Raw genomic sequence first — 57,671 nt, forward strand, 5'->3', positions numbered from 1 at the left:
GGGATCTACGGCATCATCGATCAGCAGGTCTGGAAGCAGGGCGACAACCAGAGCATCAACGTCTTCGGCCGCTTCTCGGGGAGCCCGGGAGATCGAAGCCCGATGGACTTCTACTTCGACACGGGCATTCTCTTCGCGGGGCTGGTGCCCGGCCGCAAGAAGGACTCGTTTGGCGCCGCGTTCGGGTTCGGGCAGATTTCGTCCGATCTCACGGCGACGGATCCGGGGGAGATTGGAACGCACGAGTCGGTGCTGGAGGTCCTTTACTCCGCCGAGTTGAAGCCCGGCATGACCCTCATTCCCGATTTCCAGTATTTCTGGGATCCTGGCGCGACGCCGGAAGTGAACCATGCCGCCGTTGCTGGCGCGCGGTTGCGGATCAACTACTGAGCGAGTGGCGCGCACGGAGCCTGCTGAAGGTGTCATCCTCGGGCTTGGCCTGAGGATCCATTAAGCAGCATCGGCGGTGCTCGCTGAACGATGGATCCTCGGCATAAAGCCGAGGATGACAGTTGTTGAGGCTCGCCGGGGTGCAACCTAACACCGGCGTTCGGGCAAAGCGGGGAACCACAACAAGCGGATAGGCTGGCGGGTTAGCCGCACGAGCGAAGAACCGTCCGGCTTGTGTCTCCGGGCGCTGCGGGGCTAGGAGGCTCTTCCATGAGCAGCGTTGAAAGAGATCTGCGGCCGGTTCTGATCGCCGGGCCGACGGCGAGCGGCAAGTCCGCGCTTGCGATGGCGATTGCCGAGCGGACGGGCGGGGCGATCATCAATGCTGACAGCATGCAGGTTTATCGCGAGCTGCGCACTCTGACGGCGCGGCCTTCGCCCGAGGAAGAGGCGCGCGTGCCGCATGCGCTCTATGGGATGGTGCCGGCGTCTGAGGCTTATTCGGCCGGGCGTTTCGTGCGCGATGCGGCGGTGGCAATCGCGGCGGCGCGTGCAGAGGGGCGGCGATCCATCATCGTTGGCGGCACGGGGCTCTATTTCAAGGCGCTGCTCGAAGGCCTGTCGCCGATACCGGAGATCGATCCCGACGTGCGCGCCTACTGGCGGGCCGAGGGGGAGCGGCTGGGAGCAGCCGCGCTGCATGACGAGCTAGCGAAGCGCGATCCGGTGATGGCGGCGCGGCTCAGCCCGAGCGACCTGCAGCGGGTCACGCGGGCGCTGGAGGTCATCCAATCGACGGGGCAGTCGCTTTCATACTGGCAATCGTTGCGCGGTGAGCCGGTGATCGCGGAAGGCGAGACGGTCCGGCTTGTGGTGGCGAGTGAGCGCGCGGAGATGCATGCCCGGGCCGATGCGCGCGTCGACCGCATGATGCGGGAGGGCGCAATCGAGGAGGTGCGGGCTCTGTCGGAGCTGCAACTCGATCCCGAGCTGCCGGCGATGCGGGCCATCGGTGTGAGACCGCTTCTCCGGTTTCTAGGGGGCGAGGGGGGCCTCGAGGACGCCGTCGAGGGAACGAAGGCCGAGACCCGCCAGTACATCAAACGGCAGGAAACTTGGCTCCGGCGACATATGATTTCGTGGAAGCCTGTCACTACGAAAGAAACGGAAAGTTCTATGCGAGATATTTTCGCATTTATTGACCGTTAGCGTTGACCGATTAGGCTCGCGCCCTTACTTTCCGCCCACATTTGAAAACCCGCCGGCACTTGCCCGGGCGAAGGAGTTTATTCATGGCACGCACGATGACCGGCGCCGAGATCGTATTGCAGGCGCTGGCGGACCAGGGCGTCGAGCTCGTGTTCGGATATCCGGGCGGGGCGGTCCTGCCGATCTACGACGAGCTCTTCAAGCAGGAGAAGATCCGCCACATCCTCGTTCGCCAGGAAGGCGGCGCGCTGCATTCGGCCGAAGGCTATGCGCGATCGACTGGCAAGGTCGGCGTCTGTCTCGTGACGTCGGGGCCGGGTGCGACGAACGCCGTGACGGGTCTTGCCGACGCTCTGATGGATTCCATTCCGCTCGTGTGCATCACCGGCCAGGTGGCGACACATCTCATCGGCAACGACGCGTTCCAGGAATGCGATACGGTCGGCATCACGCGGCCGTGCACAAAGCACAACACGCTCGTCAAAAGCGTGAACGATCTCGCGCGCATTCTGCATGAGGCATTCTACATTGCGCGCACGGGCCGTCCCGGTCCGGTCGTGGTCGATATTCCGAAGGATGTGCAGTTCGCGCTCGGCAATTACGTCGGGCCGTCGAACATCCAGCACAAGACGTACCGGCCGAAGCTGAAACCCGACCAAACGGGCGTGCGCGAAGCGATCGATCTCATCGCCAGCGCCAAACGGCCGGTGTTCTATACGGGCGGCGGCGTCATCAACTCGGGTCCGAAGGCGAGCCAGCTGTTGCGCGAGTTCGTGCGGCTGACGGGCTATCCGATCACGTCGACGCTGATGGGGCTTGGCGCTTATCCCGCGTCCGACAAGCAGTGGCTCGGCATGCTCGGCATGCACGGCACGTATGAAGCCAATCACGCGATGCACGATTGCGATGTGATGATCAACATCGGCGCCCGTTTCGACGACCGTATCACGGGCCGCGTCGATGCGTTTTCGCCGAACTCGAAGAAGATCCACGTCGATATCGATCCGTCGTCGATCAACAAGAACATTGTCGTGGACGTGCCGATCATCGGCGACTGCGCTTATGTTCTGGAAGACATGCTGCGTATCTGGAAGGCCAAGGCGCCGGCAATAGACAAGCCGGCGATCAAAGCCTGGTGGAAGCAGATCGACGGCTGGCGGGCAAAGAAGTCGCTTGCCTACAAGAACTCCAAAGACATCATCATGCCGCAGTACGCGTGTCAGCGTCTGCAGGAGCTGACGAAGAATCGCGATACATTCTTCACGACCGAGGTCGGTCAGCATCAGATGTGGGCGGCGCAGTTCCTCCAGTTCGAGGAGCCGAACCACTGGCTGACGTCCGGAGGACTGGGCACGATGGGATATGGTCTGCCTGCCGCTATCGGCGTGCAGCTTGCGCATCCAAGGTCGCTCGTCATCGACGTTGCGGGCGACGCGTCGATCCTGATGAACATCCAGGAGTGCTCAACGGCGGTTCAATACCGGCTGCCGGTGAAGGTCTTCATCATGAACAACGAGTACATGGGCATGGTGCGGCAGTGGCAGCAGCTTCTGCACGGCAACCGGTTGTCTGAGAGCTATACCGAGGCGCTTCCCGATTTCGTGAAGCTTGCCGAGGCCTATGGCTGGAAAGGCATGCGTTGCGAGCATCCGGCCGATCTCGACGATGCCATCAAAGAGATGATCAATACGGATGGCCCGGTGATGATGGATTGCCGTGTCGCGAAGCTTGCAAACTGCTTCCCGATGATCCCGTCGGGCAAGGCTCATAACGAGATGCTGCTCGGCGACATTACCGACGAAGAAGTCGAGCGCGCGATCGGCGATGAAGGGAAGGTACTGGTTTGAGAAGCGGGGGCTCAGGCTTAGGCAGCGGCCTCGCAGCAGCTGCCATGTTCATGGTGGCGCTCGTGGCCTTGCCGCAGGCGTCGTTTGCCAAGGATGACTGGGGCCGCGCCGCCAACATCAAGGACGCGGCGACGCGCCTTGCGGACTTGCATCGCCGCCAAGGTTCGCAGGGCGTGCTGAAGTTCCTCGATGCCTGCTACCGCACGCAGACGCTCGCCAGCAAATACTCGGCGGGTTTGGAGTCGTGCATGGCGCAGGACTACATGCACAGCCAGGTGCTGGCGCAGATCTACGCGCGCATTCCGCAGGCGGAGCGCGTGCGGATGGGGACGCCCGCACCGGAAGACATCGCGCGCGCAATGGGCCAGCGGTTCGTCGCCACCTTCCGGCAGTACAAGATCTCGACCAAGGAAGCCGAGAAGTTTAAGAAGCTGGTCGATGTGAACGGCATGCCGATCTTCCTCAAGTCGGTCTTTCCGCCCCGGAAGCCGGGTGAGCCGGACAGCGAAGGCGACGCCGGCGCGGCGAGCAAGAACTAGCCAACGATGCTGAAGCTCGTCATTGCCAACAAGCTCTACTCGTCGTGGTCGCTGAGGCCATGGATGGTGCTGTCCGCATTCAACGTGCCGTTCGAGGAGATCCTCATTCCGCTGAGGACGCCCGAGAGCCGCGGCATGGTGCTGGAGTATTCGCCCTCCGGCAAAGTCCCGGCGCTAATCGACGGTGACGTCACGGTCTGGGAAAGCCTCGCCGTCATCGAATATCTGGCGGAGAAGTTTCCCGAGCTTGCGATCTGGCCGCGCGATGCGAAGGCGCGGGCGCATGCCCGGTCGATTTCGAATGAGATGCACGCTGGGTTCCAGGCGATCCGGCAGGGATGCCCGATGCACTTGGGCGCGCGCTTTGCTACGCCGCCGTTAACCGAACCGATGCGGGCCAACATCGACCGGATCGAAGACATCTGGTCGGAGGCGCGCAATCGCTTTGCGGGCGGGCAGAGCTTTCTTTACGGTGCGTTTTCGGCGGCGGATGCGATGTATGCGCCGGTCGTCACGCGGTTCGACACGTACCAAATTCCCGTGCGCGAGGCGACGAGAGCCTATATGGATGCGGTACTCGCGCATCCCGCTTTCAAGGCGTGGCGGGAGGCGGCGCTCGTCGAGGCGTGGCGGATTCCCGATTACTCGGAAGGCCACACCCTCGTCGAAAGCTTCTGCTGATCCACGTTTCTTCTCACTGATCTCCCGTTTCATCTGACCTCAAGAGACCGCCGATGTACGACCAAACCAAGCAAATGCCGCCGCCGAGCGTTCTCAGATCGCAGGAGATCGTATCGCGCACGCTGTCGGTCGTCGTCGATAACGAGCCGGGCGTGCTCGCGCGCGTCATCGGCCTCTTCGCGGGACGCGGCTACAACATCGACTCGCTGACGGTTACGGAAGTCGAGCACGAGAAGCGGCTGTCGCGTATTACCGTCATCACGAGCGGGACGCCTGCCGTGCTGCAGCAGATCAAGCATCAGCTGGAACGGCTCGTTCCGGTGCATCGCGTGCGCGATCTGACGGAAGAGGGCGGCGCGATCGAGCGCGAGCTGGCGCTGGTGAAGGTCGCGGGCAAGGGCGAGAAGCGCATCGAAGCGTTGCGGATCGCCGAGATCTTCCGGTCCAAGGTCGTCGACACGTCGATTGAACATTTCGTGTTCGAGGTGACGGGCAAGCCCTCGAAGATCGAGACGTTCATTCAGCTGATGTCGGAGTTGGGCCTCGTCGAAGTTTCGCGCACGGGCATTGCAGCCATCGGGCGGGGCTCCGCCGGCTGACCGGCCAAGTCCATCACACCTAGAAGTTCGGCAAGAGGGGCATCGCGGCCGGCGGTGTTGCCGGTGACATGTCACTTCATCTGTTTCTGTCGCTGCTGGGGTTCGCCTTCGTCTCGTCGATGACGCCCGGGCCCAACAACACGATGCTGCTGGCGTCGGGGGTCAACTTCGGCTTCAGCCGGACGTGGCCGCACATGATGGGCGTGACGGTCGGGTTCACGATCATGATTGTGGCGGTGGCGCTGGGCGTCGGACGTGTGTTCACCGCGTTTCCGGCGCTCTTTGCGGTGCTCCGGATTGCCAGCATTGGCTATCTGTTGTGGCTCGCTTGGCGGATTGCGACCGCGGGCACGAGCGATCCCATGCTCAAAGACAAGGCCCGGCCGATGACCTTCTTCGAGGCTGCGCTCTTCCAGTGGGTCAACCCGAAGGGTTGGATGGTGGCGTTGAGCGTTGCCGCAAACTACGTCTCGCCAGAGAACCTCTGGTCGAACATCGCCGTGCTTTCAGCCGTGTTCACGACCGTGTCGCTGATCTCGACATCGACCTGGGCGTTCTTCGGGACTTCGCTGCGGCCGTTGCTGGCCGACGAGCGAAAGGTCCGCATTTTCAACGTGGCGATGGCCGTTGCACTCGTTGCGTCGCTGTGGCCGATCGTCCTCGAAATGATTTGAGAATTTGACGCCGGGCGTCAGCTCTTCTTGGACACCCGTGCGTTCTGGTGCGCCAGCGTCGCGGCCGATTCCGAAAAATTAGAACCGTCATCGTTCAGACCAAACTTTTGTTTGTCGAGCCCTTTGAATGCGAGTGAACCGTCGGACGTCGCATAGAGCGGAATTGCGCTCGGCGGCTTGCCGAAGACTACGAGGAATGCCTGGACGTTGGGCTGGTATTTGCCGTCAACGCCCCTGGCGCAGCGGTCCGGGCCCTCGGCAGCCGCGCAGGCACTCAGCGATTTATAGGACGGCGCGCGGTTCTGATGCAGTGCAACCGCAGCGTCGATCACCTGTCCACATTGGTCGATCGACAGCTTCCCGGTACTCGCGCAATCGCCCGACGAGATGAAAATGCCCGTTTCGGCTTTCGGCGCTTTCGCAGTCGTGCCGTTGCCGCAACCGGCAAGGGCGGCGGCCAAAAACAACACTCCAGATAGCGAAAGCGTTCGCATGTTATGGTCCAAAACCGGGCGTAGGCAGCCGGGAATATGCGTGTTCGGAGTTAGAGGTCAGTTAATGGTTGCAAGGGCGGCCCAGAGCCGTGCGGAGAAAAAACGGATCTAGGGCAGTCGGTAGCAGCCCGGCGTGTTGAATCCTCGTACCGATCTCTGTAGGTTCCGCCCAGATTTCAGGGCCCGGTTCCGAGCCCGGTTTCTTTCAACCCAGCCCGACCGTCGATTTCGACCGGGGAACCCGAGAGGCCGCCCATGCGCGTCTATTACGATCGTGATGCCGACATCAATCTCATCAAATCAAAGAAGGTCGCGGTCGTCGGCTACGGCAGCCAGGGCCACGCCCATGCGCTCAACCTGAAGGACTCGGGCGTCAAGGACATCGCCATCGGTCTTCGCAAGGGTTCGGCTTCGGCGCAGAAGGCCGAGCAGGCCGGTCTCAAGGTCATGGAAGTGGCCGAGGCTGCAAAGTGGGCCGACGTCATCATGATGCTGACGCCCGACGAGCTGCAGGCTGACATCTACAAAGAGCACCTCGAGCCGAACATGAAGAAGGGCGCTGCGCTGCTCTTCGCACACGGTCTCAACGTGCACTTCAATCTCATCGAGCCGCGTGCAGACCTCGACGTCGGCATGGTCGCGCCGAAGGGCCCGGGCCACACGGTTCGCGGCGAATATCAGAAGGGCGGCGGCGTGCCGTGCCTCATCGCCGTCCATCAGGACAAGAGCGGCAACGCGCACGACCTGTTCCTGTCTTACGCGTCGGCAATCGGCGGCGGCCGTTCGGGCGTCATCGAGACGACGTTCCGTGAAGAGTGCGAAACGGACCTCTTCGGCGAACAGGCCGTTCTGTGCGGCGGTCTCGTCGAGATGATCCGCGCCGGCTTCGAGACGCTGGTGGAAGCGGGCTATGCGCCGGAGATGGCGTACTTCGAGTGCTTGCACGAAGTGAAGCTGATCGTCGACCTCATCTATGAAGGCGGCATCGCCAACATGAACTACTCGATCTCGAACACGGCCGAGTACGGCGAGTACAAGACGGGTCCGCGGATCATCACGCCGGAGACGAAGGCTGAGATGAAGCGCGTGCTCACCGACATTCAGACGGGCCGCTTCGTGCGCGACTGGATGCTGGAGTGCAAGGCCGGCCAGCCGAGCTTCAAGGCGACGCGCCGCCTGAACGACAGCCATCAGATCGAGGAAGTCGGCGCGAAGCTGCGTGCGATGATGCCCTGGATCTCGAAGAACAAGCTCGTCGACAAGGGCAAGAACTAAGCCTGAGGGCTGGTTTTGGGGCGTTCGCCGCATAAGGCGACCGCCCGCACTACCACGCTTTGGGGAGGGTTTACGTGCGGCAGCGCGAGCGGTCTTCGTCAAATCCGGCCCTTCACCCTTGCGAGTGTTGAACCGGGACTAACGCGGGCGGCAGAGGAGCGGGGACCTCTGCCGCCCGTTTCCGATTCTGCCGCTTGCACGGCTTCTTCGGATAAAGTGGGGCTCTAACGCGACGCGGCCGTCGCGTGAGCCCGATGGTGTTTCCATCGGGCGGCAGGTGATCCATCATCACACCTCGCCGCAATGAAACCTGGCCTTGAAACCAGGGATACTGAAGACCGGCAAAGAGGTGCTGGGAGATCTTGACTGTCGCCCCCCAGCGACGCTGTCGTGACTGTTAATATGCGTGTCGAATCTTGGCCGGGTCATGACGAAACTTGGCTGAAGGCAAGGCTAGTGCTTTTTTGTGCAATTGGAATTCACATCGATAAGCCCTGAACATATTTGCGGTTCGAGCATTTGATGGAGAGCCGAAATTGGCGGGACGCGTTTTCTCCCGAACGAGACTAATTCGTGTCTCTCCTTCTCCCGCATTGCCGTTGGGGGTTCCCAGGTCGTGAATACCCGCCCGACGCACGATGCCGCCTCGCCGTTTGCCGACGGCACCAAAGCCTTTGCCAGCTGCACGCTGAAACTCTCCGGTGAGCCCTGGGCTTTTGCGCGCGATCATGCGAGCGCGATCGATGCGCACTGGCAGGCCGCTGCCGGAGCCAATCCTGCGTATTTCAATGGCGCGGTGCATCTGATCGACCACTTGCATGCTTCCGGAGGCGCGATTGCCGCGACGCTGACGCGGACGGACTTCAAAAGCTATCTCTACTGGCGCACGCGCGGGTTTCCGGCGGCGGGCGTACTCGACAGTTTCGGCTCGGCAGTCATCCGCTCTTCAGACGGAGATGTTCTGCTGGCGCGGCAGATGCCCGGCAACGTCAATCATGGCTTTGCCTGCCTGCCGTCAGGCTTCATCGATGCGCGCGATGTGCAGGCGGGTGGTGCGATCGACATTGCAAGCAGCGTCGCGCGGGAAGTGGCGGAAGAGCTGGGCGAGGACATCGCCGGGCAGTTGAAACGCGAAGACGGATTCATCGTGGCCCGGTCGGGCACGCAGTTGTGCTTCGCCGTCGTCTACCATGCCTCGCTTTCGACGGCTGAAATCCAGGCGCTCCTTCATGCGCACAACGCGGAGACTGAAGAGCCGGAGCTGGAGGCGCTCATTCCCGTCGCGAGCCTCGGCGACATTGCGGGTTTGCAAATGGTGCCTTACGCGCGCGTGCTGCTCGAAGGGCTTTTCGCCGCGCGCTAAGCCAATCACCGTGGTAAAAATGCGCTTGGCGGGACGGGAAGCTTGGCCCATGGTGCCGCCGCTCGGACGGCCGCGAGCTGGCTTGAGCGCAGCAGCGGGGAGTATGGCGCACCATGGCGCTCAACTATCATGTCCTTGACGTTTTCACGGAACGGCCGTTCGGCGGCAATCCGCTGGCCGTGGTGCTCGGCGCCGACCGGCTGAGCGCCAGCGAAATGCAGGCGGTGGCGCGGGAATTCAATCTCTCCGAGACCGTCTTCGTGCTGGCGGCGACAAGCCCGGGGCATACGGCGCGCATCCGCATTTTCACGCCGAGCCGCGAGCTGCCGTTCGCGGGGCATCCGACGATCGGCACGGCGGTGCTGCTGGCGGAACTCCGCGCGATCCTGGGCAACGGCGAGAGCGATGCGATCATCGCGCTGCAAGAAGAGATCGGGAGCTTACGCGTCGGTGTGCGCATGCGTGCGGGCGGAGCCTCGTTCGCCGAATTCGATGCGCCCAAGCTCAACTGCGTGCCCGAGCTGCTGACGGAGCCCGAGCAGATCGCGGCCGCCGTGGGGCTCATTCCGAGCGAGATCGCTTTTGAAAATCACCGGCCCACGGTCGTGAAAAGCACGCCGTCGTTCGCTTTTCTGCCGGTGACGAACCTGGAAGCGATGGCGAAGGTGCGGATTTCTCCGCAGCATTGGGCCCGCGCATTCACCGATCGCAGCATCAATGGCGTCTATCTCTACACGCGCCAGTGCGTGCGCGGGCAGTCGGCGTTCCATGCGCGGATGTTCGCGCCGGACCTCGGCGTTACCGAAGATCCGGCGACGGGTTCGGCCGCTGCGAGCTTCGCCTGTGTGATCCAGGAGTTCGACGGGCTGACCGATGGCGTGCACAAGCGCGGCATCGAGCAGGGCTTCGAGATGGGCCGGCCGAGCGCGATCTCGCTGACGATGACGGTCGCGCGCGGCAAGCTCGAGGGCGTGCGCATTGGCGGCTATGCCGTGCGCGTCGCTGAGGGGACCCTCAAGATCTGATGTCGTGCCTCTGCCTCAGGAAGGGCAGCATGCGAGGCAGCGTGTTGTTCCTGAGGACGTAGTGGTTGGCCAATGCCGCGAACGCGTGCAGGCCGATGACCCAATAGAGCGCGCTGCCGATGAACTCGTGTATCGATCTCAGCGTGCGGCCGAGATCTTTGTTTTCGCCGATGATTGCGGGGAGTTCCCAGGCGAAGAAGGGTACCGGACGGCCCGCGGCATCCGACATCAGCCAGCCCAGCAGCGGCATCGACAGCATCGCGGCGTAGAGCGTGGTGTGCACGATGTGTGCGCTCGCAATCTGCCAAGTGGCGAGCGGCGGGGTGATACGCGGTGCGATGGTGCGGCTGCGCACGAACATGCGGACGAGGACAAGGAGCAGGATCGTGAGGCCCAGCGACTTGTGCATGTCCATCAGGAACACGCGGGTGGGGTCGCCCTTGGGCCAGTACCCATGGGCCTCGACCGTGGCGAAGATGGCAACGAACGTCGCGGCCGTCAGCCAGTGCAGCGCGATGAGGGCCGGCGAATAGACGGCTCGTTGGACAGATGGCTCGATGGCTGCTGCGGTCACGCGGATTCCCCCGGAATTGCTCGATCGGTTATGGCGGCCTTGATTAACGCATATGCGGACAGCAATCCGTCGCCACATGCGGCGACATTGCCGCAGGGATTGATTTCGTTGCCGCAATCTCGCCGCGGCCGCCGGACGCTTGATTTCGGGGCGCGACATCGGTTATTCACGGCCAGTGGATTTTCGGGCTATTCTGTCCCCGCTCAACCGGATTTCGGCCTTCATGGCACGCGCGACCGACATGGCTGCTCTCCTGGCGACTGCGCAATGCAATCACGGCGGCACACTCGCGCCTAAGCTTCTGTTTTCGCTGCTCCTTACCGGCCCCTGGGCCGCATAACGCCCGGCCGTCGCCGGGTTCGTGCCCAGGGGATCAGACGGCCACGAAATCAAGCTTGATAGCGATCGCGGCAGACGAAAAAGTCGCCCGGCAAAGGATGAAAAAGCGATGACTTCCGAAATCAAAAGCGCGGCAGCGCCGAAGCGCGAAGCCGACAAGATCATAATTTTCGATACAACCCTGCGCGACGGCGAGCAGTGCCCCGGCGCGACGATGACGTTCGAGGAGAAGCTGCAGGTCGCCGAGTTGCTCGACGCGATGGGCGTCGACGTGATCGAGGCCGGATTTCCGATTGCGTCGGAGGGTGATTTCGAGGCGGTGACGGAGATCGCCAAGCTCGCCAAGCAGTCGGTCATCTGCGGGCTGGCGCGCGCGAACTTCAACGACATCGACCGCGCGGGCGAGGCGATCAAGCCGGCGAAGCGTGGACGCATTCACACGTTCATCGGCACGTCGCCGCTGCACCGGCAGCATCAGCTGCAGCTGACGCAAGAGCAGGTGTACGAGCGCGTCGTCGCCTCGGTGACGCGGGCGCGCGGCTACACCGACGATGTCGAGTGGAGCGCGATGGACGCCACGCGCACCGAGCACGATTATCTCTGCCGGGTCGTGGAAGCAGCGATCAAGGCGGGTGCCACGACCATCAATATTCCCGACACGGTCGGCTATGCGCTGCCGGAGGAATATTTCGACCTCATCACCATGCTGAAGACGCGCGTCCCAGGCATGGACAAGGTCATCATCTCGACGCACTGCCACGACGATCTGGGTCTCGCGGTTGCCAACTCGCTCGCTGGCGTTCGCGCCGGTGCACGGCAGATCGAATGCACGATCAACGGCCTCGGCGAGCGCGCAGGAAACGCGGCGCTCGAAGAGATCGTGATGGCCATTCGCACGCGGCACGATCTGCTGCCGCACGATACGGGCATCAAGTCGGAGATGCTGGCGCGGGCGTCGAAGCTCGTGTCGGCGGTGACGAACTTCCCCGTGCAGTACAACAAGGCGATCGTTGGCCGGAACGCGTTCGCGCATGAGAGCGGCATTCATCAGGACGGCGTTCTGAAGAACACCGAGACGTACGAGATCATGACGCCGGAGTCCGTTGGCGTCGGCAAGTCCTCGCTCGTCATGGGCAAGCATTCGGGGCGCGCTGCGTTCAAGTCGAAGCTGAAAGAGCTTGGCTATACGCTCGGCGACAACGCGATGGAGGATGCGTTCAACCGGTTCAAGGCGCTCGCCGACCGGAAGAAGCACATCTATGACGAGGACATCGAGGCGCTCGTCGATGACGGCATGGCGCACATCAATGATCGCGTGAAGGTGACGGCGCTGACCGTGATTGCCGGTACGATGGGTCCGCAGTCGGCAACGCTGACGCTCGACGTCGACGGGCAGTCGAAGACGGTGCAGAGCGCCGGGAACGGGCCTGTCGATGCAACCTTCAACGCGATTAAGCTGCTGTTCCCGCATAATGCACGCCTTGATCTTTATCAGGTGCACGCGGTGACGGAAGGCACGGACGCGCAGGCGGAAGTGTCGGTGCGTCTGGAGGAAGATGGCCGTGTCGCGACGGGCCGCGCTGCCGATCCCGATACGCTCGTCGCTTCCGCGCGAGCATTCGTGGCGGCACTGAACAAGCTTGTCGTAAAACGGCAGAAGACGGCGCAGGCGCAGCAGGCCGTTTAGAGTTTAGAGCCAGTTTTCGTTTAATTTGGGCCGGGGTGGCGTGCAGCAACGACTGCAGGCTGCCCCGGTTTTGCGTTTGGCGGTATAGGGAACGGCGCCCGGGACGGTTACATTCGCCCAGAAGCCTTGCTTTGGACGGTCTGGCCATCTTGTATAAGGCCGTCCACGCCATAAAGTCAGCGACAGCAAATAGCCCCAGGTTCGCGAATGTTGGGTTTAGGCTTCAGAAACGTCCTCTCCGACAACATTGCTATCGATCTGGGCACCGCGAATACGCTCGTCTACGTGGAAGGACGCGGCGTCATCATTAATGAGCCATCCGTCGTCGCCATTCGCTCGCGCGGGGGCGTGCGCGAGGTTCTGGCCGTGGGACAGAAGGCCAAGCTGATGCTGGGGCGCACGCCGGAAAGCATCGAGACGATCCGCCCGCTGCGCGATGGTGTGATCGCCGATTTTCAAGCGACTGAGGAAATGCTGCGCCAGTTCATTGGGCGGACGAAATCCATCATCGAATTCGTTCGTCCCGTGATCGTCATCTGCGTGCCGGCGGGTGCGACGCCTGTGGAGCGGCGTGCGGTCTATGAGACGGCCCTTTCGGCAGGCGCGCGAAAAGTCTTCCTCGTCGAGGAGCCGGTGGCGGCGGCGATTGGCGCCGGGTTGCCGATCGACGAGCCGAAGGGGTCTATGGTGGTCGATATCGGCGGAGGGACGACGGACATTGCGGTTCTCTCGCTCGGTGGCGTCGTGGAGGCGCGCTCGATCCGCTGCGGCGGCAATGCGATGGACGAAGCCATTGTCCGTTATGTTCGGCGCAAGCATCAGCTTTTGATCGGGGAAGCCAATGCCGAGCGCATCAAGATCGAGGCGGGTTCGGCTTCCCGCATCATCAACGGCGAGACGGCGGAAATCGTCATTCGCGGGCGTGAGCTGAAGGAAGGCCGCGCGAAGACGGTCGTGCTTGCGCCGCACGACATTGCGGAAGCGTTAGAAGGGACAGTGGAACAGATCGCCGAATTCATTCAGCTTGCGATCGAGGATCTGCCAGCGGAAATCTCGACCGATTTGTGCGAGCGCGGCATTTATCTGTCGGGCGGCGGCGCCAAGCTGACGAAGCTCGACCAGGAGTTAGAACGCCGCGTGGGCGTGAAGGTGCATTTACCGGAAGTGCCGGAGCAATGCGTTATTGCGGGAACGGCAGCGATATTGCGGACGCTCAAGGAGCGCGAGCATCTTTTGATCAGGCCGTGAACCCGCGTTGGTCAGCGGGCGCGGGCAGCGGATAATTTTTGAATGACGCAGCTCAAGGATCATAATCTTTTCTTGCGGCGCACGGATCGTGAGGCGCCGGGAAAGCATATGCGTCCGTTGCTGCTGCTTCTCGTTTTCGTCGCGTCCGGACTGCTGCTGCTGAGCCGCCTCGACCACAGCATGGTCAGCGACGTGCGCTGGCGGGCTTCAACTTGGCTGAGCCCGGTGCTGCGGGGCGCACTGATCCCGGCGGAGCCCGTGCGCGAGATCGGGCGCTCGATTTCCGCGCAAGTCGATTTGAGCCATGAACTCGAGCGGCTGAGACAAGAAAATCAGAAGCTCGAGAGCTGGAAATGGCGTGCGCAGCAGCTCGAATCGAAGGTTGCCGATCTCGAGGCGCTGGCGAAGACCGTGCCTGAGCAGAAGATCGATTTCCTCACGAGCCGCGTCATTGCGGATTCGAGCGGTGTATTCGTGCGCAGCGTGACGATCGATGCCGGGCGCAAGCGGAATGTGAAGGAGGGCTATCCCGTCATCAACGGCGATGGGCTCGTGGGGCGCATTGTCGATGTCGCTCCCGCCGTGTCGCGCGTGCTTTTGGCGACGGATCTCAACAGCCGCATCCCGGTGCGGATCGGGCCCAATGCGGTGCGCGGAATTCTCGCCGGCGATAACAGCGCGCGGCCGCGGCTGATCTACATTCCCGAGGGGGCGAACATCGCCAACGGCGACGATGTGGCGACATCGGGCGTCGGCGGCGTCTTTCCCGAAGGGCTGCGCCTCGGCACCGTCGTGGGCGGCCTTTCCGATCCACGCGTCGCGTTGCGCGCCGACCTCGATCGTTTGAGTTACGTGAGTGTTTTGTTCTTCGCCGATCCGTTTCGCGGGGTCACCGGCGATCTTTCTCAACGCAAGGTGAGCGGAGAAGCGCATAACGCCATTCCGCCCGTCTATCCCCGCCTAAGGGCAGCGCCATGAAGTGGGTTCGCGCATCGCTGCCGGTCTTGTCCGTCGCGCTGTTGAGCTTGGCGGCGGCGTTGCCGTGGGGGCTTGCCGCTGAAGATCGCTTCGTGCTGCCGTTGTTGCCGGTCATTGCAATCTATCATTGGACGCTCGATCCCGATGCGTGGCTACCCGACTGGGCGATTTTCCTCGCCGGCCTGATGCTCGATGTGTTGACGCAAGGGCCGCTCGGTTATTGGGCGCTCGTCTACTTGTGTGCTTATGCGGTTGCGATGCTGGTGTCACGGCGGCCGGCTGCCAGCGCTCTTGGCAGAATGGCGACGCTCGCGTTCGCGATCGTCGCGGTGACTGGCTTTGCCTGGCTTCTGGCGTCGCTCTATTTCCTGCAACTGCTGAGATGGCAGCCTTATGCGTGGAGCGCGCTCGTCACCATCATTTTGGCTTTCGCGCTGACGCCCTTTCTTGGCATCACGTGGTCCGGCGCCAAGTCTGCCGCGCGCGGCATGCGTCTCACGCGAGGCAGCCAATGACGGATACCTCGGGTGCGGGGGGACCTAAGCGAGGGGATCAGTTCACGCGGAGAGGTTTGCTGCTCGGCGGTGTCCAGGCGGCCGGGCTCGGCCTCATCGCATGGCGCGCCTTCGATCTGCAGGTGATTGGCGCAGGCCGCTATGGGCCGCTGGCAGACGACAATCGCATCAATCTGCAGGTGCTGGCGCCGAAGCGCGGGCGCATCTTCGATGCCGACGGGCGCTTGCTCGCAGATAACGAGCAGGTCTTTCGGGTCACGATCACGCCGGCGCTTGCGAAAAATTCCGCAGCCGTGCTCCGGCGCGTCAGCCGCATCGTGCCGCTTAACGAGGACGAGATTGCGCGGATCGTCGTACGCGCGCGCAAGCAGGGGCGGAACGTTGCGACGACGTTCGCGTCGGACTTGAGCTTCGAGCAGGTGGCGCAGCTCAATCTGTTCGCGCCGAGCCTGCCGGGGATTGCGACCGACTTCGGACTGCGCCGCCGGTATCATCAAGGCGCAGCGCTCAGTCACGTCGTGGGGTTCGTCGGCAGCGTCGAGCGGTTTTCGATCGATGACGATGCGGTGGCAAGGCTGCCCGAGATGCGCATCGGCAAGAGCGGCGCGGAATTGGGCTTCGATGGCGATCTGCGCGGCACGGGCGGCATGCAGAAGGTCGAAGTCGACGCGCGCGGGCGCCTGATCCGAAATCTCGAAACGGTGGAGCCCATTGCCGGCCGCGACGTCACGCTGACGATCAACTCAGAGCTGCAGCGGCGGGTGGTCGAGCGCATGCAGCGCGAGGTGCGCGCGGCGGCGGTGATGCTCGACATCGCGACGGGCGGCATCGTGGTGATGGCTTCGATACCGGCCTTCGACGCCAGCGCGATTGCAGGCGGCATCACGGAAGCCGATTGGCAGAAGCTCGCTCAATCCGATGACAAGCCGCTGCTCAACCGCGCGATTGCCGGGCAATATGCGCCGGGGTCGGCATTCGTGGTCGCGACCGCGCTGGCGGCATTGGAAGCGGGTATTCTTTCACCTGAAGAGCAGGTCCGCTGCGACGGGCATTACGCGTATCGGGGGGAGACTTACCGCTGCTCGAAGCCCGAGGGGCACGGGATCGTCTCGCTGCACGATGCGATCAAGTCATCGTGCGAAGTCTACTTCTGCGAGGTCGCAAACCGGCTCGGCATCATGCGCCTGGCGGCGGCGGCGCGCGCGCTGGGGCTCGGCGGAACGTGGAATGTTCGAGTCGGGGAAGAGAAGGCGGGACTCGTGCCCGATCCCGATTGGAAGCGCGGCAACCTCAATGCGGCGTGGCTCGGCGGCGAGACGCTGCTGTCGGGCCTCGGTCAAGGTTACATGCTGGCGACGCCGCTGCAGCTAGCGGTGATGGCGGCGCGCATCGGGAGCGGCCAGGAGGTGACGCCGCAGATCGAGAAGCGGTATGGGGTGCCGCCGTTTCGACCGATTGCCTTTGGTGCTGAAAACTTGACCGCCATCCGGCAGGGCATGACCGCTGCGGTCAATGACGCGGATGGAAGTGCGGCCGAAGCGCGGCTCGAGCCGGGGAGGCCGATCGTTGCAGGCAAGTCCGGCGGGGCGAAAATCTTCATCGGCTTCGAGCCCGCGGATGCGCCGCGTTTCGCGATTGCCACCGTGGCCGAACGAGGCGGTGAAGGCAATTCGACGGCGGCACTGCTCGCGCGCGATATTCTGGCGCTCGCCACAGAAGGGCAGGCTGCTCGGGACACGCTTCCGCCGGGCGGCAATCTGGTGCCCTTGCGTGATCAAGGCGAGAAGGCCGGATGATGGGGACGCCGTTTGCCACGCACCGCAGTCTCCGCCGGCCGCTCGGCCTCAGCGATAAGCTGTGGCGCATCAACTGGCCGCTTCTGCTGACGGCGTGTGTTCTTGCCGGCATCGGTACGGCGACGCTCTACTCCGTTTCAGGCGGCTCGTTTCAGCCGTGGGCCGAGCGGCACACGTTTCGCTTCCTCATCATGCTCGCCGTCGTCGTCGCGATGGCGATCGTGCGTCTCGACGTGTGGATGAAGCTCGCCTATCCCGCCTACGTGGCGGCTCTGGCCATGCTGGCGCTGGTCCCATTCATCGGGTCGGAAGCGATGGGCGCGCGGCGGTGGATTGATGCGGGGCCGATTTCCTTCCAGCCGTCGGAGCTGATGAAGCTTGCGCTCGTCGGCGCGCTGGCGCGTTTTTATTATCAGCTGCCGCCGGAGAAGGTGGGCAAGCCACTCTACGTTCTTCTGCCGCTGGCGATCATCGGCGTGCCGGTGGCGCTGACGCTGCAGCAGCCCGACCTCGGCTCGGCCATGCTGTTCATCGCGCTGGGACTGGCGCTGATGTTTCTGGCGGGCGTGCCGCTTCGCTATTTCGCGCTCGGCGGCTTCATCGCGATCGCGGCCTTGCCGGTGATCTGGTCGGGCATGCACGATTATCAGAAGCGGCGCGTGGAAGTGTTTCTCAACCCGGGCATGGATCCGCTGGGTGCCGGCTATCACATCACGCAGTCGAAGATCGCGCTGGGATCGGGCGGCGTGTCGGGGAAGGGGTTCCTCGAGGGCACGCAAAGCCAGCTCGACTTCGTTCCTGAGAAGCATACGGACTTCATCGCGAGCATTATCGGCGAGGAGTGGGGGTTCACCGGCATGCTGGCGCTGATTGGCATCTATGGGCTCCTCATCGGGATGATGATGCTGATGGCCCAGCGGTGCGACAACCGTTTCGCGCGGCTCGCGATAGCCGGGTCGGCGATGACGTTCTTTCTCTACGTCTTCATCAATCTCGCCATGGTGACGGGGCTCGTACCGGTCGTGGGCATTCCGCTGCCGCTCGTCTCCTATGGGGGCACGTCGATGACGACTCTGATGATTGGATTGGGTGTGGCGATGTCGGCCTATGTGCACGGCCGGAGGTGATCCCGGAATGGTGATTTTTGCGCGCCGGAAGCCCATAAATCCTGGGCCCGTCAAGCTGCGCTATTATTGTTGACGAGAAGGGGTGGACAGAGCCCCCGGCCGATGCTATTCGCTCCCTCGAAGGGGCCCACATCGGGCCCCTTAGCCGTCCTTTGGAGCCGCCCGGTTCCGTTTCGAGGCCGGCGATTGGTTCGGGTGATTAGCTCAGTTGGTAGAGCAGCTGACTCTTAATCAGCGGGTCCACGGTTCGAGCCCGTGATCACCCACCAAATTTCTAGGAATCTCAGAGATTTTCGCGATACTTTCCGGCTGAGGGTTTGTCGCGGTTGCGGGGCCCCGCCGTTCATCGCCTGCGGCTCGACATTACTTCTCCCGGAAGGCACGAGAGAAGCTGTCCATCACCGGCTCCAGCAAGTAGTCGAAGAAAGTCCGCTCGCCCGTTTGGATATAAATATCGACCGGCATTCCGGGAGTCGGCTTGAAATTCAGCACCTTTCTAGAGACATCATTTTCATCGAGCTTCACACGCACGATGAACGAGCCATTATCCGTCGTTGATTGCGCTTGCGTAACGAGATTGGGCCGGTCCGAAATGGTATCGGCGGAAAGATATGTAACGTTACCTTCGATCATCGGCGTGACCCGCTGGTTGAGGGCAGAAAGCCTGACAGTTGCGGGTTGGCCCTGCTTGACGTGAACGATCTGATCGGGACTGACGCGGCCTTCGATGATCAAGTCATCGTTGACGGGTAGAAGCTCCAGGATCGTGCTGCCGGCCGCGACGACGCCGCCCCGCGTGTGTTGATTGAGCTTGACGACGATGCCATTGACCGGGGCCTTGATGTCGGTGCGCTCCACCACATCGGCGGCCGATCTGATCTGCTCTGTGATGTCGTCGAGGTCGGATTCGGCTTGGCGCAGCTCCTCAACCGATTTCTGAGTGGCGGTAGATCGTATGGACATGATCTGCTGCTCGGCGCGCGCGACTTGCTGGCGGCTGTCGGCGACACGTCCTATCAGACCGCCGAGTTCGCCGTTGAGAGCGGCCTCATCGCGACGAACGGAATATACCTCGGTTCGCCGGATCAGATCCCGATCGAGAAGCGCGTTCTTGTCTTTCAGTTCCTCTCCAAAAATGTTGAGCCTCTTCCTGGTCGACAAGATCTGCGTCTCGTAACCTGCAATGCTTTCCTGCAGGCCCGCGATTTCCTTGCGCAAAACAGCTTCTTCCGAATTCATTCGATCGCGGCGCGCTTCGAGTTCGAGCTGTTGGCGGCGGAGAATGGCCTGAACCTCGGGATCATTATGGTCGATGCCTGCCGCGGCCGGCAACGCGAAGGCGTTCTTGCCAGCGAGCTGTGCTTCCAGCCGCGCCTGCGTCGTGACGAGGCGGTATCTTCGAAGCGTCAGCATGCGAAGCTTGGCAACCGCCGTCGTGGGATCGAGGCGCACAAGCGTCTGCCCGGCTTCGACCCGATCGCCTTCCTTGACCTTGACCTCGTTGATGATGCCACCTTCGAGATGCTGGATCTCCTTGTTCTGACCAGCTGCTACGAACGTTCCGGTCGTCACGACTGCGCCATCAAGCGGGGCGGTTGCCGCCCAGGCGCCGAACCCCAGCACGCAGACCGCGACGATGCCGGCACCCAACAGGATTGGAACTTGCGAACTGCGTGGCACGCCTGCATGCCACTGATCTATGCCCGGACAGCCGAGGAACACGTCGCGTCTCCGTACATGAGTTGAATGGTCTGAATTTTCACGTGCCCGACGCCGGTTTGGCAGAGGGCTGGTTCACTAGGCGATGAAGAACATCACGCGGGGCACCGAAACCTTCGAGGCGCCCGGAGCGAAGGACCAGGACCTTATCGACGGAGCTCAGCAACGCGGGCCGTTGGGTGATAAGGACCATCGTAACACCCCGCTGCTTTGCTTTCTTCATGCTCTCAGCCAGCGCCTGCTCGCCGACGGCGTCGAGATTGGAATTGGGCTCGTCGAGGACGATCAGCGAGGGATCGCCGAAGAATGCGCGGGCGAGTCCGATGCGCTGCTTCTGGCCGCCGGACAGCGGTGCACCGTTGCGATCGAGGATCGTCTCGTAACCGGCTGCGAGCTGACAAACCATGTCGTGGACGCCGGCGACGCCCGCAGCTTCGAAAATATCCTTGTCCTTGAGGTCCGTGCGAAGCCTGCAGATATTCTCCTTGATCGATCCGGGGAAGAGCTCGATTTCCTGCGGAAGGTAGCCGGTATATTCGCCGAACTGGCGGCGATCCCAGTTGCGAAGGTCGGTGCCGTCAAGCCTGACCCTGCCTGCGGTTGGAAATTGGCAGCCGACGAGGACGCGCGCGAGCGTCGACTTGCCGGATCCCGAAGGCCCGACGATCGCAAGCGACTCACCTGGCAGAAGCTCGAAGCTGATGCCGTTCAGAACGGGTTCCCGCGAGCCCTGCGGAATATAGAGAAGGCGTTCAACGGTGAGCTTTCCGGCAGGCCGGGGCAGGAGCAGCTTGGGCTTTTCCGTCTGGAGGCCTTCGAGCGCTGCGCGCACGCGGGCGTAAGCGCCCCGCGCCTGGATGAGCGAACGCCAGCCTTCGATCATGCCTTCGAGCGGCTGCAGGGCGCGTCCGGCAATGATCGATGCGGCGATCATCGCACCACCCGTCAACGATCCTTCGAGCGCCAGATGAGCGCCCCATCCGAGAATCGCGACCTGTGTCATGAGACGCGCGAATTTCGATGCGCCACTGATCCAGTAATTCTTATCGTGGGCGTTGATCTGGGAAGAGAGGGCCTGTGCCTGCTCGCGGCCCCAGTGAAGAATGCTTTCGTTCAGCATACCCATCGCATTGATGACTTGGGCGTTTCGCGCGAGCGACTCTGCATGGGTATCGGATTTCGATGAGAAAGCACCGGCTCTGCCCATTGGGCCGGCCGTCGCTGTCTGGTTGAGCACGGCGATGATGGAGAGAACAACGCCTGCCGCCAACACGATTGCACCGAGCTGGGGATGGATGAGAAAGACCACACCGAAATATAGCGGCGACAGCGGCGCATCGAAGAGCAGAAGCATGGTCGGGCTTGAAAGAAATCCGCGGACCTGACGAAGCGACCATAGCGCCTGGACGTTACCGCCTTCGCCCGTGGGCGCGGACATGACGATGCTCGCAAGAACCGGACCGCCTAAGATCACTTCCATAGAGGCTGCGAGCCTGCCGAGGATCTGGCGGCGAAGAACGTCGAGCATCGACATCGTCGCCAGCAGCCCCAAGGCGAGACAGGACAACATGAGGAGCGTATCGAGACTGCGGCTTGTCAAAACACGGTCCGATATTTGGAACAGATATATCGGCATGGTCAGCATCAGGGCGTTCACGAAGACAGAGAACAGTGCAACGACTGCGAACGTACGCCTTGCCGTGGCTCGCCAGAGCGCCAATGGGCTGTCTGAAGCGGGTTGTGATGGCCCTGTGTCGCCGATACCGGCAAAACGCCGTAGCGATTTCTTGAGATCGCGTTGGATTGTGAGGAGCAGCCGTATTGCCGGATGTGCCGAAAGGCCGAGGCCGATGCCGCCCGGCTGAAGCCCCGGCGCGGAAGCCGGAACGTTTTCGGCTTGAGCCGCCGCTGTCATGGTGGGCCGGCTTTCCGAGGCTGATAGCGCATTACTCATTACTCGTCCTTATGTGCTGACAAACCGCGGTGCCGATGCGGGTCAGGCAAACAAGGCATGATGGATGTCGCTCGTCAGATCGTGGACCTGCAGGATATGAGGCGATGGTTGATCGCCCTGATGATCTGCCGAACTTGCGCCGGGCGCTGGATGGTGGTCGCCAATTCCAAGCGCCATCGTGACGATGGACGTGATGCTGCCAGTATCGCTCGGAAGGGAAGGAGCGTCCGGCGTCGCGGCATCCTGAACGGAGATATTGAATTGCGAGTATCCGCCCGGAGGTGCCGACATGTCTGCGGCGAGGTCATTGAGCGTATTTGCGGCAAACGTCAATGAACCGGACGATGCAAGTCCTAGACCCTCCAATGTTGTGTGGAGAAGACTGCTCGATCCGATGATGGCATCGGCCGCTGCGGGCGCATGATCTGTCATGGCGATCGCCGTTTCGACCGTGTCCAGAAGGTTCGTAACCAGACCGGTTGTTGCCGCGAGCGTCGTCGCGACGGCGTGCAGAGACGTATCAATCGTATTATCGAGCGTTGTCACCACGTCGCCAACCGTGTGTAAAGCTCCGCCAACTACGTCGCCGATGGTGTGGGTTACGATCCCGAGCGTGAGATCGATGTTGGGCGCGAGGCCGAGCTCAGGAACGATGCCGGGGTTTGCATCGGGGCCGGTGTGACCATCCGGAGATGTGGCTTCGTCATTATTATCGAATGCCTCGACGGAGTTGAGCGCACTGACAGAGGCGCCCGAGGACAGCGGCGATGCATGCGATCCACCCTCGTGCGCGAGCGGAACTGCTCCGGCCGCCGGCAGGACCGCAGGGTCGATGAAGTTCTTTGCCAGCCGGGGATCAGATTCAGGCAGTTGCGGGCTTATGGGTGAGTTTTCTAGTGCTGCACCCTGAATGCCGGGATGCGAGCGGTGGAACGGCGAGAAGCTGTCGTCGCCATGCGAAGAATTGTGGGGATCCGCAGCTATCGGTGCGGGGCGAGCGGCGCCGCCGGCGGCATCAGTCGCGGTCAAAAAGCTCGCGAGAAAAAACGACCACGTCAGGAAGTTCCAGAGGCCGCGCTGTCTTTCAGGCTGGGCCGCCGCGAATGCATCCGCATAGAAGGCTTTATTTGTGGTCTCTTCGTTGAGTACTGAAAAATTCGATTGCCACACCGGCATTATGCATCCTCCGTCGCCTGCATTAAGAAATGCGGTTCGAAGGCCGAACTACATTCTCAAGCCACGAGCATAAGTAGGCTTGGAGGCTGCTGCCGACCCATGGGAGCAACTCGGACGTGCGGCCGAAGGACGAATTGAAACAAACTAAATGCGAGATGAAGGGAAATGAAATGCGAATGGAGCTGCAAATTTGAAGCAGTTTGAAGCGTTGAAGCGTCTTAGCCGGACGCCGTTCGTCCGCGCATCATGAGTAGCACGCGGCTTCAAACATTGTGGACAACGTTCAGATAATTGAGACGTTTGTACTCTGCTGCGGCACTATGAAAATTGCAGCTGAAACGCAAGAAGAAACAACATTATCGATGGGACTACGAACAGCCCTCGGACTTAAGGGCAAAAAGGCGGCCAGCCAATCGCGGCCCGGTCACAAGTTCGGCGTTCTCCGCTTCGGCTATGAGGACTTTTTTTCATTCGATGAGCGGCGACGGCTCTACGGATCGTACGACGTCAACCTCGGTGACAATGCACAGTCGATTGCTGCGCGGAACCTGCTTCGCGATCTGGGCGTGGGCGACGAGCAAATCGTCACCGTTAATCGCGATACGCTTGCGAAGTATAAGGGGCCGCCGTGCTCCTTGATCATGAACGCGGTGTTCTTCAAGCAATCGTTTCCCTTGCCGCCGGCGATCCGGCCGATCTTCATCGGATTCCAGGCGGATGAGCATGTCATCAGTAGCAATCTCGCGCTCTTCAAGCTCCATGAGCCGATTGGCTGTCGCGATGTCGCCACCACTGAGCGCATGAAAGCTCACGGGATTTCTGCATTTACGACGGGCTGCGTAACGCTGACGTTTCCGCCGCGGGAACAGGAGCCGGAGCAAGGGCGGCTCCTTATCGTCTATGGCTCTGAATTTCCGTCTTCAGTTCTTCGATACATTCCGAAGGAGCTGAGTGAGCAGTGCGAGTTCATCTACCATCGCCTTCCGGTTGACGAGTTCCCCGTTTCTGAGCGCACGCATCAGCTGGCGGAGACCCATGAGAAGGCGTTGCTAGACCGCTACCGCAGGAGTGCGAAATTGGTATTGACGCCGTTGCATCACGTCGCTGCGCCCTGCATGGCGATGGAAATTCCCGTCATCGTGTGCCGATCGAAGAACGATGACAGGTTCAGCTTTCTTGAAAAGCTCACTCGCGTCTACACGCCCGACCAATTCTCCTCCATCGATTGGAACCCCGCCAAGCCCGACGTGTCCCGCATCCGGGACAGCATCCGTGAACTTTTTTCCAGGCATACGGAAGTAGCTCGCGCGAGCGAATGATGGCATCTGCAAAGTCGTGTGGCCTCCGGAGCGGTTACGGAAGCCACACACAATTTCCCTCCCGCATCAGCCGGGATAAGCTACGCTAGCCTCATCCTCACGCAACATGGTGATCGGCAAGATGCGACGTATCCACGGCGCCTGCGATGTCGTGATCACCCAGAAGGCCGCCGAGGAAATCGGCAGGGCTACCGTCGAATCCGCCCGCTGTGTCTTGGCCAAGCAACGCGCCTACGTGGCCGAGAACTTCGGTGAGAGCGCCGGAGCCGGCGATGCCGTCGATCGATCCAGTTCCGTTGACAAGGCTCGCGATGTTCTCAATCAGGCCTTCGGTCCCCGCGCCGTGACCGTTTGCGAGGTCGTTGACCAAGCCTCCTTTGGCGAAGATGTCGTCATATGCCGCAACGACGCCGCCGGTCAGCGAACCTTGCGATAGATTGGTGAGGACATCATCGACGACACCGCTGGACCCGATGATATGACCTGTCGCCGTGGTATCCGACGACGCGCCGGGCGAAAGGCCCTCGACACTATCGGCCAATGTGTTCGGCAGATCTCCCAGGAGAGGCGGCACTTCGCCGAGAATGGGCAGCGTTCCCTCTATCCCGTTCAACTGATGGACAAGGGACTCAAGACCGGTGCCGTAGCCATCGCCGATGTTATCTAGGATTCCGCCCGAGCCCAGCACGTCCTTGTACGCATCGAGCACGGCGCCTGAAAGCGAACCCTCGTGGACGTTGGTGACGAGGTCATCGACGATGCCGCTCTTGCCGATAACGTCGCCCATAAGATTGAGGGGATTACTGATCCCCGGCGAAAGGTTCTCGCCGATGTCGACAAGGGTATCGTTCACGTTGCCGACAAGGCTCGTGACCGGGTCGATGGCGTTTGTGATCTCACTTACGAGTGGAATATCGTCGATCGGCGGCAAGTGTTCCGCAAGTGTGGGCTCGATGCCGACACCGCCACCGTTGAAGGCGTCGGCGATGACGCCACCGCCTACCGCGACGTCATGATAGGCGTCATTCACACCGTCACCCAACGACCGCTCCGTCACGCCGTGAAGGAGATCGTCGACGACGCCGGACGTGCCCGCCACGTTTCCGATCAGAGTTGTTGAAGTGACTGAACCGGGAAGGATGTTGCCAAGCAGGCTGCCAAGGGAATGGGATGGGTCCGCATTATTTCCAAGAATACCCATTATTTGCTCTCCTAATGCTTCAATGTAAGCGAAAGTTTTTCGCTGGAGAGCGGTTCCGACGATCGCGGGCGGTGTTCGCAAAACGATTCAATTAGTTGATTTTCGATAAATCAGTGGTTCGCCGTCGCGGCGTCACCAGCGATCGACGGGCGGGCCGCGATGCGCCACGTGAGAGATGAAGTCAGCCGCCAGGCATTGCGCCTTGATTTCGCTAACGCGCCGGCTGAGCTGTTGTTGCACAGTGATGAACCCGCTGAAAAACTCAGTCTTCCCACAGTTTCTTCGCGCCAAGCGCTTGTCGGAGTGGGAGCCCCGATTTCTAATCGAATTTGTAGAAAGGGGTTCATTTGCAGTGATGCCTGGGAATGCGGCGCGGCTTGGTGAAGGCAGATTTGCCAAATACCTGCCTTGGCTTCGCGAGCCAACAACTGTCGCGATCGTAGGAAATGGTCCGATCGATTGCTCGCAAGCGCTCGAAATTGATTCGCATGATGTGGTTGTGCGGTTTAACGGCTGCCGGAACTTTGGTGCGTCGGGCTACAGGACGGACTATCTTGTTTTAACCAATACTGGTGAACCCGCCCGGCAATTTGCTTTCGATCCACACGCATTGAATGCCCACGCCCTTAAGGCTGCCGGCTCGATACTCCTCGCCAGGCCGCCCGATCTCGTCGCTCGAGAAGTCCGGAAATTTCCGCGTGATCGGGAGTATTGGGAAACATTCGATCGAGAGCTCGTCGAGAACCGCATCGGCCACAAGCACTGGTCCTACATGCGCGCGAGTATTTATCGCGAAGCGCGCGCGACCCTCATTCGATATGGGGCGAAGAAGTCGGACCAACCGAGCACAGGCATGCTCGCTCTTTTTTATTTGGCCCGGAATTTTCGCAAGCGACTGAGATCCAGTGCGCTCACTCTATATGGTTTCACGCACCAAGGATGGGATCGCCATCCGTGGAATGCGGAGCGTGCCTTGATCGATGACCTATGGCGGGATTGGATACGGCGGGCTGAGGCTCCAGATCCATAGGTGATGCCTACTGACTCATGAAGCATTCTGTTGAATTGCGTCATCATGATTATGGGGGCTGTTATATTGGAATTGATCGCCAATCCCGAACATTTTTCTCCGGATCGGAGATCGGCAGACAGTGCGCTCGTGGTCGTATGCGTCTGCACATACAAAAGGCCAGAGTCTCTGCGTAGGTGCCTTGAATCGCTTGCACGTCAGCGCGCCCCCGAACATGTAAGGCATCAACTCATCGTCGTCGACAACGATGAGGAGTGTTCTGCGATGCCTGTCGTGAGGATGGTGCGTAGCGATGCCATTTACCTCGTCGAACCCAGGCGGGGCATTGCGACAGCACGGAATAGGGCGATCAGGACTGCGTCCCAACTGGGCGCGGATTGGGTTGCATTCATCGATGATGATGAGATAGCCGACGACCATTGGCTACAGCAATTGATGGCGCCCGACTACAATGCGGTCCCGATATTGCGTGGACACCGCGTGTTGCGGTTGCCGGTCGCGGCACCATTTTGGGCGGCACCCGTGAAACCAAAGACAATTGCCGAAGGAACGCTATGCCATACCGCCTATACGAATAATGTTCGCTTCAGCAGAGCCCTCATAGACTGCGGGCTACGCTTTGACGAGGCGTTCGCTTTCAGCGGAGGCGAGGACGTCGATTTCTTTTCGCGCGCCCGCAAACGCGGATTCGAAATTCGCCACACCGCTCGCGCGATTACGTATGAAACGATACACGTCGAGCGCCTAACCTATCGGCGCCAGTGCACGACATCGTTCTGGGTAGCGGCTGCGAACATCAGAGAGTCGATGACACGCCGAGGGACTTTGAGAACCCTCCTGACGAAACTTCACACCATTCCTTTGAATTTAATTATCGGGCCGGCATTGATACTCGCTAGCCCTGTCGCTCTTGTCGCTGGACTAGATGCTTTCAAGAAACTTGCCCTCGCCGGCGGCGATAAGATTGCGAGAGCGGCAGGCCGGTTCGCGGCGCTGATGGGATATATGCCAGCGCCTTATCTCCACACCGACGGCGACTGATCAAAGACCCGCATAGTAGCCAATGAGTTTGGGAAGGCCTTGGCGGCGGTAGTAACCGCGTACGGCACGGCGTGCGTTTCGGCGGTTCTCCCGGCCGCCCAGCTTTTTCAAATTCACATTGCTCTTCAGGAACTGGAGGTCTTCCTTCTCGAGGCGGTAGGGACGAAACCCGGACAGTTCGACAAGTTTCAATGCTGACGCAGCTCGCAAGTATGCAAGTTCTCTTGGATCGAGCATGGGCGCGAAGAGGTCGATGATCCGCGCCAGGGATTTTGCCTTGCGGCATTTGGCGAGAAGAGTGGGATCAAATTCGAGATCCGGAATCATGAGATCGTAGCGCGCGGCAGAAATTGCCGCCAATTGACTGTATACGGCCTGGATGCGGCCATCGATAATAGAAGCCCCGGAGATGCTTGCGGTGTGAATGCGATAAAGGCCGAGAATTTCGCTCATGTTTTCGAGCTTCCCGAACCTCACTGCTCTCCAGTAGAGGTCGCTGTCCTCGCAGTGGAAGGTGTGGCGATATTTCAATTCTTTCAAGATTGAGGCATGCATCATCAGGAAAGGATGCGGAAGATAGGGTTCCATGGCAGGGTAAGCGGTATAGTCTCCGGAACCCCGATTGCTTGGGTAATGGCGGCCTCCGGTGAAGTAGCCGGATTCATCGATATGAAAGTGTGCCCCGCTTACGGCGATGCACGTTGGATGCTCGATGAGGTATTCGACTTGCTTCTCGATTCGGGCTGGCGTTGAAATATCGTCAGCGTCCTGGCGCGCTATGAAAACGCCACGAGCGAGAGTCAGTCCGAGATTCAAGGCGTCGACGATGCCGCTGTTCGTTTTCGCGACGTACCTGATGCGGCTGTCGATGGCAGCCAGATCGCGGACAAATTCGCCCGAGCGGTCCGTCGAACCGTCGTCGATGACGATAATCTCGAGGTTCTCATGTGTCTGGCGCAGGAGACTTCGAATGCTATGGCCGATGTAGTTTTCGGCATTGTAGAGCGGCAATAGAACGCTGACCAAACGATCGCGCGTTACGCTTCGCCTTTCGAAAGCCGGTGGTGAATTCATGTTGCCTCATTCTCGTGCCTACTCCAAGTGAGGCGCTCGATTATACGTTAAGACAACAAACGTTCGCCGGGGCGTCAACGATTGGAGTTCAGTTGTCCTTAGTATTGCCGTCGCCGGCGCAATCGGTGGATAATTGCATGCGGCTTTCTCCTCTATAGGCGCCGATAGCTGATACGTTGCGCAACTCTCTGCTCTTGAGTTGCGAGGTATCGTGTGAACATCAATGTGCCGGTGGTATCGGCGCGTAAGGACGTTGCCCTCGAAGGACTTCGCGGCCTCGCTTCAATAACGGTTCTGATTTGGCACATCATACTCGGATTCTACCCCGAACTATTGGGAGACTACGGTGGCGCAGTTTCCGGGTCGGGAATTCGGGGCCACTTCTGGTTCGGCCTCGTGTATGGCTCCGCTGCGGTTGCGCTATTCTTCGTGTTGTCGGGTTACGTTCTGACGTTGAAGTTTTTCGATCGGGCGGTGATCTCGTCATACTTCGGGCCTTCAGCGCTCGGCGATCAAGCGTTGGCCGTATGCTCATTGTATAGCGGCGATCCTTGCAATCGGAGCAATCGACTTATGTCCTGCAGTGAGTAGATGCTTTTCTACACGGTTCTCGCGCTATATCGGAAATGTATCGTTCCCTCTGTATCTCGTTCACGTGCCCGTTCTTTGTTCGGTAGGGTGCACATTATTGCTCGCGACCGGGTCTCGCGTTGTCGCTTCGATCGGGGTGATAATCGTCTCTTTCTTGCTCGCGACAGTATTCGCGATTGCAAACAATGCATGGCTTCGATGGGTCACCGCCTGATTTCAAGGATCGAATGCTCTTCCGACGAAACCGTTCGCAATTTCTCGACGTGAATGGCTCCTGCCCGCAATCTCAGCCTTTCACCGCGGAACTTTCTGCGCTTTTTGTTTCGCTGCTTTTGATGGGGAGGGGGAGGCGTCTTTCGCGGGTGTGCTACTGCCTGGTACCTGGGGTTGTCTGAATTGCGCGCCGATTGCATTGAGCCGCCAAAACCCGTCAACCACTTGAAACACTAGCTCAAAGTGCAATTCGTTCGGTTTCGTGTCGAAATAGCCAGCGAGTCTGAGCATTCCTTTTTCATCGATCGTGGGCGGTCTCGAAAGCGTGGGCAGCGCCAAGACGATCGGAGCCATGTCGCCCCCTCGTGTTCGCAGGCCCGCAAAAGCGGTGCTCAGCTGTTCGACACTATTTGCTTGCTGAAAAGACGGTGCTGAGAGGTCGCGGAGCACCGAGTAGTTTCCGGTGACGTTGGCTTGATGAAGTGCGATCAACGAGGTGCGTATCATGATGAAGAGATTTTGAGGCGATGGGATTCCAATCCGCACAGGCTTGCCGGGAGCCGGTGCCGGCGATTGTTGTTGGGGCGCAGTTTCGGATGGAGTTTTCTTGTGTTGCTGCTGATCGTCGGCCGCATATGCGCCGGTTATCATCAGCAGGCCGGCGAAGGCACTCATCAATAAACAGGATCTGTGGATCAAAAACAAACTGCCGGCGCTAGGCTGGTGCAACGTTTGCGTTCCGCGCTTCGTTCGCCATTTCGGCAATATAAGCCCGAATTGATTTCTCGGCCAGCTTAGAGGGATACTAACGATCGCGCCGCCGCGCAAAAACACGAATGCCGCTCTAGGTAAGCCCAGAGCGGCATGACTTCATCCTATTAGCGCCAAGTGATTTGGCCTCCTATGCGACCGCCGACAACGCTGTCGCCTCGTCCATTCTCGACACCGACGCCGACGGCGCCCGATATCGCGACCCGGTCTCCGTCGCGAAATACGTTGTAGCCTACCACGCCCTCGGCGCTGACAGACACGGCTTGCGCGCCTTCATAAAAACCGCCGTTGACGGCTATGCCGAATCTTTCGCCCGCTACGAGGTCAGGATTTTCCATCGATATAGCAAGCGCGATGCCGGATTGGGCTTCGTCAAGCGATTTGAAGATCGAACCGCCGTCCGTTGCGAGATGACCGCTTTGATCAGAGGTCACAACCTCGATTGGTCCATCTGTCTGGCGCGACCTGCTAAGTCCCGACGTTATACCGGGCGTGGTGTAGGTATCATTTCTGGTGCCGAATACCATCTCGTGGTCTCGACTGACCGTGGCATCCGCGCCGATGGCGGAGGAATGCACCGCTCCCGTTTGAACGGTGGCATTGTTGCCGACTGCCGTGCCTTGATCCGCGTGCACTTGCGCATTTTGACCGAAAGCGGCGTCGCCCGCGCCGGCGGCAAACGAATTGTTACCCACCGCGACGGCACCTGCACCGCCATTCGAGCCGGCGCTCGAATTCGTGCCTATCGCGATCGAGTCATCGGTGACCGCGTTAGCGTTGGTGCCAATCGAGGTCGTGCGCGAGGCCGTGACGCCGTTGCCAGCGCCCGAGCCGAAGGCGATGTTATCCGTGCCCGTTACGCCGTTCCCCGAGGCGAAGCCGCTCGCGATGTTGTTGGCGCCAATCACATCGTTTCCAGACGCAAAACCGCTTGCCTGGTTATTGAAGCCAACGACGCCATTGCCTGAAGCTGAGCCGCTCGCCTGATTGTCAAAACCGACAACGCCGTTGCCGGAGGCAAAGCCGCTGGCCTGGTTGTTGGCTCCAATCACGCCATTACCGGAGTATGCGCCCTGCGCGATGTTGCTGAAACCGGCAACAAAATTGCCCGTACCGATGCCGTCAGCTTGATTGCTGACGCCGGCAACGAAATTGCCCGATTCCGAACCGGATGCTTGGTTCGCGGCTCCGATTACGCCGTTGCCGACTTCGTTACCGCTTGCTTGGTTATTCACGCCCACGACCCCATTGCCGGAGTCCGTGCCGCTCGCTTGATTGCCCTCACCGGCGACGCCGTTGCCGACGCCATTGCCGCTCGCTTGGTTGTCGTCACCAGCTACAAAGTTCCCCGAGTCGGTGCCTGCGGCCTGATTGCCAGATCCCAGCACGAAATTACCAACGCGAAGGCCGTTCGCTTGATTGTTGTCGCCGCCGACGAAATTGCCCGAGAATGCTCCAGTTGCCTGATTGAACGCACCGCTGACGAAATTGCCTGTTGCGACGCCGCTCGCGGTATTTCCGAAGCCGGTGATGAAGTTGCCGGAGCCGGTCCCCGACGCCGTATTGCTGTCACCCATCACGACGTTACCGGAGCCCACTCCGCTCGCTTGGTTGGCGGAGCCGATCACGATGTTGCCCGTCGCAGTACCACTGGCCTGATTGTCGTCGCCGCTGACGAGATTGCCGGAGCCGGCGCCCGACGCCGAATTGCGACTGCCGCCGACGAGATTGCCCGTGAATGTGCCGGAGGCCTGATTATCCGAACCTTGAATAAAATTGCCCGACCCGAAGCCGGAAGCGGAGTTTCGATCGCCGGTGATGAAGTTGCCCGACAGCGTGCCGGTAACGTTGTTATCGCTGCCATTGACGATGTTGCCGCTCAGGAACGCATCGGCGCTGTTGCGGCTGCCCGTAACCGCATTGCCCGACAAATCGCCGAGAACCTGATTGTTGCTGCCGGTGACGAAGTTTCCGGACCCATTCCCGATCGCCGAGTTGCTATCGCCGGTGACGCCATTGCCGGAAAGACTGCCAAGCACGTTGTTGAAGCTGCCTTGGACGCCGTTGCCCGACAGGAAGCCCGAGGCGTTGTTGAACGAGCCGGCAACGAAGTTTCCGGAAACGAGCCCCGTTGCGACATTGCCGGAGCCGGTGACTGAGTTGCCGGAGAGATCGCCGAAGGCGCTGTTGCCCGACCCGTCGACGCCATTTCCGGATCCGCTGCCGAAAACGTTGTTGTAGCTGGCGTTGTCTTTGTACCCGTTGCCCGACGCGTTGCCGATCACCGTATTGTTGGCAACATTTGCACCACCGAGATTGCCGGAACCATCACCGATAATCGTATTGTCAGAGAAGTTGGGACCGTTGCCATTTCCCGAAAGATTTCCCGATATTTTGTTGTTCTGGAAACCGGCACCATTAAGCGTGCCTGAACCGTTGCCGATGACGGTATTATTGGTAAATCCGTCGCCATTGAGGATGCCGGATACATCGCCAAAAATCGTGTTCCCCGTAACCGAGCCGAAGTTTCCGCTGCCCGAACCGTTGCCGATGATGGTGTTATTAGTGACAGGGCCGAAGAGGTTGAGGCTTCCGGAGCCATCGCCGAATATCGTATTTCCGGTGACATTGCCGCCATTGCCAGATCCGGATTTGTTACCCAGAATTGTGTTGTTGGAAACGGTGACTCCGCCCGCTCCGAAATTTAAGCTTCCGGAACCGTTGCCGATAATAACGTTGCTATCCATCGTGGCGCTTCCGCTCGTAAGCCCGGCGCCATTGTTGCTGCCCGAATTATTTCCGAGCACGACGTTGTTGGTCAGGGTAGCTTTGCCGGGGCCCGTGAGAGTTGTGCCGTTGCCGCTCAAAGAACCGTTGCCGCCGACGAAATTGTTCTCGATGTCGGCCGATGCGGCCCCGGCCCCGCTGCTGCCATTCTTAGCTCCGGAACCGACGCCAACGATACTGTTGTTCAGGATCGTCGCTTTGCCGGACCCGCCAGCGGCGCTCGAACCGTTCTCGCGCAGCGACTGATCGCCGAGAACCTGATTGTTCTGGATGTTCGCGCTACCCGCACCGAATCCCACCGAGGTCGTACCATTGTATCGGATCGACTCATCGCCTTGCACGTTGTTTTGATTGCAAGTCAGGCCGGATGAAAGACCAGCATTCGTTTGACCCGAATTGGTGCCAGTTATGTTGTTGGTTCCGCCGCAATTTGCAGCCACCGCTGCGCTTGGAAGCGCGAGGTTCGTCGCCGTCATCAGCGCCGCCGCGCTCACACTCATCAGCAATGACTTTGACGCGATCCGACGCGATACATAAAACATAACGCTACTCCCCGCTACGCATCCTTACCCGAGGCAACGCACTTGAATTTTTGTGAAATACTTTGCTTGCGCGCCCTACCTTTTTATTTCCGACAGCCTTCCAAAAATTTCGCTCTGCTTACGCCGTAGTTGTGGAGCGTCCGGCGGTGAGGCTCTAGCCCCACATCTTTCCACAGGTCGTCCACATGTTGTTCCGTTGTCTGAGCATCTCGTTTGAAAAGCAAGGCACGGAGAATAATTCCGCCAGTGCGTTGCGCCGACGCCACGCAAAAAGCGCCATCGTCGAACTCCTTGCTTGTCCGAATGACAAGAAACGGGCTCTAATTTGAAGGCAGATCGACATCTGAAGCAATGCACCATTAGCGGACGTGGGCGGCGACGCCTCCGCCTCGCCGATCATGTGGTAAGTAATTTCCGCTTCTGGGATATTTCGCCAAATGCGAGCGGCGAACTGTATTCCGGCACATCAGATAATCCATTGATAGCGCGTGGTAGGTATTTGGCTACAAAAGTCGGAAATGACCACCCTTGATCTACAACATAAGTGCGCTGACTCTTAATCACCGGATCCACGGTTCGAGCCCGTGATTACCCACCAAGGTTTTCAGTTGGTTACCTAAAGCGCTCTCAGTCATTCCGACTCCGCGGTTGGCGTGCCATTCCGACTTTTGGCCGTCAATTGTTCTCGATTTTGGTTGCTTTTGATCCACGCACGCCGCCGACGAGCAGCGGTGGCGCTCTGCGTCTCAGTGCGCTTCAAATAGAGCCTGGCAGCCTCTGGCGTTTGTGGCAGGCCGTGGCTCCTGCGCCCCGGCCATGATGGTAATGACGAGTTCGCTGTCCTCAGGCGACGTCGACATGTTTCTCCTGCTGAAGCTTGTCGCGCACGCCCCAGGGTCACCTGTGGCAGTATTCGCTCGCTGGGCTGGCAAGATCAGCGCGGCGTGACGGAGTTGAAGCACAGCCTGCCGTTCGTGGCCGCGGGCTAACTGAGCTCCCAGTGCGGGAAGCGTGGCAACGCGCCAGCATCGACAACCACCGTTTCTCGCATATTAAATCGGGTCACGGGCTACTCTATTGACTTGCGCCCAATGCCAACTGCTCATCCGACGCAGAACTCGACGCGCAAATCCGATCGCGCTCCGTAGGGGCTCGCGGTTCTGCTTTGCTGCTTGGGCTAGTAGCTGCGGTTTTGTTATTTTTCTCTTCACGCGCTTGCTGTGGTGACAGGCAAGTTAAGCTAGCTCAGGCCTTTCCGCCGGCTTTCGCAATAGCTCCGTTGAAACAGCCCCGGGCAGAGCTTCAGCCCACATGAACCGCTGTCTGCCATAATATCCGGTCCAGTCGGAGTACGGAACTAATTGAAATGGGACCGGTATATAATTTGGGAATTTTGAACCGTACTCCGCCGGTGCCGACCAGTCTGTCGCGGCCACTGTTTTGCCCGCCAAAAGAGCTTCATAGATGGCTAGGCCAAAGCCCTCAGATCTATGGAGAGATAAATACAGGTCGGCAGATCGATGAAGTGCGCTAATTTCTTCGTTCGACAATTCGGTTGTTAATAGGATTATGTTTGGCGCGCCGTCGATAAGCTCATTCAATTCGCGGAGTACGACTGCAGTTCGTTTGGTAGTTCGCACCTTCATGACAAGAACGGCCTGTTGGTCAGTGCCGAACCAGTTCTTCCATGCCGCGACGTGTGCCCAAGGGTTCTTGCGCTGAGGACAAGAACTAAGATCCATTATCGCCAAACCCAAAAAAGCGTGGTCCGGCACACCAAGGCGCTCACGAATATTTATTCTATTGTCGGAAGGCACGGCAACCGCGTGAGCAATCGTCCTGACGGATATTGCAAGCTTTGTCCTGAAGACTGATGAGCAGAACTCCGAGGGCGTCCACAGTTCATGAATTAGCGCTTCTGCGAATTTCCAATCTTCAGGAAACAAAGGCGTTTCCCACGCCCATCGGCCGACGCGCCAAGCCTTCGCAACTTGCTCTACTTTAAGCACGCTGAAGATTTTCCCGTACGTATCAGGAAGTGAAAAAAGATAAATATTCTCGACGCCTGGAAGATCTAAAAAGTCCGTGAAATCAAGATCCGCCAAGTCAACGAGCACTAACTTCGAGTGGTGAGCGCGCAAGAGTGAAAGGTCATATGCTGCAGCGCGCGCCAGTCCATGCGACCCAGAGAACTCGCCAAATACGACTGCAGGCCCGGTACTCCGGCGCGCAGTTAAGTCCTTGGCAAACGGGGCCGTCGCTATTCGAACTTGCCGCCAGCGGCGACGCCTCCTGATGGGTTGCCGCATCCGATAGACGAGATGTTTGAGGCTCCATCGCCGAAGGTTCCACCGGACATATGGGCGGTTGCCATATTGGTCAGTGGCCAGGGTACGCGTATCCATCGACCTCGCTCAATCCGATTGTCTTACACACTAGGGATCTGGATAAACTCAGTTCTAAGGCAACCTGAGGATTTGGGAGCGCTGATTATATGTCGGCTGATGATTTGTATTCGGCTGTTGCAACGCGGGTCAACTGTGGCAATACTCAAACACTGAATATCAGTGGGCGAACAACTGCCGGTTGCAAGTGAGATATGAACTCATGAGGCTTGTGTTCATTGGTTGGTATGGAAGACGCAACTGCGGCGACGAAGCGTTTCAGGCGGTGCACCAGCATCTCTTCCCGAACATCGAGAAGGTCTGGCTTGAAAAGTGCCATGGGTTTGAATTTCACGATAACGACGTAGTGATCCTAGGAGGGGGTGATGTCCTCATGCCCTACTATGTCGATACGATTCCGGCCGACCGTAAGTTCTTTGTATATGGATGCGGATTAGCTGATAGCCGTTCGATTGATTACGTTGCGAGCCTCAGCCCTCGCATTCACGGGATCTGGCTCCGAAACGAAGCGGACGTTGCCGCACTACGGAAACGGGGCGTCGCTGCGTCTTTCACGCCTGACATTTTTTTTCAGCTAGCCCCGTCCTTGCGAGAGACCGGGGACCCTTTCCCAACTGAAAAACGCTTGGTGTTTGCTCCGTCAAACAATCACTTCCGTCACTTCCAGCGCACCGGCAACATCAAAGATTTCTCGTACATGAATTACTTCATGTACGAGATGGCAGGCATCCTCGATTACCTCGCAGAATTCTACCATATCGACTTCGTTTCAATGTCGATGGACAACAACGATGACGACCCTGCTTTTGCCAACACCGTCTACGGCCTTATGACAAGACGGCATCGGGTAACGCTCCACGAATATTCAGGAAATCCGATCAAAATTTTTAGAACAATACAGAATGCGAAGCTTTGCATATCGATGAAGTACCACGGACTCGTATTCGCGCTGACAGCCGGCACTCCATTCATCAATGTCGGGCTGGCACGCAAGACACAACTGTTCTGTTCTGAAAATGGATTTGATGACGTCTCCGTACCGGTTCGATCGTTGGAATATTCGAGGTTCCTCGACGTTGTTAAGACAGCAGAACAACCATCGTTTTTGGAGCGTATGCATCAAACTCAACGCAAATTCTGGGAACTCGCAACTCAAGAGGGGAGGAGGTTCAAAAATGAGTTGTTGCAGCAGGCCCAGACTCCTCAGCCCACGATCAAAGTCGAATAATTGCTCGGTATGTTAGAGAAATGACACGAATTATCCTAGCCTCTCCGATTCCACCCATGAAGACGGGGACGGCTCGATATTTGGGCCTGTTCATCGGAGAAGGTGGCGCTACGCTGAAGTCTCGTGAAGCTTTCATAGTAACGCCCTCGGGGTTTGCCGAAGTCGACAAAACATACATGGGATTGCCGGTAATTACTGACAAACAGTATTCGCCGCAGGCGGATGATGTCGTGGTCGCGTTCTTTGCAAACAATCGATTTCACCAATTCGCATATCCATTGATCAACAAAAGAAAAAAGTGGAAAAAACTTATAAGCGTCCTTCATGACCCTCAATGCTTCATGAACGTTGAGAGCATGCATTGGAGCCCGTCGACCGGCTGCGATACTGAAGCTTTATACGAACACATTCGGCACGAGATGCCCACGCTTCATCGCTGGACCCTCGAAAAATGGTCTCAATACAAACTACCGTCAATCATGAAATACAACTTGATCGCCCAGTCTAAGGTTTTGCCGATATCGGACTCGATAGTCGTACACAGCTACTATGCGGGCCTCAAATTAAGCTTGGAGAGTGCTCACGGCGTTTCGCTTCCAGAGATAGTCGTCATGCAGCACCCCCGCGATACTGAGGTCATTTCAACAAATGTCAAAGCAGAGAAGTTTTCAGTTGGCTGCTTTGGCTGGATCTCGCAGGCAAAACGTCCGCTCTCGGTAATAGAGGGATTTGGGCGTTTCTTTTCCGGCTTGCCGGAGGATGCCCGCAAATCAGTCCAGTTGAAGTTTGTCGGGGAACTTTCAGAGAAGTCTCTTGATCCGCTCTTTTGGTCAAAGGCCTATGGGTTCCCTTCCAACTGCGTGCATCTCGGTCATGTTTCGGATCAAGTTTTTTCGCAAGAAATGGCTTCGACAAATCTGGTTTTCAATCTGCGCTTTCCTTCGTGTGGGGAAAGTAGCGGCGCCCTTAACTTAGCATCTGATTTGGGTGTGAAGATCGCTCTGTCGTCTTATCAAGCCTTTCGTGAGGAGACTGCAGATTATCTCATCAAGTTGGACCCGAAGCAGGAAGTGAACGACATCGTCGCGGCAATAACCAAAGAATACAAAAATTGGTTGAACAAAAATGACGGTCTGCCTAATCGGCGAAAAGCTCAATATCCTACGCCGAGGAAGTTCGACGTTCCCGATGCAATTTCATATCTTCTGGAAGATGTTTGATTATGGCTCGCGTGCGCAGGCAATATCTAAAGTTCTGGATTCCAATATTCGGAACTCGCCAGCTCCTAAAAAGGATTGAACGACTTGAGCGTGAGCTTAATGAGCTGAGGGCGAGTGAAGATAAGCAGGCACTGCTAATTTATTATGAGGCGCGCATCGAGGCCATATACGACTCAATTTGTCAGCGCATTAATCTGGAGACACCGGTCATCAAGTCCGACAGGATAAACATAAAGCACCACCGATGATCGTATCTGAGAGGGAGGTGCTTTTTCGGGAGTGTTTGAACGTCATGGATGCCGCCACACAACCGCTCGGGACCGAAGCGCGGATCGATGCAGTCAACGGCAAGATCGGCGAGGTATTGTCTTGAGGGCGGTCAACCATCCCTATTTGGCGACAGTTACAAAGGCACTTGAGGCGACAGGGGAGAGCTTAAACCCCTGGTTGACCGGGCATAGGCTGAGATACGCGGAAACACTCGCCCAACTGCACAAATATACCGGGCCGCGCAACGCGGTTCTTGAATTGGGATTTACGCGCATATTTCAGTTTCTTCTAGCGACCGGCCTCGAGTTCAAATCGTGTTTCGGTTCCGAGTTCAAGGCTAAAGACACGGACGCCAAGAGCCGAGAGTTGACGGTAACCGTTGGCGAGCGCCGCTCGGTCAGCAAGATCATTCCAGTCAATCTCGAAGACGAGCCGATACCGCTCCCGGACGAAAGCCTGGACCTTGTGGTTTGTTGCGAGGTCATCGAGCACATGGACGTGGACCCGATGTATTTGATGGCCGAGATCAACCGAGTTTTGCGCCCCGGCGGTCAACTCCTAATGACGACCCCGAATAGCGCGTCGGCTCGCATCGTTTGGAAAATTCTCCACGGGCATCGACCGCATTTTTACATGTTGTACTCAAAGAACCGCGACCCTTACCGGCATAACTTTGAATACGATGTGCACGCCTTGAAAATCTTAACCACCGCGTCGGGCCTAGAATGCCTGTCGATGGAAACGATAGACACTTTTGAAGATCCTGTTCCCGATGCGCTTCAGCTACTCAAGCGGTCTGGATTTCCGACGACCCATCGCGGCGATAATATATTTTATTGGGGCAAGAAGATCAGCGGAGTTATCGACCGTTGGCCGAGCGGAATCTATGGCTGAGCTGGCCAGAAACCAACGGGCCACGGCAGGATTGTTCGACTGATGGAGCCGCCTTGCCTTCAAATTTGGATCAGTGTTCGCCGAAGTCAGCAGAAGACATGTCATCATTTCTCACAGGCTGAGAAACTTAACACCCGCAGCGTCCGCCTCGAATTCGGGTCGTTACATCGGTGCCAGCCGGCAAGCAAGCTATTCCGCCCTGATCCGACAGCTTCCGCGCAAGCAGCGTTGCTGCCGTGTTTGCCGATGCCTGAAACATATGCTCGGATTTTGGTTAGGTCTTCATATTGTCTCCAATTGCCCTAAACTGATGGGCAGGGGACGGTGGGGGATATATGCAGCGCTCAGAATCTTTGCAGGCTCTCAGAGGGCTTGCCGCATTGCTCGTTACTGTCGGCCATGCGTTCTACTTTCCCTTCCACCTCGCCCGTATTGATCTCTATGACGGCAGAACGCTAGACCAAATAACGGGCGGGTTCGTTGAGCCGTTTGCTCTTTTCCAATATGTGCCAGGCGGGATGTTCCCCGTTGCCGTCTTCTTTCTTCTGAGCGGCTACGTAATTGAAATATCTCTTCGCCGCCTTTCCCCTACGGCGTTCTTGATCTCTCGGGCTTTCCGACTCTATCCGACATTCTTTGTAGTCTTTACGCTATATGTCGTCGTTTATGCCGCGCTCGGGCGTGAACTGCCTTCCTTGAGCGAGGGAATATCCGAGTTATTCCTCGTCAAGTCGTACACGGTCGTTGTCGTTGCGTGGACGCTTCTTTTCGAGGTTCGCTATTACTTAGCCATGGGCCTATTGGCGCTCATTGGCATCAGCGGCCCATGGCGCCCCCTGGCCCTCATCGCCGCATACTTGGCGTTGGATCGGGTACCGGCTTCTGGCTCGGCTATATGTCCATAGGAGCTCTGATCTATCACGCCCGGTCGGGTGATGAGAGAAGCGGACTTGCCTCAGTTGCCCTTATTGTTGGAGTGATTGCTTGGTATGTTGGTGCCAACTCGCTTCACGGTTGGATCACGAAAGACAGCACCAGCGAACTTGGAGCTGGGCTCGCGACCTTTGTAATCTTTCTGACGATGGTGCCGGACAAAATAATCCCGAGGGTTTTTACCTTCCTCGGAGATATCTCCTATCCTCTTTATTGCGTGCATTTGATCATCATCCCCGTCTGCTTCTATTTCTTGACCGGGCACGTTCCCCAGCTTCTGGTCACCCTGCTTCCGGTAGCGATCTCACTCGGGGTCGCGACCCTCATTCATTACACGATAGAAGCGCCAACGAATGCGATGGGCAAACGCTTGGCTTATCGCTGGATGGCTCGGAGGGCCGTACGGCACATCAACGCCTCAGAGCAGGCGGCTCCCTTGCCTTCTAATGAGGCGCGCGCACGCTATGGGTGAGCAAGCACGTACTCGAGTGGGAAGCACTACCCCGTATTATGTATTGAAGAACCTTGAATGCCGACGGCGTTCGAGCCTGCCGGGCAAGCAAGTACATGCCACCATCCGTTGCCACGCGCCGCTCCGGTGTTTGCCGATGCTGTGCCATTCCCCCTGTGCCTAAGGGTTGCTGGTCTAGCAATTTTGAACTGTCGTGGTACTCAGCGTACTGGTTGTCAGGTGTGCAAATCCGCAAACGGGGGGACTTATGGCATCGTATAGTTTCGATTACCTGCTTGACAAACTCAGTGCGGCTCCGTTCTCCGAAAATCCCTTTCGACACATTGAAATCAAAGACTTCTTTTCTCCCGAACATTTCGCAGCAATTGTTTCAGACCAGCGCATTGTTCTGCCGGTTGTGGCCGGTGATCGCGAATTGCTGGCGGCCATGGACGTGGCCGGTTACCGCGTAATTTACTTCCCTGGCACAACAAAAGATCTCGCACGATATTTGGACTGGCACGCCAATCGTTCCGGCGCGGTCGAGAATGCCGACACCTGCGAGAGTTTCGGCGTCGTCATGCGACTCGAGAAATTCGGTGAGAATGGTGTCCTTTCGGAACTGAATTCATTCTTCCACTCAAGCAACTTCCTTGAATGCGTCGCCGGGAAGTTCGGCATTTCGACGGACGATGTTACGCTCGATGCCGGAATACAGAAGTATCTGGACGGATATGAAATCAGTCCGCACCCGGATATCCGGCGCAAGGCACTCACATGGATGTCCAACATCAACCCGGCGCCAAATTCCGAAGCATTGAACATCCACACCCATTACATGTCGTTCCGTGACGAATTCGATTTTGTCCGCAAACTCTGGGCGGAACGCACCGATATCGATAGGGCTTGGGTGCCCTGGGATTGGTGCGAGACTGTCAAACAGCAGCCTGCGAACAACTCCATCGTTCTATTCTCGCCGAGCGACGACACCCTGCACGCCGTCAAGGCCAACTACGATCACCTGCAAACGCAGCGAACGCAGCTCTACGGAAACCTTTGGTACAAAGATGTCGCTCAGATCTCAAAATGGGAGTGGCGGCAACTTCTGGATCAAAAGCCCGTCGTAAGTGAGCCAGCATAGTCCTGGGTGCAGTAGACCGAGATGCGATGGCACTGCGATAAATTATGCTCCACAAGGTTTGTATCTCTCCGCAGCAGGAACTACGTGCCGGGTGCTGATGGCTAATATCGAAGCAGCAAAACAGCACTAGCAGAGGGAAAACAGCGCCCGTATTTTCAGCGCCTCAAGGCCGTAGATAGGCGGCAACCCACACAAATGAACGTTGTACGCGACCTTAGCTGAGCCCACGTCGTGTCACCTGCGATAATCCAAAGCCACGACTTTGGGTCATACATTTCCATCGGACGTGCCCGTTCTTTGTCTCGTCATGCTGGAGCGTAAACTTCTTTCGGAAATCTCTCGATGACGTCCGATACTTTCCTGCCGAGATAGAATAGGCAATCACCCCTGAACGCCTTCGTGAACCCAGACTGCTCGCAAATTTTCAGACCTTCAGCATGAGGTCCACCGAAGACGTCAACGGTTTTGATGTTCACCGTCTCGAAACCAGACGCCCTTCCGAGCGCCTCCAAGCTATGGCGGTCGTGCTCGTAATTGTGGCGGTAAGGACTCCGGTTCCTCTGGTACTGCATATAAAAATGCGGCCGATACCCGTTCACCACTTTTGCCAGCATCGCATACGACGTGCTGTTCGGCGTGGTGATGAAGAGAAGGCCACCAGGCGCCAGAAGGCGGCTGAATTCGACCATCGGAAACATGGGATCAACGTCCATGTGTTCGATGACTTCCGCGCAAAGAATGAAATCGAACTTGCCGTCAGGCAATGGAAACTTGTCCACCTCCAGATTGAGCTTCACGATATTGGCTGAGACACCGCCGATGTCTTCGTAACGCGTCTGGACGTTGCCGCCGATCATATCGCGGTCCGTCCCCCAGACTTCCGAGAAGCCAAATCGACGAGCGAGTGCGTATTGAAAAACGTCTGTGTAGCCGATCTCGAGAGCCGCCCCTCTGTGCGATAGCGGTAATACCTCTATTGCCTGGAGGGTTTTTGCGTACCTAACTGAATGGACGGTTGCATATGTGACGGGTTCCTCGTCCAGATTGGATACAACTTGATTAAGCGATTCACCGGCCATTTGCGCTGCCCCCAAATATTATCATACTCACCATATTATATGTATTGCCCTCCTGTCGCGCTCGATCCTGCAGAATTGCCCGGTAAATAGTTTGCACCACCGCCGCCTGTATCAATCACTGCGTTTGACGACACCGAGTAGCGCGCCCCAGTCGCAGATCCTGTGAACGTCATTCCTGCTGCGACGGCGACGCCTGTCCTCAAAGCCGAAATGAAAGCACTGCTAAACGCGGGTGCTTCGGTGATTGTCAGTGCTCTTCCAGAGGCTGTGTACTTGCCCCCCGTATCCAGAGTTACATGAGCCTGGGCTCCACCACTGATTGTGTAATTCGCGCCGACATTAAAGACGGCGTTATTCTGAAGGAGGATATGAGAGGCAGCCGCCGATCCGAATTCGATAGGAGCGGTAACGCGAACGACGCAGTTGATGGACGCCTCAACGCATGCCGAGCCAGAAGATGTCATCTTTAGCCCAGCTAGCGATATATCAGCGCCAGCTCTGACCGAGAAGCAGGGTCCGGACGCACTGATCAGCACATTGCTTGGCGTCGTTACATTGCCCAGGAAAACGACGTTACCGTTGCCAATACCCACGCCAGGCGTACCAGTTGAAAGCCCCGCAGTGTAAGTGCCGTCAGCGATTTGTATCGTGACGACGAACCCGTTGAGGTCAAGCGCGCGAAGGTTGTTCCACGCTTTCTGCAGCGTGAGAAACGCGCCGCCGGATGAATTCGCAAGGCCCGAGTTGGTATCGGTGCCATCGGGCCGGACATAGTACGTGCGGTTGGCGGTCAGCACTTCGCGCGGGCCGCCGCTCTGCGGAAACGAAACTTTCCCGGTGCTGCGATCAATTTTGATCGCTTCTTTCCATGACGAGCCGTCAGGGCTCACCTTGAAATGGAAATCATCGTCTCCCGTCAGGCCAATTTCGGCGCGGCCGGAATAGTTCGTTTGATAGAGCTGGCTCGCGGTGTCGCCTGCGGCGGCCTTGTTGATCTTCTGCTGATGGCCGTTGCCGGCGTTGTCGAAGAGCGTCGCGGCGCTCTTGACCGCAAACTTGTTCGTCGCGTCCGCGGTCGTGTTCACGCCGGCGAGCGGAACGTTCGAAAGGTCGGCCCACGATCCGTCTTCGCGCAAATATCTGGCCGTTCCGGCCGTCGAGCCCGGCGCCGGCACGAGACCCTTCTTGTGGCTTGCGCCCGAACCCGTGAAGGCATCGAGCAGCGCCGTCGCCTGCGCTCCGGTCAGGTCTTCGGGCGCGCCGCTTCCGGAGGAGGTGCGTCCCTTGATCGTGCCGTTCGCCATGTTGGCGAGACTGGCGTTCCCGACGGGTGCTGAGAGGCCTCCGCCGCCCCCTAAACCCGCGTACAGCGACCACGCTCCCGCGGCATGGATGACGAGCGCGCTTTCGGCAGCGACCCAGGCGGCCCAGCCTTCCTTCGGTGCGTAGAACGCCCATGCGCCGTCCTGGAGGGCTGCGATCTTTCCGGCGTTTCCGGACCATGCGCCGGTCGGGGAAGCGGCGACGATATATCTCGCGCCTTCCGCCGGGGACGGAGGCGGCGCCGACAGCGCCCGGCTTTCGACGGAAAGCTGCACAAGGCAATCGAGGGCGCGGATCGCCTCGTTATGCGTGACATGCTTCTGCGCCTGAGCGGCCAAGATGTAGGGCAGTGCAAGGTTCGGCGTATCGTTCATGAACATGCTAATTCCACAACAAGGCTCCCACGCGTGAAGATACGGGCGGCGGAAAGGGCGGGGATAAGTTTTTGGGAAGTTTTTTGAGCGCGCCGGCGACGCAACTGCGCAAAGCTGCGCGCCGCTCTACTTTTCATATGTTGGCTGCTCTGGCCGAATTCGAACGCTCGCTGATTAGCGAACGCACCAAAGCCGGCTTGGCTGCTGAGCGAGCGTACGCCTCGACGCCCGAGCGAAGGTCCTCTTCGCTTTCAGGTGCGTGGCTTAACCGTGCCTGCAGATATCGCGCCACCTGCGATCCATACAGCTCTCAAGCTGAAATCGGACGACGCGCCGCGTCGATTTCCGCGTCAGTCATTTAGGTGGGCATCATGCTCCTGGCGGCGGGTGATTGGGCGCGCAGTGATCCCGATCGCCAACGGAGCGCGCACATCAAGTTCAAAATCGATCACGTCACTTTCGTCGTCATGCGAAATTAGAAGCCAAAATGACTGAGTGGGGGATGGTCGTCTGGCCGGCCGGCCGAGCGCCCAGCGGAACTTGCGAGCCGCTTCCGGAATTGGTTGCTCGTTTATGCTGCAGTGGCGCGCGCGCATGAGCCCATCGCCGGCGAACTCCCAGTTCTCGTTGCCGTAGGCTCGGAACCACTGGCCGCTATCGTCGTGATATTCGTAGGCGTAGCGTACCGCGATGCGGTTGCCCGCAAATGTCCACAACTCCTTGATGAGCCTGTAGTCCAGTTCGCGGTTCCATTTGCGCGTGAGGAATGCCTCCACCTCAGCTCGACCGTTCAAAAACTCCGCGCGATTTCTCCAGCGCGTATCGACACTGTACGCCGTCGCGACCTTCGCAGGGTCGCGCGTGTTCCAGCCATCCTCGGCTAGGCGGACCTTCTCGATTGCAGTCTGTTCGTTAAATGGCGGGAGGGGCGGGCGTGACATGAGCTTCCTTTCGGAGAAGGGTTGTGAAGCCGGGTGACGTGCCGGCGCCGGGCGGTCCTACAAAGGCCGGAAGAGTGGGGATGCGCCGGCCCTGAGTTCCGACTGGGCCAGGGGCGGAAATCCAGTCTTGGGATGGTTTGATAGGAAAAGAATGATCGCTGGTATCGGCGCCGGTATTCATGGCGCGGATACCAAGCGATGCGTTCAATGTTATTGCGGAGCCAGATGCTGGCGTAGACCCTCGCTGGCTTGGGCGATGGCGGCTTCGGTGGATGGAATGTGACGGATAGCGTTCAGCAGAACGAAATGGATCGTGCTATTGTAACGCGTGGCGACGACGGGCACCCCAGCCTCTAACAGTTTGTGAGCGTAAGCCTCACCTTCATCACGGAGCGGATCGTTCTCCGCCGTGATGACGAGAGCAGCAGGCAGCCCCTTCAATTGTTCTTTGGTTGCGCGGAGCGGTGACACATAGGGATTATCTCGCAACTTGCCTGCGGGTGCGTAAAGGTCCCAGCCGTACTTCATGAAGGCGCGAGACAGGAAGCGATCGTTTCCGAACGCGTGATACGACTCGCTATCAACGCTCGCATCGGTCGCCGGAATGAACAATATCTGATAATTGATTGCGGGCCCGTTGCGGTCTTTGGCCATGAGGGTCAGCGCAGCTGCCATGTTGCCACCCACCGAGTTTCCAGCAACCGCGATGCGAGTACCGTCCGCGCCAAATTCCCCGGCGTTTTCGGAAACCCACTTGAGCGCGGCGTAGCTCTCATCGAGCTGGGTCGGATATTTCGCAGCGGGCAGGGGCGTATACTCCACGAATACACCGATCTGCCCGGAGCCGACGACGAGGTCGCGCAACAGGCGCTGATGGTTCTGGAAGTTGCCGACGAGCCAAACACCCCCATGAATGAACAGCAGCACGCCGGGCTTCCCGCTCACATTCTCCGGCTTCATGATAAAGAGTTTCACGGTCTTGCCGTCCTGAGTGATGGTCTGCTCAGTGGTCGTTACTCCCGACATGTCCACCTTGGTCTTCGATTGAAGCTCCGTGATGATGTCCTGGGGCTTCGGCTGCGGCAGCTCCCAGAAAAAACTGCTGTCCTTGTTGATCTCAACCAGGAACGAGCGGACCGCCGGCTCGATGCGCGGGTCGGTCGCGACGTTGGGTGCTGCTGTGACAGTCTGTGTCATGAGGGTTGCTCCGATGATCAGGGCGATGAGTTTAGGAATACGGGTCATGAATCGCTCCGGGGGTTGCGGCGCCTAAGACGAGGCTGTCCGGGAGATTGGCGGGGGACATGAGGCCGCATGAGGCTGCCTCAACCGGGGAGGCCGGCCGGCTGCATTATGAGAGTGTATCTCGATGAGTGTCTTTCCCGGCCCTGCTGTAATCTATACCGAGCTTGCTGCCTCGGGCTTTACGAGCGGACGAGGCGACGGTATTCGCCCGGGCTCATTCCGGTGGCTCGCAGGAATGCACGGCTGAAGCTCGCTTGAGACGAGAAGCGAGTTCTGTGCGCGATCTCACTCAACGGGAGCTTGCCCGCAGCGAGCATGGCCATCGCATGTTCAAGCCGGCGGCGGCTGACGTACCTGTGTGGGGGCGCGCCGGCTGCCGAGGCGAACATGCGCGTGAAGTGAAAGACGCTGAGGTTGGCAAGGTCAGCTAAATTCGAAACGGTGATATCGTCTTCCAGATGCTGGTCGATATGATCGAGAACGCGGCGCAGCCTGGCGTTGTCGAGTCGATGCACTTGCCCCGTTATATGTTCATGGAGCCGGCGGTCGGCATAGCTGTGGGACAGCCGCGCGGCAAGCATGGCGGAGGCGGTCTCGACCAGCATAGTGCTCGTGGCGCTCTCCTCATTCAACTCGGAAAGCACTGACAATCCGATCTCCCTTATGAGTTCGTCGCGCAAGCCCCCCAAATATTGGATTGAATGAACTGCCGAACGCGCGAGGTTGAATTGGTCGGCCAGCAGATTGAACTGGCGGGGCGCCAGATACAAATGCAAGGCTTTCGGTAGAGGTGCGGTGATTTCGATTTCCTCATCGCCGATACCGATCGGCGCCAGCCAGATCGTCCCCGTGGAGGCAAGGGCCTGTTCATGCCGCTGCGCTGCGGTCCGGCGAACACACGCGTCGTCCGCCCCGTCTATTGCGATAATGATTTCGACATTGGTCTGGACAACGGACTCAATTCGGCCGGCCGGATGCGAGCGCAGTTCGGCCGATATGTTTGACCAGCTGCGACCGGCGGACGACGCAAGCAATTTCGACTTGGGATATTTTCGTCGACCGTCGTCCAGCAGGATGTCCATGATGCCTCGCCTAATTCCCCAGGGATCATTTTGGGGATCGCGATGAGCGACCACGGGCCCACAATTGCCGGCGTAGCCGGTGCGCCAACGTCTTTCGCTTTGGTCGCCAGCATGAGGGCAGCCTAGTTCGGGGTTGAATATCGCGCCTCGACCTCTTTCATTTTGAGAGCGACCTCCGTCGGCGTCAGAATGCCTTTGCGGAAAAGGATGTTGGCGAACGCAACGATCCATCGCTCGTAGTAGCTGAGGTTTCCAACCATATCGGTTCCAAGTGCCTCAACCCCGCAGCGCTTCTCTTCGGTATTGATGATCTTGTGAAAGTCGAGAACGTCGGCCAGCGCGTGACAGCGCTTTTCCCAAGGTTCGAGTTCGTGGTCTGTGCGCTTGATTGGGTCGGCGGGTAAGCCCCCGATGTCGTTCGGTAGGCGCTTCACCAGTTCGGAACTATCGGTCATCCTTCCGCACTCCGAATTTCCAGCTTGGGTTCGACGACGCCGATCATCGTATCGCGTGTGACGAGGCCGGCCAGTTCGTCTTCGGTGAAATTCTCCGTGCCTTCCGGGCGTTTCGGCAGCACGAGGTAGCGAACAACCGCTGTGGAGTCGCTCACCCGAACTTCGACATCGTCGGGAATGATGGTCCCGAATTCGGCGAGTACTTTTCTCGGCTCCGACACGGCGCGGGCTCGATAGGGCTTCAGTTTGTACCAATCGGGCGGCAGACCAAGAACCGGGCGCGGATAGCAGGAGCAAAGGGTGCAGACGATGAGGTTGTGAACCTTGTCCGTGTTCTCCAGAACGATCAGCTCCGTGTCGTCGTAGAAGCTGATGCCGAAGTCCTGCTCGCAGGCCGTGCGACCATTGGCGAGAAGCCGTTTTCTGAAGCCGGGATCGACCCAAGCGCGGGCGACGACCTTGGCGCCAAGCGCTGGCGTTCGGGAATCGAGGACTTCGATCTGCCGCCTGATCTCGTCGGCACCGAAATACTTTCGTTCGATAAGCAGTTCTCGAATGGCTGTCTCGAGCATGTCGTAATAGCTGGGCTGCTGGGGCTCGCTAACCTCGGCATGTTGATGATCGTGTGCATGATGTTCGGTCTCATGATCCGCATGCGTCATGGGCACACCCTTTCGAGCCAGGTTTCGAAAACTTCGATCCGCAACCCATCCTTGGGCGAGCCGTCATAACCGGGCCAGAGTTCCGTCATCTGGAATGCCACGCGATAGTAGTGCCGGCGGGATCCGGCGTTGCGGCCGAAGCCTTCCTCCTCATTGTCGACGAAGGCCGGCTCGATCACGGCCTCGATGCGTCCGTGCTTTCGGCGCAGATAGCGGGGTACCCGATAATGTCCGATGGGCGACCTGTCGGCGACGCGGACCTCGTCCCCGATCTTGAAATTCGGCTTCTCGCCGAATGCGGTGACGATGTGTGTGAGGTCGGAAGAGGATCGCGGGGTCATGCCGTCACCTTCTTCGAAAGTACTCGGTCAATCGTTCGGGTTCATTCCCATTCCAGACGCTTCTCATTTTGCGCCGACCTTGCGATCGAGAAAATCTCGGATCAGGGGGACCATCGTATCAGCCTTGTCCTCGAGCGCGAAGTGGCCGGTATCGAGAAGATGGAATTCGACATCGGGCAAATCGCGCTTGTAGGGATAGGCGCCGTCAGCTGGGAAAATGGTGTCATTCTTACCCCAAACGATCAGCGCGGGCGGCTGGCGCTCGCGAAAAAATTGCTGGAATTTCGGATAGAGCGGCACGTTCGTTCCGTAATCGAGGAAGAGATCCAGCTGAATATCTTTGTTGCCCGAGCGATCGAGCAACGCCTGATCGTGGCCCCAGTTGTCCGGATCTATTCGCGTCACGTCGCTGACGCCATCTGTGTATTGAAACTTTGTCGTCTCAGGCTTTACGAGGAAGCTCAGCGCCTCACGATGCGCCTCGGAGCCGTCTGCCCAATAGGCCTTTATCGGGTCCCAGAATTTCTTGAGACCCTCCTCGTAGGCATTGCCATTCTGGATGATGAGTGCCGTGACGCGCTCCGGGTGCTTGAGTGCCAGCCGATAGCCAACCGGTGCGCCGTAATCCATCAGGTAGAGCGCGTATTGCTTAGCACCGAGTTTGTCGGCTAGGCCATCAATCAAATCAGCATAGTGAGCAAACGTGTATGCAAACTGCTTATGATCGGGCGCCGCGCTCTGGCCGAAGCCCGGATAGTCCGGCGCGATCACATGATAGCGGTCCGCGAGTGCCGGGATCAGATTGCGGAACATGTGGGAAGACGTTGGAAATCCGTGCAGGAGAAGCACGACAGGCGCATCGGCAGGACCGGCTTCGCGATAGAAGATGTTGACGCCGCCGATCTCTGCCGTTCGGTAGTGCGTAACGGGCGATGCCGCTTCGGCAAATCCGGCGGTCAGTAGAAAGGCGGCCAGCGTCAGCCAATCTCGGTAGCGGCAAGCATGGGAATACATCACCTATCTCCTCGTCGATGAATGAGAGAGCCCGGTTAGGTGCCCTCGTAGACCAAGCGGGTGAAGAATCCCGGATCGATGACGAACTGGCCGTACTTGCTGTCGAATGCAGCCGTTGGCTTGGCTGCGACCGTCTCCTCTTTTGAACGGCCCTGCTTCTTCAGTGTCGAGACGTTCTCGCGAACCGCAACGAGCATGTCGCGGAAGTCTTTCATTTCAGCTTTATTGCTGACCGGCCGGCCATGACCGGGGATAATGATCGTGCTATCCGTTGCGAGAGCGAGGTTGGCATCGGCAGCCGCGATCATGCCGGCGATGCTGCCGCCGGTCGAATAGTCGATGAACGGATAAACACCATTCCAGAAGGTGTCGCCGACGTGCAGCACGTCCGCTTCGGCGAAGTGCACCGAGATGTCACTGTCGGTATGTGCCGGACCATAATACTTGAGCGCAATGGTCGATCCATTGAGTTTCAGCGTGAGATCAGTCGCGAAAACGTCCTCGGGAATTCCACCCGGGCCGAGGGCGAGAAAATTATAGTCCCAGTCATCGACGCGCTGTACCTGCGATAGGTACTTGCGCGTGTTCTCCTGCGCGATGATCTTGGCACCTGCTGCGTGCAGCCATTCGTTGCCATCGGCATGATCGAAGTGCCAGTGCGTGTTTACGAGATGTGCAACCGGGTCGGCGCTGAGGTTCGCAAGCGTCTTGCTTATCTGCGGCTGGGATACCCGAATGCCGGCGTCGATCAGCACTTTGCCGTCAGTTCCGGTCAGAACTGCTATGTTGCCGCCGGAGCCTTCGAGGACAGAGATATTGCCCCGAAGCTTATGGACATTGATCGGGGAGGTGGCGGCGCTATCCTTAATAAGGCTGACGAGCCCTCGCGCCTCGGCATAGGCGGCACGCGGAGTGAGCCAGCCCGCCAGGCCAGCTTGTGCGGCCCCGATGCAGCACATGCAGAAGCCGCGCCTGGAAAGTTCAAAGGGCTCCATTTTGCGCCATTACGAAATCACTAAAGAGTTCAAACGGATGATTACACAATTCCCTGCGCGTCCTTGGCGCGAGCAGCATTCAAATAGGGCCGGCCAGAATTCCAATACGCGTATGAATTGGCACGACGGGTCTCATGAGGGTCGACAATAACAATGATGAAGTTTGACAATGCTTTCTGCAATCCGCGAAATTCGGAATACCGTTCTCAATAATTGGAAGGCGAACGCCGATGGATCGGCTCGACGCGATGTCCGTCTTCATAGCTATTGTGGATGCAGGGAGCTTCTCGGAGGCGTCGCGACGTCTCGGAATGCCTCTGGCGACTGTGAGCCGCAAGGTCGCCGAGCTTGAGGCCCATCTGAAGACCCAGCTCCTCAAGCGGCCTGCGCGCAAATTGATGCTGACCGATGCCGGCCGCTCCTACATGGCCGCCTGTAAGCGCATCGTCGAGCAGGTCGATGAAGCCGAGAGGGATGCGTCAGGCGAGTATCGCATTCCAATGGGTGAGCTGGTTGTGACCGCGCCTAGCCCTCTCGGGCATATGCATCTGCTGCCGATAGCGCTCGAATTCATGGCGGCGTTTCCGGCGATTCATCTACGGCTTTTGTTGAGCGACCGCATCGTCAACTTGATTGACGAAAACATCGACGTGGCGATCCGCATCGGCGAACTCCGCGATAGCAGCATGATCGCGACGCGGGTCGGGTCCATACGCAACGTCGTTTGCGCAAGTCCCAGGTATCTCGCCGCGCACGGACGGCCGCAAAAGCCGGAGGACCTTTCCGAGCACGAATGCATCAACATCGATAGTCTGCCATCGAATCCGAGGTGGGAATTCACGAAGGGAGGCGACCACATTGCTGTCCCGGTAAAATCCAAGATGGACGTCAACTCGTCTGAGGCGGCGATCTTTGCTGCAATCGCCGGAGTGGGCATCACGCGCGTGATGTCCTACAAGATGGAGGAAGCAAGGCGGGCTGGACAACTCGAGATACTTTTGGAGGAGTTCGAGCCGACGCCTTGGCCGGTGAATATTCTCTATACATCGCGCCGCCTCGTGCCACTCAAGCTGCGGGCCTTCATCGACTGGGCTGTGCCACGCCTCCGCGCCCGGCTTGGTCAGCCGAACGGCGAGTGATTTCTGTTTCGTGTCAGAAGTGGACGTGGTGTGCCGGGTGATCGAAGCTCTGCTGATCCCCCCTTAAGCGACCACGGTTCGATATTTTGTAAAGCGGACGAAGCCTCTTCACGGCATGAGATCGTAAAACAGCATTGATTTTGTTGGAAATCGCGTTGTCTCGTAATCAGCGGGTCCAGGGTTCCAACGCCACGGGGGCAGCAACGCGCATCCCGACGCGGCATCGTCGGTCGTCCAGACGGCGAATGCGCGAACCACTGGTTTGTGCGGCCCTGCCGTCGAGCTTGATGAATACATATCGTTTGATCGAACAAGCGCCGTTAAGCGCTTGATAGCATTGGGTCAGCGGAATGCCCGAGAGGTGGCATTTGACGTTTAGTGCTGCGTAGCCCAATCACCAGACTCGCGAGGAAAGCTTTGGCAAGGGAGCACGCTGTCATCGAGGTTCGACTGCGCGAGCTTGCTCAGATCTTCAATTCATTCGATCCTTCGCCATTTCACGAACGCGATCTCGATAGCGATGCCGAAGAATACATCGTTGGCTGGGCGCGTGAGCTTCCTGCCGATGTGCCGCTTCGCATCATCGTGCATCTTCCGAAAGACGAAGCTCGAAAAGCAGAAGAACGCGGTCTGAGCACCGCGCTGGTGCATTATTTCGCGTACCGAGCCGCGATGCAGCAGCGGGAACTCAACGAGCTCTTTCACAACGGCCGGCGCTATCTCGTGATCGGCATCCTGGTATTGGCGGCGTGCCTCATTGGCAGTCAAATGGCACGCAAGTATCTGGGCTCCGGGCCGATGGCGAGCCTAATTACCGAAAGTCTGATTCTGGTGGGCTGGGTCGCGAATTGGAAGCCGATCGAGACGTTTCTCTATAGCTGGTGGCCGCTGAAGCGGTGGCGCGATCTTTACCGGCGCTTGGCGGACGCGGTCATAGAAATCAAATCAGATTAGATTAGCGACCGTGATGCTTGATGCAGCGGACTTCGTCCGACGCTCCGCCACCGGTCCTGAAAACCGGTGGCGGAGTAAAGCCGCTAGGGGACGGGGGGTGTACCCTAGCGGGGGTCACGCAAAGCGTTGGATCGTTGCGCCAGCGGATGGCGGCGCCAGCGCTGAATGCCATGAGCCCTTGCTAGCTTAAGGTAACCTTAAGTCCGTGGATCGCAGTGCAGAGGCGTCTCGCTTCGTTCCGCGGAGCCGTGCCGGCATGCAGCCTCTCGCCGCCACCCTCGAACAGCGCGGCGTTGCATGCATTCATCCTGCTCGATGTGTGCCGTGGCGTGCTACGTCTTTATTGCGCTGGGCCCAAAGGCATACGCCGTTCCGGCCCGTTGTGACTCTGGATCACGGGTATCGACGCGAGGTTTGAAAATTGCGATGCGAAGCTCCGCTCGCAGGCCGCCTTCCGCGCGGTTTGCAAGCGTGAGACTTCCCTTGGCACGGTTGAGCGCAAGATCCACGATCGTGAGACCCAGTCCGCTTCCAATCGCGCTCCGATTGCGTCCTCGAAAGAAGCTATCCCGCACGCTGGCAAGCTCGTCCGCGGGTATGCCGGGGCCGTCGTCGTCAATACGGATAATCGCGGTGTCACCCTCTCGCTCGGCCGAACAGCGCACGATTCCTGAAGGTGGCGAGTGAAGGAGGGCATTTTCGAGAAGATTGCGAGCGGCCATCCCAAACAGAATGGGATCTATGTTCAGCCGAATACCGTCGAGACTGCGATCGAACTGGACGCTTGCTGATTGCGACAGCTGATAGCGGAGTTGCTCTTCGACGCCTTCCAGGCTCTTGCGAAGATCGATGCCATCCTCTGGTGGATAGACTTCGCTCGATTCCGCTGCGGTGATGTCCATCAACTGCCGCAGTAGGCGCGATGTGCGGTCGACGCCGGACGCAACCTGGCGAAGTGCATTGTTGCGCACGGCGGCATCTTCGCTCGAAAGCGCGATTTGGGCCTGGACTTTCAAACCCGCTATCGGCGTTCGCAGTTCGTGAGCGGCGAAGGCCGTAAAGTTACGCTCGTGCTCGCGTGCCGCGGTGACGCGATCAAAAAGGCCATTGAGCGATTTGATGACCGGCCGGATTTCGGACGGGGCTGCATCTCCGACGAGTGGACTGAGATCGGATGCGCTGCGCCTCTGTAGCGCGTGCGCCATCCGGTTCAACGGAGCAAGGCCGCGGCCTACGCTCAACCAAATAAGCGCTGCCATGATCGGAGCGATTAGCAGGAGAGGGATCAAAAGCCTCTTTATCACGCCAGTGACGAGGCGCTCTCTCACGCGCAAGCTGTCGCCCACAAGCACGCGAATTCCGGCGGCCTGGTTCTCAACGGCATAAACACGCCAGCGTTCGCCGCCGACGCTGCTCTCTGAAAATCCCGACGCATGCGCGGTCAGCGGCGTGTCGGGTGCATCATCCGAACGCCCCACGAGCGAGCCGTCGAGGGCCCATATCTGACAGGAGAGCTGCCGCTCATAAAGCGTGCGGCTGGCGGCGGCGTTAAGTGAGCCTGGCTCTTGGCGGTCCTGGTGCTTCTCCTGATTGGTGATGAGCGAGTTCACCATTCTCGCCGCTTCGATCAGGCGCGCATCCAGCGCGTGCTCGATCTCGGCGCTCGTACAGAAATAGATCCACCAAGCAGCACCCGTCCAAGCGCCTCCCGTCATCAGCATGAGAATGAGGAACAGGCGTGCCCGGATCGACTTCATGATGCGTCCTCGTAAAGCCGATAGCCGATGCCGCGCACGGTCTCGATCACCTGATTTCCCAGCTTGGCGCGCAAGTGATGGATGTGGACTTCGACCGTGTTGCTTTCGACGTCCTCCTGCCAGCCGTAAAGCTTTTCCTCAAGCTGGCGCTTGGAGAGTATTTGGCCGGGGCGGTCCATCAAAACTTTCAGAATGGAGAACTCGCGGCGGGAGAGGCGGACCTGATCGCCGGCTTTCCTGACGGTCATCGATGCGGGCTCGATCACGATATCCCGCCAGGCGATCGTTTCCGTCGCGCGCCCGGCAGCGCGCCGGATCAGGGCCCGCAGACGAGCAGCCACTTCATCGAGGTCGAACGGCTTTCCGAGATAATCGTCAGCCCCGGCATCGAGTCCCGTGATCCGGTCGATGACAGTGTCCCGCGCTGTCAGCAGGAGCACGGGAACGTTGTTTCCGCGCTGCCGCAACGCTCCGAGCAGGTCCAAACCGGAACCGTCGGGCAACATCTGATCGAGCACGACCGCATCGAACTCACCCGCGCGCAACGCGGTCTCGGCGTCGGCATAGCAGGCCGCGGCCTCCACGGTGAAGCCGCTGAGATTCAATCCCACCTGCAAACCATCGAGCAGAATGGTATCGTCCTCGACCACGAGGATCCGCATAGACATTCTCATCCTCTGCTTCAGCGCAAAGCGCTCAGGTGCCTCTCACGCGTTTCCGGTGCATCCACCGTCATGGCATCGTTTAGATACCGCTCGAGGCCGGTTTAAGAAGTCCGGTGACCTGCGGCGGTGTGTGCCCTCAGCCCGAAACAGCATCAGCTGATACCTTTGTCCTTATTGGCTTGAACATCGACCTTGTCACCCTCGCGGAGAAGCGCATTCGGGCTGACAATGACGCGATCTTCGCTGCTCAGGCCCGACGAGACGACGACGCGCTCACCCAGATCACGATCAACGACGATAGGCTTGATGCGCACCTGGTTCTGATTGTCGACGACGAAAACGACTTGGCGGCCCGCGCGCGTCACGATCGTGTTGGTCGGCACCAGCACGGAACCCTTAGCCCCGCTCACGTCGATCTTCACTTGGCCAATCAACCCCGCAGGAATGCGGGCCTCAGGATTTGCCATGAGGAATTCCACGCGCATGGTGCCTGAGGACGGATCGATGAGGCCCGATGCACGGCCGACGCTGGCGGCGAACGTTTCGCCAGGAAGCTCCGCAAACACGACACTGGCCCGGGTCCCGGCGCTCACCTTGAGAGAAGCCGATTGCGGGACGTCGATTTCAAGCCGCAGTTCGTCGAGGCGGCCGATCCGGAGCAGATAACCTTCGGATTGCGTTTGATTGGCCGTGACTTTGTTGCCGCGCTCCACCTGGCGCGCGATGATTGTGCCGGAGAAGGGTGCTCGCACAGTCTGGAAACTTTGAATTTCCTCGAGCCGCTTTACCTCGGCATGGGCCGCTTCGAGATCTGCCTCGGCCGTCAGCTTCGCAGCATATCGCGCATCGCGAACTTGGACCGAGACATGACCCTTCGGCACCAGGGCCTCCGCGCGCTCAAGTTCTAATTTTGCAAGGGTGAGCCGGGCTTCGATCTGGCGGGCGGCAGCGCGCGCGCGCATCAGCTCCTGATCAACCTCGGGCGCCTCGATGCGCAAGAGTACGTCACCGGCTTTCACGCGATCGCCGATGTCGACTTTCCGCTCGGCGATAACGCCGTTCACGCGAGACAAGATGTAGGCCTGCTCCGCTGGCGCCGTACGCGCGGAGAGTGTGAGCGTGGACGTTCCTGAAGCCGGATCGGGTTTGAAGATACGCACCGCTCGCAGGGCTGGCTTATTTCCTTCACGCGAGGCGCCATCGGCTGCTTCGGCCACACGCTTCCAGCCAACCAGCTCCTTTGCCTTCGCGAGGAGCCCCGCAGCGCCACCTTCCCGGACTGTCCATGCGCCCGCACCGGCGCACGAAGCGAGGAGAATGGTCGC

General features: G+C 59.0%; 51 protein-coding genes, 1 tRNA gene and 1 pseudogene (2 of these 53 cut by a window edge). 30 read left to right on the forward strand and 23 right to left on the reverse strand.

The genetic code is table 11. The features are described from left to right. The 7 genes from VFG26_RS16590 to VFG26_RS16620 form a co-directional block, all read left to right on the forward strand. Window positions 1–390, forward strand: partial view of a carbohydrate porin gene (locus VFG26_RS16590; protein ID WP_325027144.1) — the 3' portion only. 885 nt of this gene lie to the left of the window's left edge; only the last 390 of its 1,275 coding nucleotides appear in the window; its start codon lies off the left edge, out of view; the stop codon is at window positions 388–390. Window positions 391–660: 270 nt separating this feature from the next. Further along, a complete protein-coding gene (gene miaA / locus VFG26_RS16595; protein ID WP_325027145.1) occupies window positions 661–1,599 on the forward strand; it encodes a tRNA (adenosine(37)-N6)-dimethylallyltransferase MiaA in 939 nt (312 codons plus the stop codon). An 83-nt stretch (window positions 1,600–1,682) separates the two neighbouring features. Continuing rightward, entirely contained in the window at window positions 1,683–3,446 is a 1,764-nt protein-coding gene (locus VFG26_RS16600) for an acetolactate synthase 3 large subunit (RefSeq protein WP_325027146.1), read from the forward strand. Next, entirely contained in the window at window positions 3,443–3,985 is a 543-nt protein-coding gene (locus VFG26_RS16605) for a hypothetical protein (protein ID WP_325027147.1), read from the forward strand. Before VFG26_RS16600 ends, VFG26_RS16605 begins: the two co-directional genes overlap by 4 nt. Window positions 3,986–3,991: 6 nt before the next feature. Beyond that, window positions 3,992–4,666, forward strand: coding sequence for a glutathione S-transferase family protein (locus VFG26_RS16610; RefSeq protein WP_325027149.1), 675 nt, complete (start codon window positions 3,992–3,994; stop codon window positions 4,664–4,666). A gap of 53 nt (window positions 4,667–4,719) precedes the next feature. Continuing rightward, window positions 4,720–5,265 carry an acetolactate synthase small subunit gene (gene ilvN, locus VFG26_RS16615; protein ID WP_325027150.1) on the forward strand — a complete coding sequence of 182 codons (546 nt, stop codon included), beginning with the start codon at window positions 4,720–4,722 and terminating at the stop codon, window positions 5,263–5,265. Between the two features lie 68 nt (window positions 5,266–5,333). Next, the gene (locus VFG26_RS16620) at window positions 5,334–5,939 is read left to right on the forward strand and encodes a LysE family translocator (protein WP_325027151.1); all 606 of its coding nucleotides are present in this window, start codon (window positions 5,334–5,336) and stop codon (window positions 5,937–5,939) included. Window positions 5,940–5,956: 17 nt separating this feature from the next. Here VFG26_RS16620 and VFG26_RS16625 read toward each other — a convergent pair whose 3' ends face one another. After that, entirely contained in the window at window positions 5,957–6,400 is a 444-nt protein-coding gene (locus VFG26_RS16625; RefSeq protein WP_325027152.1) for a DUF1190 domain-containing protein, read from the reverse strand. Window positions 6,401–6,688: 288 nt separating this feature from the next. Here VFG26_RS16625 and ilvC point away from each other — a divergent pair, with 288 nt between their 5' ends. From ilvC to VFG26_RS16640, 3 genes are all read left to right on the forward strand, one after another. Then, window positions 6,689–7,708: a ketol-acid reductoisomerase gene (gene ilvC / locus VFG26_RS16630; protein ID WP_325027153.1), complete on the forward strand. Its 1,020-nt coding sequence runs from the start codon at window positions 6,689–6,691 to the stop codon at window positions 7,706–7,708. A 616-nt stretch (window positions 7,709–8,324) separates the two neighbouring features. Continuing rightward, the gene (locus VFG26_RS16635; protein ID WP_325027154.1) at window positions 8,325–9,071 is read left to right on the forward strand and encodes an NUDIX hydrolase; all 747 of its coding nucleotides are present in this window, start codon (window positions 8,325–8,327) and stop codon (window positions 9,069–9,071) included. Window positions 9,072–9,184: 113 nt separating this feature from the next. Next, window positions 9,185–10,096, forward strand: coding sequence for a PhzF family phenazine biosynthesis protein (locus tag VFG26_RS16640; RefSeq protein WP_325027155.1), 912 nt, complete (start codon window positions 9,185–9,187; stop codon window positions 10,094–10,096). On the opposite strand, the gene VFG26_RS16645 is transcribed toward VFG26_RS16640, so the two are convergent. Continuing rightward, window positions 10,086–10,670 (reverse strand): cytochrome b, encoded by a 585-nt coding sequence (locus VFG26_RS16645; protein WP_325027156.1) that lies wholly within the window; start codon window positions 10,668–10,670, stop codon window positions 10,086–10,088. The genes VFG26_RS16640 and VFG26_RS16645 overlap by 11 nt on opposite strands. A 448-nt stretch (window positions 10,671–11,118) precedes the next feature. Between VFG26_RS16645 and VFG26_RS16650 the strand changes: the two genes are divergently transcribed. From VFG26_RS16650 to VFG26_RS16680, 7 genes are all read left to right on the forward strand, one after another. Continuing rightward, window positions 11,119–12,696, forward strand: coding sequence for a 2-isopropylmalate synthase (locus VFG26_RS16650; protein WP_325027157.1), 1,578 nt, complete (start codon window positions 11,119–11,121; stop codon window positions 12,694–12,696). Window positions 12,697–12,903: 207 nt separating this feature from the next. Further along, window positions 12,904–13,944 (forward strand): rod shape-determining protein, encoded by a 1,041-nt coding sequence (locus tag VFG26_RS16655; RefSeq protein WP_325027158.1) that lies wholly within the window; start codon window positions 12,904–12,906, stop codon window positions 13,942–13,944. Between the two features lie 42 nt (window positions 13,945–13,986). Beyond that, window positions 13,987–14,922, forward strand: coding sequence for a rod shape-determining protein MreC (gene mreC, locus VFG26_RS16660; RefSeq protein ID WP_325027159.1), 936 nt, complete (start codon window positions 13,987–13,989; stop codon window positions 14,920–14,922). Continuing rightward, a complete protein-coding gene (locus VFG26_RS16665; protein ID WP_325027160.1) occupies window positions 14,919–15,437 on the forward strand; it encodes a hypothetical protein in 519 nt (172 codons plus the stop codon). Before mreC ends, VFG26_RS16665 begins: the two co-directional genes overlap by 4 nt. Then, window positions 15,434–17,233 carry a penicillin-binding protein 2 gene (mrdA, locus tag VFG26_RS16670; RefSeq protein WP_325027161.1) on the forward strand — a complete coding sequence of 600 codons (1,800 nt, stop codon included), beginning with the start codon at window positions 15,434–15,436 and terminating at the stop codon, window positions 17,231–17,233. Before VFG26_RS16665 ends, mrdA begins: the two co-directional genes overlap by 4 nt. Then, the gene (rodA, locus tag VFG26_RS16675) at window positions 17,230–18,360 is read left to right on the forward strand and encodes a rod shape-determining protein RodA (RefSeq protein ID WP_325027162.1); all 1,131 of its coding nucleotides are present in this window, start codon (window positions 17,230–17,232) and stop codon (window positions 18,358–18,360) included. The genes mrdA and rodA overlap by 4 nt, the downstream gene beginning before the upstream one ends. A 193-nt stretch (window positions 18,361–18,553) precedes the next feature. Continuing rightward, window positions 18,554–18,629, forward strand: a tRNA-Lys gene (locus tag VFG26_RS16680). A gap of 94 nt (window positions 18,630–18,723) precedes the next feature. Here VFG26_RS16680 and VFG26_RS16685 read toward each other — a convergent pair. From VFG26_RS16685 to VFG26_RS16695, 3 genes are all read right to left on the reverse strand, one after another. Beyond that, complete coding sequence (locus tag VFG26_RS16685) at window positions 18,724–20,040, reverse strand: HlyD family type I secretion periplasmic adaptor subunit (protein WP_325027163.1); 1,317 nt, start codon at window positions 20,038–20,040, stop codon at window positions 18,724–18,726. 79 nt (window positions 20,041–20,119) lie between these two features. Then, window positions 20,120–21,994: a type I secretion system permease/ATPase gene (locus VFG26_RS16690; protein WP_325027164.1), complete on the reverse strand. Its 1,875-nt coding sequence runs from the start codon at window positions 21,992–21,994 to the stop codon at window positions 20,120–20,122. Between the two features lie 81 nt (window positions 21,995–22,075). Continuing rightward, window positions 22,076–23,209 carry a hypothetical protein gene (locus tag VFG26_RS16695; protein ID WP_325027165.1) on the reverse strand — a complete coding sequence of 378 codons (1,134 nt, stop codon included), beginning with the start codon at window positions 23,207–23,209 and terminating at the stop codon, window positions 22,076–22,078. 362 nt (window positions 23,210–23,571) lie between these two features. Here VFG26_RS16695 and VFG26_RS16700 point away from each other — a divergent pair, with 362 nt between their 5' ends. Then, on the forward strand, window positions 23,572–24,528 hold the full coding sequence (locus VFG26_RS16700; protein WP_325027166.1) for a polysaccharide pyruvyl transferase family protein: 957 nt from the start codon (window positions 23,572–23,574) through the stop codon (window positions 24,526–24,528). Between the two features lie 97 nt (window positions 24,529–24,625). On the opposite strand, the gene VFG26_RS16705 is transcribed toward VFG26_RS16700, so the two are convergent. Beyond that, the gene (locus VFG26_RS16705) at window positions 24,626–25,729 is read right to left on the reverse strand and encodes a hypothetical protein (RefSeq protein ID WP_325027167.1); all 1,104 of its coding nucleotides are present in this window, start codon (window positions 25,727–25,729) and stop codon (window positions 24,626–24,628) included. A 244-nt stretch (window positions 25,730–25,973) separates the two neighbouring features. Here VFG26_RS16705 and VFG26_RS16710 point away from each other — a divergent pair, with 244 nt between their 5' ends. Then, a complete protein-coding gene (locus VFG26_RS16710; protein ID WP_325027168.1) occupies window positions 25,974–26,759 on the forward strand; it encodes a hypothetical protein in 786 nt (261 codons plus the stop codon). Window positions 26,760–26,825: 66 nt separating this feature from the next. Then, entirely contained in the window at window positions 26,826–27,800 is a 975-nt protein-coding gene (locus tag VFG26_RS16715) for a glycosyltransferase family 2 protein (protein WP_325027169.1), read from the forward strand. On the opposite strand, the gene VFG26_RS16720 is transcribed toward VFG26_RS16715, so the two are convergent. Further along, window positions 27,801–28,874, reverse strand: coding sequence for a glycosyltransferase family 2 protein (locus VFG26_RS16720; RefSeq protein ID WP_325027170.1), 1,074 nt, complete (start codon window positions 28,872–28,874; stop codon window positions 27,801–27,803). Between the two features lie 231 nt (window positions 28,875–29,105). On the opposite strand from VFG26_RS16720, the gene VFG26_RS17650 reads away from it, so the two are divergent. Continuing rightward, window positions 29,106–29,465 carry an acyltransferase family protein gene (locus VFG26_RS17650; RefSeq protein WP_414653325.1) on the forward strand — a complete coding sequence of 120 codons (360 nt, stop codon included), beginning with the start codon at window positions 29,106–29,108 and terminating at the stop codon, window positions 29,463–29,465. A 294-nt stretch (window positions 29,466–29,759) separates the two neighbouring features. Here VFG26_RS17650 and VFG26_RS16725 read toward each other — a convergent pair whose 3' ends face one another. The 3 genes from VFG26_RS16725 to VFG26_RS16735 all read right to left on the reverse strand — a co-directional run bounded on the left by VFG26_RS16725 (window position 29,760) and on the right by VFG26_RS16735 (window position 35,883). Continuing rightward, on the reverse strand, window positions 29,760–30,353 hold the full coding sequence (locus tag VFG26_RS16725) for a hypothetical protein (protein ID WP_325027171.1): 594 nt from the start codon (window positions 30,351–30,353) through the stop codon (window positions 29,760–29,762). Window positions 30,354–30,556: 203 nt separating this feature from the next. After that, complete coding sequence (locus VFG26_RS16730; RefSeq protein ID WP_325027172.1) at window positions 30,557–33,778, reverse strand: hypothetical protein; 3,222 nt, start codon at window positions 33,776–33,778, stop codon at window positions 30,557–30,559. Between the two features lie 1,235 nt (window positions 33,779–35,013). Continuing rightward, window positions 35,014–35,883, reverse strand: coding sequence for a glycosyltransferase (locus VFG26_RS16735; RefSeq protein ID WP_325027173.1), 870 nt, complete (start codon window positions 35,881–35,883; stop codon window positions 35,014–35,016). Between the two features lie 502 nt (window positions 35,884–36,385). Between VFG26_RS16735 and VFG26_RS16740 the strand changes: the two genes are divergently transcribed. The 6 genes from VFG26_RS16740 to VFG26_RS16765 all read left to right on the forward strand — a co-directional run bounded on the left by VFG26_RS16740 (window position 36,386) and on the right by VFG26_RS16765 (window position 42,320). Then, window positions 36,386–37,411: a polysaccharide pyruvyl transferase family protein gene (locus VFG26_RS16740; RefSeq protein WP_325027174.1), complete on the forward strand. Its 1,026-nt coding sequence runs from the start codon at window positions 36,386–36,388 to the stop codon at window positions 37,409–37,411. Between the two features lie 56 nt (window positions 37,412–37,467). After that, the gene (locus VFG26_RS16745) at window positions 37,468–38,631 is read left to right on the forward strand and encodes a hypothetical protein (RefSeq protein ID WP_325027175.1); all 1,164 of its coding nucleotides are present in this window, start codon (window positions 37,468–37,470) and stop codon (window positions 38,629–38,631) included. Window positions 38,632–39,000: 369 nt separating this feature from the next. Continuing rightward, a complete protein-coding gene (locus VFG26_RS16750) occupies window positions 39,001–39,795 on the forward strand; it encodes a class I SAM-dependent methyltransferase (RefSeq protein ID WP_325027176.1) in 795 nt (264 codons plus the stop codon). Between the two features lie 335 nt (window positions 39,796–40,130). After that, the gene (locus VFG26_RS16755) at window positions 40,131–40,700 is read left to right on the forward strand and encodes an acyltransferase family protein (RefSeq protein WP_325027177.1); all 570 of its coding nucleotides are present in this window, start codon (window positions 40,131–40,133) and stop codon (window positions 40,698–40,700) included. After that, the gene (locus tag VFG26_RS16760) at window positions 40,691–41,200 is read left to right on the forward strand and encodes a hypothetical protein (protein WP_325027178.1); all 510 of its coding nucleotides are present in this window, start codon (window positions 40,691–40,693) and stop codon (window positions 41,198–41,200) included. Before VFG26_RS16755 ends, VFG26_RS16760 begins: the two co-directional genes overlap by 10 nt. Window positions 41,201–41,393: 193 nt before the next feature. Then, window positions 41,394–42,320 carry a hypothetical protein gene (locus VFG26_RS16765; protein WP_325027179.1) on the forward strand — a complete coding sequence of 309 codons (927 nt, stop codon included), beginning with the start codon at window positions 41,394–41,396 and terminating at the stop codon, window positions 42,318–42,320. Window positions 42,321–42,625: 305 nt separating this feature from the next. Here the strand turns inward: VFG26_RS16765 and VFG26_RS16770 are convergent, their stop codons facing one another. After that, window positions 42,626–43,399, reverse strand: a complete 774-nt coding sequence (locus VFG26_RS16770; RefSeq protein WP_325027180.1) for a class I SAM-dependent methyltransferase — start codon at window positions 43,397–43,399, stop codon at window positions 42,626–42,628. Between the two features lie 35 nt (window positions 43,400–43,434). Further along, window positions 43,435–45,096 carry a DUF2793 domain-containing protein gene (locus tag VFG26_RS16775; protein ID WP_325027181.1) on the reverse strand — a complete coding sequence of 554 codons (1,662 nt, stop codon included), beginning with the start codon at window positions 45,094–45,096 and terminating at the stop codon, window positions 43,435–43,437. An 83-nt stretch (window positions 45,097–45,179) separates the two neighbouring features. Here VFG26_RS16775 and VFG26_RS17655 point away from each other — a divergent pair, with 83 nt between their 5' ends. After that, complete coding sequence (locus VFG26_RS17655; protein WP_414653326.1) at window positions 45,180–45,458, forward strand: recombinase family protein; 279 nt, start codon at window positions 45,180–45,182, stop codon at window positions 45,456–45,458. Window positions 45,459–45,571: 113 nt separating this feature from the next. Here VFG26_RS17655 and VFG26_RS16785 read toward each other — a convergent pair. From VFG26_RS16785 to VFG26_RS16820, 8 genes and pseudogenes are all read right to left on the reverse strand, one after another. Further along, window positions 45,572–46,037 (reverse strand): annotated as a pseudogene (locus tag VFG26_RS16785) (DUF1348 family protein). Window positions 46,038–46,247: 210 nt separating this feature from the next. Beyond that, complete coding sequence (locus VFG26_RS16790) at window positions 46,248–47,234, reverse strand: alpha/beta hydrolase (RefSeq protein WP_325027182.1); 987 nt, start codon at window positions 47,232–47,234, stop codon at window positions 46,248–46,250. A 227-nt stretch (window positions 47,235–47,461) separates the two neighbouring features. Then, window positions 47,462–48,364 (reverse strand): AraC family transcriptional regulator, encoded by a 903-nt coding sequence (locus VFG26_RS16795; protein WP_325027183.1) that lies wholly within the window; start codon window positions 48,362–48,364, stop codon window positions 47,462–47,464. A 122-nt stretch (window positions 48,365–48,486) separates the two neighbouring features. After that, window positions 48,487–48,819 carry a nitrile hydratase gene (locus tag VFG26_RS16800; RefSeq protein WP_325027184.1) on the reverse strand — a complete coding sequence of 111 codons (333 nt, stop codon included), beginning with the start codon at window positions 48,817–48,819 and terminating at the stop codon, window positions 48,487–48,489. Continuing rightward, window positions 48,816–49,481 carry a nitrile hydratase subunit alpha gene (locus tag VFG26_RS16805; RefSeq protein WP_325027185.1) on the reverse strand — a complete coding sequence of 222 codons (666 nt, stop codon included), beginning with the start codon at window positions 49,479–49,481 and terminating at the stop codon, window positions 48,816–48,818. The genes VFG26_RS16800 and VFG26_RS16805 overlap by 4 nt, the downstream gene beginning before the upstream one ends. After that, window positions 49,478–49,822, reverse strand: a complete 345-nt coding sequence (locus VFG26_RS16810; protein ID WP_325027186.1) for an SH3-like domain-containing protein — start codon at window positions 49,820–49,822, stop codon at window positions 49,478–49,480. The genes VFG26_RS16805 and VFG26_RS16810 overlap by 4 nt, the downstream gene beginning before the upstream one ends. 63 nt (window positions 49,823–49,885) lie before the next feature. Then, entirely contained in the window at window positions 49,886–50,836 is a 951-nt protein-coding gene (locus tag VFG26_RS16815; protein WP_325027187.1) for an alpha/beta hydrolase, read from the reverse strand. Between the two features lie 35 nt (window positions 50,837–50,871). Further along, window positions 50,872–51,831: an MBL fold metallo-hydrolase gene (locus tag VFG26_RS16820; RefSeq protein ID WP_325027188.1), complete on the reverse strand. Its 960-nt coding sequence runs from the start codon at window positions 51,829–51,831 to the stop codon at window positions 50,872–50,874. 230 nt (window positions 51,832–52,061) lie between these two features. Here VFG26_RS16820 and VFG26_RS16825 point away from each other — a divergent pair, with 230 nt between their 5' ends. Beyond that, window positions 52,062–52,970 (forward strand): LysR family transcriptional regulator, encoded by a 909-nt coding sequence (locus tag VFG26_RS16825; protein ID WP_325027189.1) that lies wholly within the window; start codon window positions 52,062–52,064, stop codon window positions 52,968–52,970. 417 nt (window positions 52,971–53,387) lie between these two features. Further along, complete coding sequence (locus tag VFG26_RS16830) at window positions 53,388–53,924, forward strand: hypothetical protein (RefSeq protein WP_325027190.1); 537 nt, start codon at window positions 53,388–53,390, stop codon at window positions 53,922–53,924. 332 nt (window positions 53,925–54,256) lie between these two features. Here VFG26_RS16830 and VFG26_RS16835 read toward each other — a convergent pair whose 3' ends face one another. The 3 genes from VFG26_RS16835 to VFG26_RS16845 all read right to left on the reverse strand — a co-directional run. Beyond that, window positions 54,257–55,681: an ATP-binding protein gene (locus VFG26_RS16835; RefSeq protein WP_325027191.1), complete on the reverse strand. Its 1,425-nt coding sequence runs from the start codon at window positions 55,679–55,681 to the stop codon at window positions 54,257–54,259. Then, a complete protein-coding gene (locus tag VFG26_RS16840) occupies window positions 55,678–56,343 on the reverse strand; it encodes a response regulator (RefSeq protein WP_325027199.1) in 666 nt (221 codons plus the stop codon). Before VFG26_RS16840 ends, VFG26_RS16835 begins: the two co-directional genes overlap by 4 nt. Before the next feature lie 155 nt (window positions 56,344–56,498). Next, window positions 56,499–57,671, reverse strand: the 3' portion of a protein-coding gene (locus tag VFG26_RS16845) for an efflux RND transporter periplasmic adaptor subunit (RefSeq protein WP_325027192.1). The gene runs 24 nt beyond the window's last position; 1,173 of the gene's 1,197 nt are visible here — the last part of the coding sequence; its start codon lies off the right edge, out of view; the stop codon is at window positions 56,499–56,501.

The sequence above is a fragment of the Hyphomicrobium sp. genome, from assembly GCF_035687085.1.
In the GTDB taxonomy this organism is placed as follows: domain Bacteria; phylum Pseudomonadota; class Alphaproteobacteria; order Rhizobiales; family Hyphomicrobiaceae; genus Hyphomicrobium_B.

Coding starts and splice junctions, on each gene's coding strand:
- miaA (WP_325027145.1), top strand. CDS start 661: ATGAGCAGCGTTGAAAGAGATCTGCGGCCGGTTCTGATCGCCGGGCCG.
- VFG26_RS16600 (WP_325027146.1), top strand. CDS start 1,683: ATGGCACGCACGATGACCGGCGCCGAGATCGTATTGCAGGCGCTGGCG.
- VFG26_RS16610 (WP_325027149.1), top strand. CDS start 3,992: ATGCTGAAGCTCGTCATTGCCAACAAGCTCTACTCGTCGTGGTCGCTG.
- ilvN (WP_325027150.1), top strand. CDS start 4,720: ATGTACGACCAAACCAAGCAAATGCCGCCGCCGAGCGTTCTCAGATCG.
- VFG26_RS16620 (WP_325027151.1), top strand. CDS start 5,334: ATGTCACTTCATCTGTTTCTGTCGCTGCTGGGGTTCGCCTTCGTCTCG.
- ilvC (WP_325027153.1), top strand. CDS start 6,689: ATGCGCGTCTATTACGATCGTGATGCCGACATCAATCTCATCAAATCA.
- VFG26_RS16640 (WP_325027155.1), top strand. CDS start 9,185: ATGGCGCTCAACTATCATGTCCTTGACGTTTTCACGGAACGGCCGTTC.
- VFG26_RS16650 (WP_325027157.1), top strand. CDS start 11,119: ATGACTTCCGAAATCAAAAGCGCGGCAGCGCCGAAGCGCGAAGCCGAC.
- VFG26_RS16655 (WP_325027158.1), top strand. CDS start 12,904: ATGTTGGGTTTAGGCTTCAGAAACGTCCTCTCCGACAACATTGCTATC.
- mreC (WP_325027159.1), top strand. CDS start 13,987: ATGACGCAGCTCAAGGATCATAATCTTTTCTTGCGGCGCACGGATCGT.
- VFG26_RS16665 (WP_325027160.1), top strand. CDS start 14,919: ATGAAGTGGGTTCGCGCATCGCTGCCGGTCTTGTCCGTCGCGCTGTTG.
- mrdA (WP_325027161.1), top strand. CDS start 15,434: ATGACGGATACCTCGGGTGCGGGGGGACCTAAGCGAGGGGATCAGTTC.
- rodA (WP_325027162.1), top strand. CDS start 17,230: ATGATGGGGACGCCGTTTGCCACGCACCGCAGTCTCCGCCGGCCGCTC.
- VFG26_RS16690 (WP_325027164.1), bottom strand. CDS start 21,994: ATGACAGCGGCGGCTCAAGCCGAAAACGTTCCGGCTTCCGCGCCGGGG.
- VFG26_RS16695 (WP_325027165.1), bottom strand. CDS start 23,209: ATGCCGGTGTGGCAATCGAATTTTTCAGTACTCAACGAAGAGACCACA.
- VFG26_RS16700 (WP_325027166.1), top strand. CDS start 23,572: ATGGGACTACGAACAGCCCTCGGACTTAAGGGCAAAAAGGCGGCCAGC.
- VFG26_RS16705 (WP_325027167.1), bottom strand. CDS start 25,729: ATGGGTATTCTTGGAAATAATGCGGACCCATCCCATTCCCTTGGCAGC.
- VFG26_RS16710 (WP_325027168.1), top strand. CDS start 25,974: ATGAACCCGCTGAAAAACTCAGTCTTCCCACAGTTTCTTCGCGCCAAG.
- VFG26_RS16720 (WP_325027170.1), bottom strand. CDS start 28,874: ATGAATTCACCACCGGCTTTCGAAAGGCGAAGCGTAACGCGCGATCGT.
- VFG26_RS16725 (WP_325027171.1), bottom strand. CDS start 30,353: ATGAGTGCCTTCGCCGGCCTGCTGATGATAACCGGCGCATATGCGGCC.
- VFG26_RS16730 (WP_325027172.1), bottom strand. CDS start 33,778: ATGTTTTATGTATCGCGTCGGATCGCGTCAAAGTCATTGCTGATGAGT.
- VFG26_RS16740 (WP_325027174.1), top strand. CDS start 36,386: ATGAGGCTTGTGTTCATTGGTTGGTATGGAAGACGCAACTGCGGCGAC.
- VFG26_RS16745 (WP_325027175.1), top strand. CDS start 37,468: ATGAAGACGGGGACGGCTCGATATTTGGGCCTGTTCATCGGAGAAGGT.
- VFG26_RS16755 (WP_325027177.1), top strand. CDS start 40,131: ATGCAGCGCTCAGAATCTTTGCAGGCTCTCAGAGGGCTTGCCGCATTG.
- VFG26_RS16760 (WP_325027178.1), top strand. CDS start 40,691: ATGTCCATAGGAGCTCTGATCTATCACGCCCGGTCGGGTGATGAGAGA.
- VFG26_RS16770 (WP_325027180.1), bottom strand. CDS start 43,399: ATGGCCGGTGAATCGCTTAATCAAGTTGTATCCAATCTGGACGAGGAA.
- VFG26_RS16775 (WP_325027181.1), bottom strand. CDS start 45,096: ATGAACGATACGCCGAACCTTGCACTGCCCTACATCTTGGCCGCTCAG.
- VFG26_RS16790 (WP_325027182.1), bottom strand. CDS start 47,234: ATGACACAGACTGTCACAGCAGCACCCAACGTCGCGACCGACCCGCGC.
- VFG26_RS16795 (WP_325027183.1), bottom strand. CDS start 48,364: ATGGACATCCTGCTGGACGACGGTCGACGAAAATATCCCAAGTCGAAA.
- VFG26_RS16800 (WP_325027184.1), bottom strand. CDS start 48,819: ATGACCGATAGTTCCGAACTGGTGAAGCGCCTACCGAACGACATCGGG.
- VFG26_RS16805 (WP_325027185.1), bottom strand. CDS start 49,481: ATGACGCATGCGGATCATGAGACCGAACATCATGCACACGATCATCAA.
- VFG26_RS16810 (WP_325027186.1), bottom strand. CDS start 49,822: ATGACCCCGCGATCCTCTTCCGACCTCACACACATCGTCACCGCATTC.
- VFG26_RS16815 (WP_325027187.1), bottom strand. CDS start 50,836: ATGTATTCCCATGCTTGCCGCTACCGAGATTGGCTGACGCTGGCCGCC.
- VFG26_RS16820 (WP_325027188.1), bottom strand. CDS start 51,831: ATGGAGCCCTTTGAACTTTCCAGGCGCGGCTTCTGCATGTGCTGCATC.
- VFG26_RS16825 (WP_325027189.1), top strand. CDS start 52,062: ATGGATCGGCTCGACGCGATGTCCGTCTTCATAGCTATTGTGGATGCA.
- VFG26_RS16835 (WP_325027191.1), bottom strand. CDS start 55,681: ATGAAGTCGATCCGGGCACGCCTGTTCCTCATTCTCATGCTGATGACG.
- VFG26_RS16840 (WP_325027199.1), bottom strand. CDS start 56,343: ATGCGGATCCTCGTGGTCGAGGACGATACCATTCTGCTCGATGGTTTG.